This is a genomic window from Shimia sp. W99 (assembly GCF_053851455.3).
This window is the reverse complement of the sequence record NZ_JBSQBU020000001.1, coordinates 2,684,631-2,742,301: the sequence shown is the minus strand read 5'-3', so window position 1 is coordinate 2,742,301 and position 57,671 is coordinate 2,684,631. Positions and strand designations below refer to the sequence as shown.

The following is a 57,671-nucleotide window of genomic DNA, read 5'->3' as shown; positions in this document are numbered from 1 at the left end:
TCGGGGTGAGCGATTACTATCATCTGGACGCGGACCTTCGAGGGCCGCGCAATGATGTGGCGCTGATGCTGCGCGCTCTGCTTGGGCGCGGGATCGCACCGGAGAATATCACCGTTCTGAGCGAGGGCGTTGAGGATGCCCCCGAGGGTGTCATCCAAGACAAGCCTACCCGCGCGGCGATTTTGGCGGCAATGGAGGCTGCCCGAGGTCAAAGCGCTTCGGGCGACACGGTGCTGTTCTATTTCTCGGGCCACGGCTCGCAGATGCCCGACCAGAGCGGCGATGAGCAGGGCGGCTATGACCAGATTTTCCTGCCTGCCGATGCAAAAGGTTGGCAGTCGAGTATCGGCGCCGTGGAAAACGCGCTTGTTGACGATGAACTTCGCGTTTGGGCGGTGTCGGTGCTGGGGCGGGGTGCGCAGCTGGTGGCGATTGTCGATGCCTGTCATTCCGGTACCGGGTTTCGCGCACTGGAAGGCGGGGCGGGGGCAGCACGCTATGTCGATCCCTCCATGCTGGGCGTGCCGGATGCCGCTGAGCCACGCGAAACCCACGACACGGGGGCCGAGTTGAGCGGTGATTTTGTGTTTCTCTACTCCTCGCAATCCGACCAGCGCAGTTTCGAATATCCCTTGGGCGATGGCGCCGATCCGGCCAATTGGTACGGCGACTTCACCCGCAACCTTGTCCAGGTGCTCGAACAGGCCGATGCGCTTAGCTACGGACAGTGGCTGCAAGCCGCGCGCGACGGGATGCGCAAGGCCTCAGCCACCGCTACGCAAACCCCGGATGGCGAAGGTACGCTTCTGGATGCTGCGGTTTTCGGAGAGGGCGGGGCCGCCGGGCAGCGGATGGTGATCAAGGGCGGCAAGCTGCAGCGCGGCGCGCTTTCCGGTGTGGCGCCCGGTGCGGTGCTGGCTGTGTACGGCGCCGCGACGGGAGGTGAAGTTCTGGGGCAGGTCGAAGTGATCGAGGCCATGCCCACGCAAGCCACGCTTCGGGGACGCGACGGTTTTGCCGTGCCCGCCGCGGGCTACGGCGAAGAAGTGGCGCCGGGCCTGCCGCCAAAGCTGGTGATTGCACCGCCCCGCGCCGCGATCGAACATGACGGCTATGAATACCGCCCGCTGACGGAAGCCTTTGATCGTCTCGCGGCGGACGACCTCGTGGATGGGGTCGCCTTTGCGGATCAGGGCTATGACATGGGACTGGTTCTTATGGATGGCACGCTGGCGCTGACCGGGCGGGATGGCATCCTTGACCCGAACGGTCCGGAAACCTCGCCCCGGTTCCGGTATGATCCGACGGGCGATAGTCAGGAACAACTGGCGGGCTGGCTCGAAAGGATCGGGCGCGTGCATCGCCTGACAGCGGCGCTGAACGGGGTCAAGGGTGGCGGATTCTCGATTGGTGGCACGGGTTTGAAAGTGGCGCTTGAGCGGCGCCCGACCCCGGCGCGGGGATCGGGTTGTGCAAAGCCGCGCGGTAAGGAAGAGGTCGGAGACGGTGCGGCGCTACGGCATTGCGATCAGCTCTGGATCAACCTCACCAACCAATCCCGCAAGGCGCAGGATGTCACCGTGCTTTATGTGGACCGTGATTTTCACATCAGCGCGCTTTGGCCCGAACCGTCCCTGTCCAACCGGATCGAACCCAGTGGTCAGAAAAGCATCGGCATGCGCATCGTCAACGAAAGCGCGCCGGATGCGCCCTTTGCCAGCGGACAGGAACAGCTTCTGGTTCTGGCGGTTCCAGTCGATCCGGACGCTCCGCGCGTGGTGCTGACCGCGCTGGCGGACGGGGCGCCCACACGGGCCGGGGATCAGAGCCCGTTGGAAAGTTTCCTGGGCGCGGCGGTTGCTGATGGTGCCACCCGCGCGCTCAGTCTGAGCGGGGCAATGGCGCCGCTCAAGGTCAACAGATTTGGATTCGAGGTTCTGCCTCGGGAAGAGTAAGGGAACAGGAGTAACCTTCATGAATATCAGGAAGATAAGTCAGATTTGCGCTGCCGCGCTGATGGTGGGCGGCATGGCAAACGCGCAGGAATTCGGAGGGGAACAGGCCGACCCGGTCATGGCCTCGCCTTTCTCCTTCGCGGAAAGTCAGAAAAAGGCCGAACGCGCCAAGGAAGTTGCCGCACAGGAAAGCGGGTCCAAGGTGATCGGCGGAAAGGTCGCGGAAGATGGCGCATGGCCCTGGCAGGTGGCGCTGGTGGTGGGCGGCTATCCGCTTCAGCCCGATATCCAGTTCTGCGGTGGGTCGATGGTGCTGGATCGCTGGGTGCTGACTGCGGCGCATTGCATCCACATGGCGGATGACAACGGCAATTATCGCGACATCCCCGCCGAGCGGTTCAATGTTGTGGTGGGCACCAACCATCTTGTTGAGGGCAAGGGGGATGTTGTGCCGGTCGAGGCCGTGTTCCGCCATCCCGGCTATGTCGGCACCGAGTTTGACAACGATATTGCGCTGATCAAGCTGGCCCGCGCCCCGCGCGCGCCCTACCGAACGATCAAGGTGCCGGATGCAGAGTTTGGCGACTATCTCGAACAGCCGGGCGTGACCACGTTTGTCACCGGCTGGGGCCTGATCGAGGGTGCCCAGAACCCCGACCGCCTGCGCGAGGTACAGATCCAGATGATGGAACGGGACATGTGCAATGGCCTGCTGCTTGAGGCGCGCGCCGAAGAGGCGGTCAAGGGGTTCGGCTATGCCGCACAGGTCTTTGGCATGAACCAGGCCACGGCCGAACAGGCCTGGTCCGAGTTTGTCCAGCATGTCCCGGCACCGCTGACGCCGAACATGATCTGTTCGGGCACCTACGAAGGCGGCAAGACCTCGTGTCAGGGGGATAGCGGCGGCCCGCTGGTGGTGCCGCTGAATGACGGGTCGTTCATTCAGGCAGGTGTGGTGAGCTGGGGTCTTTCGGCCAAGGACAGCAAGACCTGTGCCGAAAACGCGATCTTCTCGGCCTATACGCGGACCGCGAACTATGTCGGTTGGTTGAACGACACGATTGCGCGCAACAACTGATCCAACGCGATACTTTCGAAGGAAGGGCGCTGGGTTTTCGGCGCCCTTTGTCGTTTCAGCCGTCAGTCGAACCGCCAGTGCGGTTCATATCCGGCAACGCGTATGGCTCGGCAATTGTGTCGGCCTTGACCTTGGGCTACCGGTGGGGGCAGGCGCTTTCTTGAATGCGAGAGGACGCAATTCCGCCTTGTTTCCAAGGGATTACGGATCACGTGAAAAGAGTATGTGGCCATAGAAAACGCGCGCCGGGAAGGCGCGCGTTTGTTGGCTGCAACGACAGGGATCAGTTGGTCAGAATGTAATAGCTGTTGCGAACGCGGCCCTGGTTCACCACGCCGATCAGGAAGTATCCATCCCAGCGCGGGGTCCACGAACAGTAAAGCTTGTCCGAGTAGCTGACATCGCGGCAGATGACGTTTCCGTTCTCGTCCGTGACCAGCAAATCGAGGTCCGCGTCGCCGTCGCCGATGATGGCGAGTTCGGCAAGACGTCCGCCGTAGAAGGGGACGCGGAAGATGTCGGTGCGTCCGGCGTGCAGGCGCGACAGGGTGCGCGAGGGGCCACCGATGCGGCCACGTGCGCCTTCGGCCTCGACGTCTTCGATCAGCCCGAGGATGGTCTCATCCCCACCGGCCAGTTCGCGCGCCGAAGCAAGCATCATCTCGGCCGAAACCGGTGCGTCGGTACCTTCGCCACCATCAGCCACTTCGCCTGCGCCTTCGGTGGGTTTGTTCTCGACTTCACGATCTACATCGGTGACCTCGATAGACATGGTGATCTGCGCCGCGGTCAGCACAGCCAGAGCGTTTTTCTGTTCCATACCATAGGCATAGAGGTTCTGGGCCATGGCAAGCTGGGCCACCGGACCTTGTACGCCCTCGGCGTTTTCGGCAACGTTTGTGCCGGTCTTGTCCTCGGCAAAAGCAAGGGTCGCGGCGCCGATGGCGATACTGGCCACGGCGGCCTGGATAAAGGATTTGGTCTTCATAGGGGTCAACACTCCTCGAGCAATTCCGGGATGTCCCCGGCTTCGTGAATGGCCTGATATTGGCATCTCGGCCCGCGATCACAAAGCCTTTCTTGATGACAATAACGGTCATGTTCGCGAATGCCCGGAAAACGGTATTTCACGGGGTCGGTTTCACGTCGGTATAACGTCGGTATTGCGTCGGTGCGGAGTTGGAAAGCAGAGATCAGAAGGACAGCTTGCCTTCGGCCCGGTTCAGCATGACCCCCAGAAGCGGTTTCACTTCGCTCAGCATCTGCTCGACTTTGGTCACATCCTCGGCGGTCGACTCGCCGGCACCTGCCACGACAAGCACGCCGTCGACATTGGGCAGGAACGCCAGCACGTCGTCATGTTCCAGTGCCGGGGGCAGATCGAACAGGATCAGGTCAGGAGACAGCAAATCCTGCAACTCGTCCAGCACATCGCTCGTCATCGTATCCTGAAACAGCTCCGCAGCATTGTTGGCGGGTGCGTTGTTCAGACCAAAGGCGAGGTTGGCATGGCTGCGCAACAGGAATTCTTCGGGGGCAAGCGCACCCTGCAGATAGTCGGCCATGGCATGTTCGGCTGGTAGGCCCATCATGCCATGCAACGCGGGCGCGCGCAGGTTGAGATCAAGGACGACGCTGCGCGCCGATTCAAGCCGGGCCACCGAAAAGGCAAGGTTGGTGGTGACAAAGCTGCTGCCGCAACCATGGGTCGGGCCGGTGATGGCGACGCGGGTCCAACCCTGATCGGCCAGCGCCTGCATCAGCCGCGTGCGCAGCATGTCGAACGCTGCATGGGCCGGATGGCTGCGCATGGCGGTGATAATGTGGTTGCGTTCGAGTGTTTCAGTGTTTGGGCGCACTATGGGAAGGCTGTCCCAATAGACAGCGGGGTCGTGCACCGCCGGGAGGCGGGGCGCGGTGTCTGCGACATCAGGATGTGACTCTTCGGACGGATCGTCGATCATTATGATACCCGGGCTGCTCTGCTGCAGAACATAACAGCGCAATGCGGACAAAAGAATGGCGCGAATGGGGTCTTTGCGGTGTCAGAAGCCAAGAAGATCCGCCTCGTCGATTGCCTTTGTGAGGAACGCGTCACGCCGCGCTTCCGGCGCCCAGCCCAGCACCGCCTTGGGGTGGCTGTTGTCAAAGGGCGAGAAATGCGCACGGCTTTTCCAGTCGGCCAGCGACGGGTTGCTGAGCCCTCCGCGCCGCAGCACGTGTTTCTTGAGCACGTACTTGACCGACGCCGAGGCATAGAACGCGGTGAGATTGCCCGGTTTGACCTTGATCCGCGCGCCCAATCGCGCATGGATCGCGTCGAAGTAATCGCAGGCGGACAGCATCGGCTCTCCGACCAGATTGAAGCTTTGCCCAATCGCTGCGTCGTTTTCCGCCATGAGGATCAGCGCCTCGGCCACGTCCTCGTTCAAAACAAACGGCAGCGTATGGTTGCCCCTGCCCCAGATGCGCACCGCGCCGGCCCCGTGCCAGCGGCCAATGCCCCAATGTTGCAGCGGTCCGCCCTTGCCCACGACGATGCCGGGGCGCGCGATGGTCAGCGGCAGGGCATATTTGCGATGCATTTCCAAAAGCCGCGCCTCGCATTCCGCCTTGGAGCGGGCATAGATGTTGCGATCCGTCATGTCGTCGGCAAAGCCGGTCTGTTCGGTGATCGTGACGCCCGGGTCGGACATGTCATAGCTGGCAATCGTACCGGTATAGATAAAGCGCGCGACACCGCTGGCATTGGCAGCGCGGGCAATGGTCTCGGTTACGCCCACATCGTTCTTGAGCGCGGCGTCCCATGTGGCATCCAGCGATTTGCCAAGGTGATAGACAATCTCGATCCCGTCCATGGCGGCGGCCAGTTGATCGGGGTTCGACAGCGATGCCCCAAACAGTTCGACGTGATCGGCGATGTCGTCAAACGGGCCGGATTGCCCGCGTGAAAGAACGCGCACATCGCGTCCCCGCGCCACCCAATCGCGGGTCAGGTCGCGTCCGATAAAGCCGGTGCCGCCGATGATCAGCACGCTGGGCTTGGGTTTTTTGCGGGTGGCAGGCTTGGGTTTCTTCTCGGGTTTCGGCAGGTGTGACAGGGCGGCGTCGATCGCGGTCATGACCGCGACGGCACTGTCGCCGGAAAAGCGCTTGTCGAGCGGGCGGCCCGTGCGGATTGCCGTGTAGAATGCGCCGCTGAGACCTGAAAAGCTTAGCCCGTAAGGGGATTTTCGGTTCAGTGACACCAGTTGCCGCACGCCGTTCACCATGCCTTCTCGCAGGTGCTGTCCGGCCAGCGACATCTGGCGCAGGAACGGGTTGGCGACGATGTCGGCGGCATTCTCGGCGTCGATCACCAGTACATCATTGGCATAGTCCAGCCGCGCCGTCGCCGTCGAGCCGTGCAGCGTGACCGAGCGGTCGTCCATGGTTTCGACCAGCGACAGGTTGATCGTCACGGCGACCCCGCCGGCGGTGGCAAGGATACGCCAGCTTTGCGGGCGGGTGGTGTCGCCGGGGATGGCGATGGGTTTGGACAGGCTGACATGCTCGATATGCAGCGGGCCAAAGAGGTCGACGGCAAAGGCAAAGAGATGCGGGCCCAGTTCCAGCAAGAGGTTCCGGGGTTCTTGCAACAGCCAGAGGCCAAACGGCCCCGAGCGCAGGGGGGCAAGCGGGAAGTGCCAGTTGATCTCGGCGGCTGCAACGCGCCCGACACGGCCCGTCTCGACGGCATCCTTGAGGCGCATGTATCCGGGTGTGCCCATGAAATTATGCCCGGCGGCAAAGATACGGTCATTGGCAAGTGCGGCTTCGTGGATGGCCAGCGTGTCCTCGGCAGAGAGCGCCACGGGTTTTTCCACGAGCACATGTTGCCCGGCATTGAGGCAGGTTTCGGCCAGCGTGCGGTGGGTCTGGGGCGGGGTGACGATATGCACCGCGTCGCAGATGCCCGCATCAAGCATGGTGGCAAGATCGGTATAGGGCGCGATGCCATAGGTCTCGGCCAGCGCAGTGGCGGCGGACTGCGAGGTGTCGCACACGGCCACGAGTTCCACGCCCGGAGTGGCCTGAATCGCGCCGGCGTGCCAGTCGGCGATATAGCCCGCACCCAGAAGGGCGGCGCGCACGGGACGGTCTTTGTTCAGGTCTGCAATCATCTACTTGTACTCGATAATCTTCATGGCGCGCCCCCGAAGGCGGCGCCAGTGAAACAGGAACATGCCGATCACGTTCGGCACCTTTGACAGGGACAGAAGGCGGGCGTGACGGCGGGCCTCCCAATAGGGCAGACCATCGGCAACAAGCCCGCGTTTCGTGCGGATATAGGACATCAGGTAGAGCGCCAGCACCGCGAGGAACAGCCATGCCGACTGGCAGAGGCCGATCAGCGCCAGGACGGGCAGGACAAGGCCATAGACCAGAGCGCGGATCTGTTCTCGCCGGAAATAGGGCGGGTGCATCCAGCCGACCTGCGCAAAGCCATGCCCGGTGCGTACGGCGCGTTGCCACCATTGGCCAAAATGCAGCATCGCGGCGTCGTGGCGGGTCATCTCCAGCGGCAGGCGGCGGAGTTTCCAATTGGCCTTGGCCAGTCGTACGCAGAATTCGTCATCCTCGGCGGCGATCACGTTCGGGTTGAAGCCGCCGGCCTCTTCGAAGGCGGTGCTGCGCACCATCATGTCACCGCCGCAGGCAGTGATGTCGCCCGCCGGGCGGTGCCATTCGAAATCACAAAGCGCGTTATAAACCGATCGTTCGGGATAAAGCTCGGCGCGCCAGCCAGTCACCAGACCAAGGTCGGGGTTTTCGCGCAAGGCCGCTTCTCCGGCGGCGATCCAGCCAGGAACCACCACGCAGTCCCCATCGACGAACTGGATGAATTGCGGCAGGTCGCCGGTGGCCTTGAGGGCATCGAACCCGGCCTGCCGCGCGCGGGCGGCGGTGAAAGGCAGGGTGTGATCCAGTTCGACCACAAGCGCGCCCACGCTACGGGCCTCGGCCACGGAATTGTCCCAGCTGCCGCTGTCCACATAGACGATTTCGACGTCCTGTTCGACCAGCGAAGTCAGGCAGGCAATCAGCCTTTTGCCTTCGTTCCGGCCGATGACGATGGCGGTGGTCATGTCGCCCTCCCGTCCAGCAACGCCTTGAGGCGGACCGCCTCGATACTGACGTCAAAGGCGGTTTCCACGGTGGCGCGGCCCGCGATGCCCATCCCCGTGGCGCGCGACGGGTTGCCGATCACCTTGCCAATCGCCTCGGCCAGCGCGGCGGGGTCGCCGGGCGGCACCAGCAGCCCGGAGGCGCCGTGGGTGACCAGTTCAGGGATGCCCGCGATATGGGTTGTGACCACTGGGCGTGCAGCGGCCATGGCCTCCATCAGAACGACGGGCACACCCTCGGCAAAGCTCGGCAGAACGAAGAGATCCGCCGCAACCAGCGCTTCGGCGACTTCGGATTGCGATTTGTAACCAACGAAATCCACATGTTTGCCCAGCCCTGCACTTTCCGCCTGATGCTCGAGCGCCACGCGGCTTGGGCCGTCGCCGATCACGGTCAGGTGCAGGTCGGGATAGGCCCCGACAAGCGACTCCATCGCGCGCAGCAGGATCGGCAAGCCTTTGACCGGGGCAAGACGCCCGACGAACAGGAGGTTGTGGCCCATGGGCAGTTCGTCATTGGCATAGCGGCGCGGATCGACGCCGCAATGAATGATATGCAGCTTGTGCCAGTGCTTCGGGTCGCTGAACGCCATCGCCTGTGAGCGGCAGAAATGGCTGATACATGCCACGAAAGCGGCGCGCGCGATTTTTTCATCAAGCCGCCAGTGTTCCGGGGCAAAAAAGATGTCGGGGCCATGCAGGGTGAAGCTGTAGGGGATGCCGGAGAGTTCCGACGTGAGCATCGCCACCGAGCAGGAGGATTTGGCGATGTGGTTGTGCAGGTGGCGCACGTTGTTTTTGCGCAGATGTGCGGCCAGCACCCCGGCCTCGGCAAAATAGAATAGCTGATAGAGCATCGCCTTGATGCCGCCGGGGGACGTGCGGATGGCCAGCCAGAGCGCACGTAGATACCGCGCCGGGCTGCGCAGGAATGCGCCCAGATGGCACAGGAGCAGGTGCAGCGGACGGGCCGCGGACAGGATGTAGAAGGTGCGCGCGGCCTCTTTTTTCTGCTCCTCACCGACGAGATGTTCGTCGCCGGTGCGCCGCACCGAGCAGGTTACGACCTCTTGCCCCATGGCACGTAGTTCGGCCACCTCACGCTGAATGAAGGTGTCGGTGGCGCGCGGGTACTCTCCCGTCAGATAGGCGATGGGGCGGTCTGTGGTGTCGCTCACTTTTTTCGGTCCTGCTCGATCCCGATTGATCCGGACATAGCGGTTTCAAAGGGCAGCATTGTGACCGGGTTCAGGCGTTTGTGCATCATCGTGTTGGCATAAGACAGCGGCTTGTGGCGCGCCTCAAGCGTATCGCGCCGCAACAGCCCCGGCATGGAGGCGCCATTGGGCGTGATCCGGGCCAGAAGCCGCGCCATGCCAAGCGGCAAGTGCAGCACCAGTCGGGGCCAGCCGGTTCGTCGGAAGGCGGTGACGAAACGGTCGCGGCTGGGTAGGGCGTCGTCAAAAAGGTTGATCGCTTCGATCCCGTTCGGGGACTGGGCGGCGCGGATCAGGCATTCTGCGGCAAGGTCGACATGGCAGAGCGGCACCTTGCCGCCGCCGTCGATCATCACCAGCGCCGGGCCAATGCCGGGGCCGATATGGGCGTTGAACAGGCGATCCGGCCCGTAGATCGCGCCGGGGCGCAGGATAGACAGGGTGAGACCGTGTTCTTGGGCGGCGGCGCGGAACATGTGTTCCTGTGAAAGCTTGGCGGCGGCATAGGCATCGCGCCCCGTTTCGGCCAGTGGGCAGGCTTCGGTCAGGATGTCATTGTCGCGGAGCGTGGTGACATCATAGACGGACAGGGAGCTGACCAGAACCACATGCGGCACCCCGGCCTCGACAATCGCAGCGATCAGGTTCTCGCTTGCCGCGATCGTGTCGCGCGCGTGATCCCCGGCAAGCGTCGCTGCGGCGTGAATCACGGCGCTGGCTCCCTTTAAATCGCTGGAAATATTGGTGCTTTCTGCCAGATCGGCCTCGCGGATATCGACCCCCGGATCATTGACCCACCCCCTCGGAACGCTGTGTTCCGCACGCACGATTACGCGGAGCGGCAGGTCGATGAGGCGCGCATAGGCAACGGTGTGCTGTCCGACGAATCCGGTTGCCCCGGTGATGGCAATGGGGCCGTTCATGACGCCCACGGCATCGGGGTGAGTGGGTCACAGCGCGTGGTCATGTCCTGCACTCCGGCGCTGTCGCCCGCGTTCTGGATGGCCAATGTCACCTCGTTGAGGTGCAGCGCGAATTCGGCGGAGAGCCGGCAGGCGCGCCCTTCGGTCAAGGCGTTCAGCATTTCCACCGGGCCAAGTGCGAAATTCATCGCCGCCGCGCCCCAGCGATCCACTTTGGGATGGGTGGCACGCCCCAGGCGGATGGACTTGCCAATCGGGTGCTCCATAAGGCGGCGGCGTAGCACGAAACGGCGGTGGAACCGTACCGGCGCGCTGTTGTCCCAGGCCTGTTTGACTTGCAATACGCCCTTGTCCCCGAACACGCGGATGCGGTGATCATGCGGGGCCACGATGGAGCAGGTCAGACGCGCGGTGATGCCGTTTTCAAAGAACAGGGTCGCGGTCGAGAAGTCGGGAGTGCCTGTGGCCGATTTGTCGGGCAGGGTTTCGGCCGAGGCGGCGATCACCCGGCGCACGGAGCCGAACATGCCAATGAGCCAGGTCAGGTAATAACCCGCATGTTCCAGCGTGCAGCCCACCGCGAATTCATCCTCGGCGGGCCACGGCGCGCCGGATGGGCTCATCCAGCCCTTGTAGGGGGCTTGTGGGATGAACCCGTCGTCAAGTTCGGCGTAAATGAGGCGCACGGGGCCGCAGACCTCGTCGCGCACGGCCTTGGCAAGTGTCTGGGCGGTTTCGCCCAGCACCGAACAGGGGGCAGAGGCGAGCAGAAGACCTTTTGAAGCGGCCAGGTCATGCAGCGCGCGTGCGTCGTCCATCGCCATGGCCAGCGGCTTTTCGGAATAGACATGATGTCCGGCCTCAAGGCAGGTACGGGTGATCTCGAAATGCGACCCCGGATTGGTCAGGTTGAGCACCAGTGAGCCAACCGGCAGGTTGCCAAGGAACCGTTCCAACGTATCGGCGGACGTGACTTTCCAATGCGCGCAGAAGGCAGCCAGCCGCGCCGGATCACGATCAAAGGCCTGGGTCACGGCGACATCGGGATGGGCCGCAAGCGAGCGCATGTAAAGATCGGCAACGAAGCCACAACCGATGATGGACACGGCCCGGATGGGTTTGCCGCTCATGTGAAATACCCTTTGCCCGCAAGCGATTGGCGACAGTATAGGGGAAGCGGCGGGCGAGGCCAGCGGCGGGCCGGTTTCTGTGGCGATTTGTGGCGTAGGGGAACCACATATCCGGGATTTGCGGCAAGGTTCTAGCGGTGCGCGGCGCAGGTGCTAGTGTTGAAATTGGACAAACCGAGGGCAACGGGTGGAATTTCGCACGATCGAGGGGCCGGTGACGGTCAACATCGCCACGATGGACGCGTTGGAAGCGTCGGTGCGCGCGCGGTTCCGGGTGCGCGAGGGGTTTGCGCTGGCGACGTTGAACCTTGATCACCTCGTCAAGCTGCGGCAGGACCGCGATTTTGCCAGCGCCTACCAGGCTCAGGATTTTGTGGTCGCGGATGGCAATCCGGTGGTCTGGCTGTCCCGGCTGGCGCGTCGCCCTGTCGGGTTGTTGCCGGGGGCCAACCTCGTGTTGCCGCTTGCTGAATGGGCGGCCGCCGAGGGTGTTACGGTGGCCTTGATTGGCAGTACGGAAGACAGTCTGGCGGCGGCAGGGGACGCGTTGCAGGCGCAGGTGCCGGGTCTGGAGATCGCCGCACGGATCGCGCCGCCAATGGGGTTCGATCCGGACAGCGCGGCGGCGAACACGGTGTTGCGTCAGGCGTCCGATGCCGGGGCGGGCATGGCCTTTCTGGCGCTGGGCGCCCCCAAGCAGGAAGTGCTGGCCGCGCGCGGGCGCGTGGTGGCGCCGGAGATGGGATTTGCCTCGATCGGGGCGGGGCTGGATTTTCTGGCCGGGACACAGAACCGTGCCCCTGCCTGGGTACAGCGGCTTGCGCTGGAATGGCTGTGGCGGATGCTGAGCAATCCTGCGCGGTTGGCGGCACGTTACGCGCGCTGTTTCGGTATTCTTCCCGGACTGACCCGCGATGCGATGAAGCTGCGCAACGGCTGAAGGGGCTCTCAGACGCTGATCCGGCGGGGCTTGCGGCGGCGCAACAGCAGCATGTCCTTGAGTTTGCCTTTCAGCCCGCGCGGCGGCAGGATTTCCCGATCCATTTCGAACACCGTTCCATTCAGCGTACGATCCGACCAAAGGGCCAGCGCCGCCCCCCATTTCGCCGCGACCGCCGGGTCCAGCCCCTCTGGAATGCCCATGTCGGTGTTGAGCATGCCCGGCATCCAGGTGCTGACCACGATCCCCGGCAGGCGGTCCCCCAGATCGGCCACCAACGCGCGCGAAAACACCGTGCAGGCCCCTTTGGATACGCTGTAGGCCGCGCTGCAGGGCGGTGGCGAGAGGTCGGAAAAGCTTGAAACGTTGACGATGCGCCCCTCGCCCGCCGCGCCCATATCGGCAAGCGCTTCGCGGGTGCAGGTCACCATGCCGCCAAGGTTGGTTTGCACCGTCTCCATGAAGCTTTGCGCGGTCTCGTCGAAGATATCGCGATGCGGATAGACTCCGGCGTTGTTGATGAGGATGGTCACGGGGCCAAGCGCACGGGCTTGTGCGAAGGCTGCCTTGACCGAAGCCGGGTCGGACACATCCGCCGGAATTGCCGTGAAGAGATCGCCCGCCAGTGCCGCAGTCTCCTGCAAGGCGTCCGCGCGGCGGCCAAGCCCGGCAACATGTTGTCCACGCGCGCAGAGTTCCACGGCCAAAGCCCGCCCAAGCCCCGAGCCCGCGCCGGTCACGACGGTCATGCCTGTGCTCATGTCGTTGCCTCCTGTTGCAAGGTTTCTGCCAGCCGATCACCGACACGCAGGGCGTTGGCGGCAATGGTCAGGCTTGGGTTCACACCCATCGAGGTCGGCATGAAGCTGGCATCCGCGACCCAGAGATTGTCAAGCTCGTGCGCGCGGCAATCCGCATTGAGCACGCTGGTCGACGGGTCATGCCCGAAACGCAACGTACCGCAGGGATGGCCATAGTTCAGGTCCGGGTCGGAGCCGAGAAACACGACGCGAAGCCGCTTGCGGATCGCCTTGCGGAACGCCTTGCGGCGGGTTCCCAGTTCGGGCGGCATGTCATAGGTGATCGCCAGCTTGCGCGGGGCGTCTGGATCATAAAGAACGCGGTTCTCCGGCATCGGCAGATCTTCGAGGATACCGACAAAGATCTTGGCCTCGCCAAACAGCTTCACGGCCATCGCGGCGGGCAGGCGGGTGAACTGACGCAGGGTTCGCAGACCGCGCAGGCGCGAGCGGTCGAAGGCCATGTTGAGATAATGCACGATCTCGCCATAGCGGGCTTCGATGCCCATGGCCTGTACCATACCGTAGCGTATGCTTTTGTCCCGGTAGAGATCTCGGAAGGCCAGCGCCTTGGTGGGGGCGCTGCCCTTGTGGCCACGTCCGGGCCAAAGGGCAAACATTTCGGACAGGTGAAACATCAGGTTGCGCCCGACCTGACCCGAGCCGTTCGAGAGATCGCCTGACGCCATCAGGAGGCGCGGCGAGGCCAGAGCGCCGCCCGCCAGCACATAGGCGCGGGCCTGTAGCGTGATTTTCTGCCCTTGATGCATGGCCTCAACAGCGCGGATCGCGCCGTTTTCCGAGCGCAGCGCCGAAACCTCGCAGAGGTCGAGAAGCGCGGCGCGCCCCGTCGCCAGCGCCGGTTCCACCCCGGCAGACCGCCCGTCCATCTTGCAGGCGCGCGGACATTTTGAGCCAAGACAGGATTGGCACCCCTCAAGATACCGAAGCGCCATATGCCCCTGATAAGGATGCAGTCCGGCGCGCTGCATCGCTTCGAAAAGCGCCTTGTCCGCGGGCGGCATCTCTGGGCCCGGCGGCAGGTCGGCCGGATCGCCCAGCGGATCGACGCTGCCGCAGACATGAAACATCCGCTCGGCTTCTTCGAAATAGGGGCGCATTTCGGCATAAGACACGGGCCAGCCACCTGTGGGATGGGGTATCTCGGCGCTGTCATCAAGGTCATGCGGTTCCGGGCGCTCGAACGTAGCCGCGTAAAACACCGACGATCCGCCGACGCCTGCGCCCAGCGGCGCGTTGAACACGGTTTCGATCCCATTCACGCGCGCATGCATCGGTTCGGGCCAATAGCCCCGCACCAGCCGGGCCTCTTTGTCCCAGATATCGGCGCTAAGCTCCTGTTCCTCGGCGCGCAATCCGGTGGGGCCGCGTTCGACGAAAAGCACCGACAGCCCCTTTTCCGCCAGTCGCCGTCCAATCGTGCCGCCACCCATACCGGTGCCGATCACGATCACGTCCCACATCTTGTCCTGTGGCCGTGTCACGTGTCGCCCCCGGCAAAGACGGGGGCAAACACGGCGCGGATTTGGCGGGCGGCGGTATTGGTCAGGTGGTTGTTGTCGAAATAGAAACCCCGCCCGTTCTGGATCGCGTCACACAGGAATTGGTCGCACAAGAACGGCCAAGGATCGAGGATCTGCGCGCCGCTTTGGGCAATCGCTGCCTCCGCCGAGGCCGCGCGTTCTTCGGCAGCGTCCATCGTCACCTGCCCCATGCGCTGCGCCTCTTGCCTAGTCACCCGCCCATGCGCCAGCGCGCGGGCCATTTCGGGGGCGGCATAGTGCGGGATTTCCGGCGGCTGGCGTAGCAGGAAGACGGTGCGGTCCTGCAAGGACAGTGTCTGAACCGTGGCCGCGAGGGCTTCGGCCAAAAGCGCATCCTGCGGTTTGCCCGCTCCGTCGCCTTTAAGCGTGATGGTGTTGTGCGCGTCGATTCCGCTCCCGGTGCCGGTTGCGTAATAGGCCCAGCGTCCGATCAAAAGCACGTCGCGCAGATCGGGCATCTCGGCCAGGGCCGCCCTGATCTGGTCATTGCCGCTGCGACAGGCGGCGTTCTGGGTGGCGGTGGCGCTGTTTTCCTGCTTTTCGAGGTCAAAGGCGGGCGGACAGCCAGCGCGCCAGATGACAAGGGCCGCGCGGTTGTTGTCGCGTGCCGCCTGCGCCAGTCCTTCGTAAAGGGCGCGCACGTGGCTGTCGCCCCAGATCAACAAGGTTGGTTTTTGGTTTTTGGGTCCGATGGGGCAGGTTTCGATCCCCTTCAGGGGGCCGTTTTCGGGTGTGGTGCAGCGCGAGAAATCCTGAAGGAAATCGCCGGAGGCTGCGATATGCACCTGTGTTTCCGGGCCGAAGCGCCCCGGCATCCCGTCGGCGCGAAAGATCGCCGCCGAAGCCCCAAGTAGCAGAACCGAGGCCAATGCCGCCCCGCCCAAGAGCGTCTTGCCCGACAGGTTGGAGGCGCGGCGCACGGGTTGTTCTATGAACCGCCACGAGAGCCACGAGAGGATCAGACAGAGCGTGATCCAGCCCGACGTTTCCAGCGGACCGGAATACTCCCCACGCACGTAGGTCGAGAGGGTCAGCACGGGCCAGTGCCAGAGATAGAGCGAATAGGAGATCAGCCCGATCATGGCCGGCGCGCGCATCGACAGAGCCCGGTTCACCGGGTTTGGATCGCGCCCGTTCATCAGGAGGAGGACCGTTCCAGCGGCCGGCACCATGGCCTGCCATCCGGGAAAGCCGGGACCGGGTTGAATCAGGGCAATCCCGGATAGCACGAGGGCAAGCCCGAGCCAGCTTGGCCAAGTCCCAAAGCGCCAGTCGGTGCCGCGCTCTTGCCCCCAGACCGCCAGCAACACCCCGGCTAAAAGCTCCCATGCGCGGAAGGGAAAGAGGTAAAAGACCGCCGTGTGGGCACGGCTGGTGAGGGGAATGGCGCTGAGAAGCGAGGCAAGAAACAGCGCGGCAAAGGCAAGGATCATGCCCCGGCGCGAGCGGCTGAAAAGCAGGAACACCAGCGGTAGGAACAGGTAAAACTGTTCCTCGACTGAAAGCGACCATGTATGCAGGAGCACCTTGTCCTCGGCCACGGTGTCGAAATAGCCCGACTGGCGAAAGAACAGCACGTTCGAGAGATACACCGTGGCGGCAATCACACCCTTGGCGGTTTCGCGGAAATCATACGGCAAAAGCACGAGCCAGCCGACAATCAGAACCGCCGCCGACATCGCGACATAAGCAGGGGCAAGGCGGCGGATGCGGCGCAGGTAGAAGCGCCCAAGCGACAGACGCCCGGTCGCGGTTTTTTCCCGCCACAGGATGCCACCGATCAGAAAACCGGAAATGACAAAGAAGATGTCGACCCCGACGAACCCGCCCGCCAGTCCCGGCAGGCCGAAATGATAGAGCACCACCGCTGATACGGCGATGGCGCGCAGCCCGTCGATCTCGGCCCGGTGGGGCGCTGGTGTGGTCTGGGTCATGCCCGAAAACTGCTCTTGTTGTGGCCCCAGCAAAACATTGTCGCGGGGGTGGGTTCAAGAATAGGCGCAAATGCAGTCCGAAGTTGCGAAACAACAGAGGTTTTGCGACAACGATTCAAGGGCATTTTGATGGCAGGGGACCGCCAGTGAAGATGGATTTCGATGTATCGGCCACCGAGGCTGACTGGTCACGGGAAAACGTGACCCGGTTCTGGGATCCCGGTCCCAAGCTGATCCGCGCCCTGCGCCGCTATCAAAGGGCGCGCGCGCGCGGTGGGCCTCTGGGGACGCTGGCGTCGAAATACTGGGTTCTGGTGCATCGGTTCTGGTCGGTGATCACCCAGTCTGAACTGCACCTGCACATGGAGGTCGGTGGCGGTCTGCGCCTGCCGCATCCTACGGGCATCGTCGTGCATCCCAACGCCGTGATCGGGCCGAATTGTATGCTGATGCATCAGGTCACGTTGTCGGGCGCCGTGCGCATGGGCGGGCACGTGGATGTCGGCGCCGGAGCCAAGCTTCTTGGCGAGATCACCATTGGCGACAATGTCGAGATCGGCGCCAATGCGGTGGTGACGAAGGACGTGCCGGATGGCGCGGTCGTGGCCGGTATTCCGGCGCGGGTCATCCGCATGAAGGACAATACCTGATCCGAGCGATTCCCGTTTTACAGAACAGTGCGCCGTCTTGCCGGTTTCGGCATGGCGCGCAAGCCTTCTTCCACGCCTTCCTTGCGTTGCCGCGCCAACATCTCGGCATGACCCAGCAACATGCCGGAAATGATCCATGTCATCGGGGTCAGCGTGGCATTGGGCAGCAAATCAACGAGGTTCACGCCCAGCAGCAGCGCCAGCGGCCCGACATAGGGCGAAACCGACACCCGGGTTATGTCTGCATGGGCGTGGATGCCGCCCCGGATCGAAAAAGATGTCTCGCGCACGAACCGTGCGCGTGCGTCCGAACGAGCCTGTCCAAGGTACCGCCACAAGAGGAAGAGCGGCAGCGACAGTAGCCCGAACTGCGCCGCGTAGCCGACCGCCCCCCAGACCCCCAGAACAATCACCCAATAACCGTCGGACACCGACGTGATCTGACCTGTGACCGGATCGTGCAGATGGTTGCGCCCCCATATGCCCCACCCGAAAAACGGCCGCTCAAAGGCGCGTGCGGCCAGGATATCTTCGTTTTGAAACCGAAAAGCCAGTGATGCGGCCCGCTCTGGCGACACGGCTTCGGCCTGTGCCAGGATGAGATCGGCGGGCACCAGCCCGGCGGCCTTGAACGCAGGGTAAAGACAGGCGATCAAGGCCAACACTGCGGCGATCCGAAGCTGCGCCCCCGTGGATAACATCATGATCATCAGCCCTGCGACCCCGGCATAAACCAGCGTGGCCAAGGTTTTGCAGAGTACCAGGATCACCGCAAGGTAACAGGCCGCGATCAGGAACTTGATCCGTGATTGGCGTGTGTCGCCCCGCCAAAGCGCCAGTGCCGCGAGCAGGCAGGTGAGCATGAAATAGGCCAGCCAGATGCCATGATAAAGGAACACCATGGGGCGATACCCGCCGCCACGGATGGTCTGAGAAAACAGGTGCTGATAATAGCCATAGACCCAGTTGTTGATCTGTGGGCTGAGCCGGACCTCCATCAGAGTCGGGATCGTATAGACCAGCCCCGCGATCAGCAGAGCCAGCAGCATGTCGCGCTGGTCTTCCCGCGTCTGCAGGAAGTTGCGCGCCATCAGAAAGCCGATCAGCATGATGAACTGGTTGATGGGTTGGGCAATCGCGTCCTGCAGGTGAAGACCGCGGATATAGCGTTCTGTGAAGATCAGCGGGTCGGAGTTGGTGGCCACGGTCAGCACCGGGGACAGGATGAACAACAGCACCAGCCAGCGCGCCGGACGGGACTCGGGCAGGATTTTGGGCTTCAGGGCAAGTGCGAATACCACCGCCAAAACCGCTAGGTGGGGCAGCGATTCCTTGTCGAGCGCGGGCATGAGGGGCAGGTCGAACTTGGCCGGTGGGGGCGGCAAAAGCAGATAGGCCCCAAGCAGGGACCAGACCAGCGCCCGCCCCGGGGGAAGCGCCACGAAAAGCCGCCAGACCACGACCGGCCAGAGCAACAGCATCAGATTGGCGATGACGTTGGGCATGGCGCGCGGGGCCTTTCCTCGAAACAACAGGGCGCGCGCCTAGTATAGCGCGCGCGACAGAGCGTGTCAGTCTTGCAGGGTCAGACGCCGGTGCCGACGGCCACAACAAGTACCGTGCGTGCCACAACGGCCACATCGGTGCCAAAGGACAGGGCGCGGTCATAGTTGGTATCGTGCAGGGCGCGTTCGGCAAAGCTGCATTCGTTGCGTTCAGCGATTTGCCAGAACCCGGTAATGCCCGGACGCATCGCATAATACGCGGTTCCGGGATAGAGTCTTACCTGTTCGGTCATCATCGGACGCGGTCCGACCACCGACATGTCGCCCACCAGCACGTTCCAGAATTGCGGCAGTTCGTCCAGAGAGGTCTTGCGGATCAGGCGGCCGATGGGTGTGATCCGTGGGTCGTTGAGCAGTTTCTGCTTCTCGTCCCATTCCCGGCGTGCCTCGGGATTTTCGCGCAGGTAGACTTCGAGCTTGGCCTCTGCATCAGGGACCATCGAACGCAGCTTGAGCATGCTGAAGCGCTTGCCGTTGAGCCCGACACGTTCCTGACGATAAATCGGAGACGCGCCGTCCCGGGCAATGACAATGGCCAGAACGGCAACGATGAGGCCGACCGGAAGCGCGATGGCCAGCACGAAAAGGATGTCGAAAGTGCGCTTGAAATACCTGCGGTAAAACCCCGTGCGCTCTGGCACAGCCAAATAGGCTTTCTCAAAGTCCTTGCGCGAATAAATCGCCATTTGGCTTCTTCCCCAATAAACCTGGATGTGCAGCTTGGGAAACCGGTCCGTCATTTCAGCAGGCCAAAAGCAACCATCGCGCGCCACAAAGGCGTGCGGTCGTTCAGACCGTGACTGTTCCAGAAATCGCCCCGGCAGCAGGGGCTTGTCCACGCGAGCAGTCGTGACTCAGTTTCTTAAGTGCTCCTATCCAAGAAGCGCCCACCCAAGGACATAGATTAGACACATTCTCTTTTAAATCTACGATATATTTTTCGAATATTCCCCTAAGTAACTGAAAAATAACAGATTGAATTGCGGCAATTTGTGGGCACGACCAAATTGCCGGAAAAACTGCCTCAAAAGCACGCGCTAATATTCATGTTTTAGAAATAGTCCGCGCTTCGTTGGTGAGATTGTTTCCTGCAGCTGGCGGGGTTGGGTCTCCCGCTGGCCGGTACTCGTGCAGTGATTCGGGGAGTTGATGTATCGGCGGGTCAAATTGCGGCGGAATTGTGGCGCCTTAGCGTCCAAATTTGAGGATGATCCCGGCAAGGGCGGCGACCATGGTTGCGAACGCAGTGAGGGTCAATCCCGCTTTGACAAAGCGCTTGCGGCGCTCTGGTTTGCTTTCGATTACGGGGATCGCCACGACCGCGCGCATGCCCAACTGGCGTTCAAGCTGCGAGCGCGTCCAGATTTTCGGGCTGCGCAGCTCGGCAAGGAAAACGAGAACCAACGCAACCACGCCGCTCAGCAGTCCGCCCATGGCCAGGATTTTCTTGCGTGACGGCGCAATCGGCCAATCCGGCGGCAACGCCTTTTCCAGAACCGCAAAGCTGTTGGACTGGCTGTTGGCTTCAAGCATCTGGTTCATCTCCGCCTCGGACTTGCCAACTGTGATCGCGGCGAACTGGTCTTCGAGCGTGCGCAGCTGGCGTTGCAGCTTGGACAATTGCTGCTCCATGCCGGGAAGGGCGCGGATCTGGGCGACGATGCGGTCGATCTCGTCCTGGTAGACGTCACGCTCTTCTTCCAGCCGACGCACGCGCTGGGCCCGCACCGAGTTTTCCGACCCGGTGCCGATTTCTGTCAAGGCAACGATCTGGCGCGAGACCTCAAGCTGCAATTGTTGAAGGTTGGACAGGCGGGTTTGCAGAGCCTCGAGGCCGCCGGGCAACAGCACGTCGTTGCGGCGTTTGAACTCTGCGATCTGTTCTTCCAGAACCGAGATGGCTGCGCCGATCCGGCGCTCTTCGCCGTCGAAGAACGCCAGCGTTTCGCGCACGCGGGCGGTACGGCGTGCCTCTTCCTCGGCCAGCACGTTGTTGACCAACTCGTTGGCGACGTTGGCGGCCAGAACGGGATCGTTCATGCGCACGGTCACCAACAGGGCCGAGGGGCTGATATCCTGACGCCAGCGGAAATCCGGGTTGGTGATGTGATGCACACGCGCCGAACGCCGCACAAGTTCGACCTTCTGCGCGTTGGCCAGCCCCGGATAAAGGCCGTATTTGTTGATGATGGTCAGAAGGTTGTCCCGCGCCATCACGCGCTGTTCGACGATCTGCAGTTTCTGCAGCATCGACGCATTGATCGACCCCGACGAGCTTTCGCCGGTCTGGATCGAGGGCTGTTCGATCTGGATCGTGGCAGAGGTTTCGTATTCGCGTGGCAGGCTCAGCGCATAGGTCAGAGAGACAAGGACGCCGAGGGCAATGACCGACGCCCACAGGAAAAATCTCCTGCGGAGCATGCTCAGCACTTCGCCAAGTGTCTGGATCTTATCCATGCCCGGTCCTCAATAGTCGGTGGCGCGACTCGTTATTTACGCTCTGTTCACGTTAATGTGGCGCGGGAATGTGGTTATCCAATGGCCGAAACGGGGAAATCCGCGTTTTGTGAACCGCTTTGCGCCCCCAGCGACACCATGGCCAGCACATGCCCGCCGGCGCTTCCGACCCTGCCTGACAGGCGGCTGCCTGCCCGGATGGGACCGACGGTGCGCAGGAATACGGCGGTAAAGGTGTCCTGTCCGGGATCCAGAAACACCTGCACGGCATCGAACCCGAAAAGCAGGCGGGTCAACGGGAACTGGGCCTTGTAGAGGGCCTCCTTGGCGCAGAAAATCTTGCGCGCAAGCATGTAACGCGACATTGCGGGCTGTGTCTCAAGCCATGCGCGTTCCCCTGAAACACAGATTTGCGGCACGAGATCTTCGGGCAGGGGGGCATCCGGCTCGACGTCCACGCCAAGCGCTCGAAACCTGTCTGTCCGGGAGACCAGGGCGATACAGCTCGTGGCGTCATGGCTGATGGATCCGGTCAGCCCGGCGGGCCATTGCGGCGCACGGTTCTGACCGCCGGGCAACGCGCGGGGCGTGACCCCGATCATTCCCATGGCGCGCCGCGCGGCATGGCGCCCGGCCGCGAACTCGCGCCGCCGGGCCGGAACAGCGCGGGCAATCGCCGGGGCCTCTTCGGGCCAGACCGGGTAGGCGGGCAGGGTCGGATCGGCAACCGCGATCCCAACACCCTCCGGCGCCCATGAAGTGCCGCGTTCGATCAGTTGGTTCAGGTGGTTGTTGTTCAGGATCATTTCGCACCTGCCCGGCGCCGTGCCCGCATGGCGCGCCGTTTCGACATGGCCTCGGCACGATCGGTGGCGCGTTCCGCCACTTCCTCGGCCGGAGCAGTTTCAGGGGTTCCGGTCGGGCGGGCACCGCCGGTCAGCTCTTCGAGACGTCCGACAAGCGCACCCAGAACCGGGAAGCGGAAGATGTCGGTGATGGTCAGCCTGTCAACGCCGACTTGCGCCTTGATCTCGCGATGTGCCTGCACCGCCAACAGCGAATGCCCGCCGAGATCAAAGAAATTGTCGGTTGCCGAAACCTGTCCCACACCCAGCACATGCGCCCAGACATCCGCCACCACCTGTGCGAGATCGCTGTTGGTGTCGGTGGCGACGACAACCGGGGCTGCCTTGGGTTCAGGCACCGACAGCTTGCGCGTTGCCTCGGGCGCGGGCAGCGCCTTGCGATCCACCTTCTTATTGGGCGTCAACGGGAAGCTTTCAAGCGTGACATAGTGCTGAGGCCGCATGAACTCGGGCAGGGTTGTGCGCAGCGTGGCACGGATATCCGCGTCAGCCGGCACGGACGACCCGCGCAGATAGGCCACAAGCCGCACGTCGCCCGGCGTGTCCTCGCGAGCGATCACCACCGCCTGTTCGATGCCGGTCATCTCTTCCAGCCGGGTTTCGATCTCGCCCAGCTCGATCCGATAACCGCGCAGCTTGACCTGATGGTCGGCGCGCCCAAGGAAGTCGAGCTTGCCATCCGCGCGCCAGCGCACGAGATCCCCGGTCCGGTAAAGCCGCCCTTCACCGAACGGGTTGGCGACGAACCTGTCGGCGGTCATTTCTTCGCGCTGCCAATAGCCGCGCGTGACGCCCGCCCCCCCGATATAGAGTTCGCCCGGAACCCCGATCGGAACGGGGCGTCCGGACTCGTCCAGAACATACGCTTGCGTATTGGAGATGGGTGTGCCGATATTGGCGACCCCCTCGGACGCATCGGTCAAAGCCGAGGTGGACCAGATCGTCGTTTCGGTCGGCCCGTACATGTTCTGCACCTCGGCCCGCGTGGCGGCGCTCAGGTCGGAGACCAGCGCGCCCGAAAGCGCCTCGCCCCCGATCATCAGGTGTTTCACGCCGCCAAGGGCAAAACGGGCTTCGTCGTTCATGGCGATCATGCGCGCCATGGACGGGGTGCATTGCATGTGGCTGACCGCGTGTCGCAGCATCTGCGCCGCGATCGAGGTGTCGGAGGGGTCCAGCTCGCCGCCCTCGTTGGCGCGTTTGAGCACCTCGGCCAGCGGGCGCAGCCCCTGCAACACATCTGCCGGTGCAATGCCATAGTCGATCAGGCAGGCAATCTCGGTCACACCGATGCGCTTGACCTGCTCCACCCGGTCGAGCGCGTCCTCGACCGTGCCAAAAAGACCGCTGTCTTCGAAATAGCGCAGGAAGGCAAAGTCGAGAATTTCCTCGAGTTCCTCTGGAGACAGGATGCCAAGGTCGAGCTCAAAAGCGTTGTCCACGCCCTTGGGCCGTTTGAAAGCCGGGAAGGCCCAGGCGTAGGACTTGATGAGCCCGGCAGCACTGCGCAGGTAATCCTTCATCGGCTCGCGGGCAATCTCGCGCGCGGTGTCGCGATCCTCGGCCAAAAAGCTGTGCAGCATCAGCGTGACGGTGAAGTCATCCGGGTTGTGCCCGACCTCGCGCAGCGCGTCGTGATACAGCGCGATCTTGGCGCCCACTTCCTCAACGCTCTGGCCCAACAGGTGGGTGAGCACATTGCAGCCGCGCCGCCCGGCGTCTTTCCACGTTTCCGGGTTGCCCGCGGTTGTCACCCAGACAGGCAGTTCCTTGGAAACGGGGCGCGGTTGGGTCAGCACGGAATGAAGGCTGCCATCCTTGCGGGCAAATTCCACCTCTTCCCCGCGCCAGAGTTTGCGCAGGTCTTCCAGTTGTTCGAACATCACGTCGCGGTTGCGGGGCGGTGTGTTTTCCGGGCGCAGCACGAAATCGTCCGGCTGCCAGCCTGCGGCAATCGCCAGCCCCGCGCGCCCGTCGGTCAGGTTGTCGATCACGGCCCATTCCTCGGCCACGCGCGCGGTATGGTGCAGCGGCGTCACGCAAGACCCGGCGCGCACGCCGATCTGTTTGGTGACGGCGGCCACGGCGGCACCGGTCACGGCTGGGTTGGGGTAGGGGCCACCAAAGGCGTGGAAATGGCGTTCGGGCGTCCAGACGGCACAGAACCCGTGCGCGTCGGCAAATTTTGCGCCTTCCAGCAGGGTTTCGTATTTTTTCGAACCCACGCCGTCGTCATTGCCCCAGTAGTAGATCGAAAACTCCATTCCCCCTGCGGCGGCGGGCAGGCGACCATTGGAAATCTGCGTCGATGTCTCATCGCCGGACAACACCAGCTTGAATCCCCGCGCCAGCGTCCAGAACAGTTCGAGCACCGAGATGTCAAAGCTGAGCGAGGTGACGGCCAGCCACGTATCGCCCTGACCGTGAGGGATACGTGCATCCATCCCGGCAAAGAAATTGGCCACGTTGCCATGTTCGACCATCACGCCCTTCGGGGTGCCGGTCGAGCCAGATGTGTAAATCAGATAGGCCAGATCACTGCCTGCGCTCACCAAATCGGGATTTGCATCCGGCGCCGTGTTCAGGCGCATATCCGTATCAAGTTCCAGCAACTGTGCCTGATGCGGTGGCAGATCTGCGGCCCGCGCCGCTTGCGTTACGATCACACCACAGCCCGAGTCGGCAATGTAATGCGCCAGCCGGTCCTGCGGATAGGCCGGGTCCAGCGGCACATAGGCCCCACCCGCCTTGAGGATTGCCAGCGCGCCGACCACGAGGTCGGGCGACCGCCGCGCGCAAAGCCCCACGAGCGAGCCGCGCGTCACGCCCATGTCGCGCAGAACATGCGCGGCACGGTTGGCGCGCGCGTTCAGGTCGGCGTAGCTCAGGATGTCATGCTCGAACACCAGCGCCGGGGCGTCGGGCGTCTTGGCCACCTGCGCCTCGAACTGGGCCTGCATGGTGAAGTCGGGATCAATGTCGGTCTGGGTCGCGTTCCAGCTTTCCAGAACCTCGGCGCGTTCGGCGTCGGGCAGGATTGGCAGGTCTTTGCCCGCAACATCGTCAGCCATCGCGCCCGCCAGCAGTTCCAGCCGCGCGACGAGCCGCGCGGCATGTTCGCAAGGCACGCGCGCTGCATCATAGTGCAGGGTTGCCGACTCGTCCGCCAGAACAAAGGACAGGGCCGCACCTTCAAGCGGACCATGCCCGGTGTCAAAACAGATCGCCAGATCGGGCATCGCGGGCGCGTCCAGCTTCGGATCGCGTGCGATCAGGTCACGGGCAAAGCTGCCATTCCTGTCGCAGATTTCGGCTTCGGTACGGATCGCGGCACGGGCCGCATCCACCTCATCGAGCAACAGCCCAGCGTCCATGCGCAGCGGCCCCCAGTCGTTCAGGTACCCGGCGGAATGGGGCGCGTCGGCGCCGCGATAGGCGATATCACAGGTTTCAGGCGCGCCGGAGCGCAGCGCCCATAGCACCAGCGCGGCCAAACCATCCGCGCCCTTGAGATCGACCGGCAAACGGCGAATGTCGGGCAAATCGCCCGCCGCACCAATCAGCGGCAGCGTCGCGGGCACGAAGCCTTCGAGCCGCTTGCGCCAGAAGGGTTCGGATTTCGCCGCCTGTCCCATGGTCTGCGCCAGCGCTTCGGCGGCGGCGCGATCTGCCATCGGCAGGCGTTCACCCATGCGCAGGATATGGGCGGGTTGCACCGCCGTGCCATTCTGATCGCTCAACCCCGACAGCACGACAGCGCTCCGGCCACAGGCCACGGTTACATTGTCGTCGGACACGGCCAGCACTGCGCCCGGCTCCCCGCGCCCGGCGCTTTCGGCCAGCTCGGCCGCGCGGACCAACAATACCCGCCCCCCGGCGACAACCTTGGGGGCGGTGATCGGGTTGAAATAGTCGCCGTGATCCAGCGCCCGCACCAGTGCGACCAGTTCCTGCGCATCGCGACGGAAATCAAGCCGCCCGGCGCAATCCGGCATATGCGCGCGTCCGAAATAGCTGCGCTGGCTCATGTCTTGCGCGCGCCGCGCCGGCAGCCCGTCGGCCAGCGCCTGCACCACCTCGGGAAAGCTGTCGATGGCGGCGGCATAGCATTTCGTGTTCAGTGCGAGGGCCGTGTCGGTCTGGCTGATGTCGAACATGCGCTGCACGAGAATGTCGCCCGTGTCGGCGCCGGGTTCGATCATGTGCCAGGTGATGCCGTGGCGCGGTTCCTGCGCGATGCGCGCCCAGACCGGCGCATTCAGCCCCGCATAGCGCGGCAACGGCCCGTCGTGAAAGTTCACCGCACCCCGCGCAGGCAGGCGCAATACCGCCTCGGGCAGCATGTCGAGATTGGCCACCGACAACAGCCAGTCGAACCGCAGCCCCCCAAGTTCCGCAACGAGGTCGGCATCCGACGAGATCACAGGCAATCCGGCATCCTGGGCCCAGTCCGCGATCTCGGGAGAACGGGTCACGATGGCGGCAATCCCGCCGCCGGTATCCCGCCAGAGGGTCGCGCATTGAATCAGAAGGCTTTCGTTGCCGATGAAAACGGCAGACATCGGGGCATTTGCGGAAATCGTATCAAGGCTCATGGCATCTCTCCCCCGCGTGCGGGATCAGGTAAAAGGGCAAAAGTGGGTATTTGGTTACGTTCGCGCGGTAGGTGTTTGAGAGAGAACTTGCAGTAGTGCACGATCAGGTCCCACAGGAACCTGTCGGGATCACGATGGGGTTTCCCGCCGATCAGGCGGCGCAGCCGCCAGATGAGGCCGCCGGCAACATGGGCCAGCGTTGCGGCCCCGGCATAGAGCCCGCCATGGTTGCGCCGGAAATAGTAGAGGCGGCTGTCGAACCAGTAGCGGGGCATCCGGGTCCATGTTTTCATGCCCGTCGAAACCGACCCGATATGTGTCACCTCGCTGGCGCGCACATAATCGGTGCACCACCCGGCACGCGCAGCGCGCAGGCAAAGGTCGGTTTCTTCGAAATAGAGGAAAAATGTTTCGTCAAAGGCGCCCACCTGCTCGAGCACCTTGCTCCGGATCATCATCGACGCACCTGCCAGCCAGTCGACCCGCGTCGTGACAGACGGGATCGGCAGGGGAACGATATGCTTTTCCAACATCTTGCTCACCGCGCCCACACGCGCCGCGCCTTCAAGCTCGCCCCAGATCGACGGAAAACGAAAGGCGGTCAGATGCGGATCACCGTCGGGGCCATGGATATAGCTCCCGGCGAGCCCGGTTTCCGGGGTGTGGCACATGTGATCCAGAAGGGTTCGAATGCTGCCCGAGTCGGGAAAGGCGTCCGAGTTGAGGATATAGACGAAGTCGAAAATACGCGTGGCGAACCCGTGCCGTATGCCAAAATTGTTGCCCGCGCCAAAGCCGCCGTTATGCCCGGACCGGATCACCTCGATCCGCTCGGTCGGCCATCCGCGCCGGATGATTTCGGCCCGGATGGTTTCGAAAGACCCATCGCCGCTATCGTTGTCGACAACCACGATCTGCCCGTCGATCCCGTCCATTTCGCGCAAGGCAGCCTCGGCCGATTGAAGCGTCATCTCTGGCGTCTTGTAGTTCAGGATGATGGTCAGCAGCGACGGGTTCCTCATTCGGCGGCCTCCCGTCTCGTGTCCGATGGTATGCTCGTGTCCGATGGCATGGCTTTTTCGGCCTCGGCGATCACCTTTTTCATGCGTGCCGCGAGCAGGCGCACATTGGGTTCGAGAACCATGCTGTCATGGTCGCCCGGCACCTCGAACACGCGCACGTCCGGCACGTATTGGCCCCAGTCATTGTCATGGAACACATAGGCGCGGTCCTGATCGACAAGGCGGCCATTGCCCATGTCCCACTTGCCGGACAGCGGCGGGCGGAACAGCACGAGATTGCCGCCCCAACCATGCATTTGATAACGCGCAACGGCCTGCAGGAAGGCGGACTCGATCTCGGCATCATGGAATTGCTGCCCCGTCGCCTCTGCGTCGGTTTCCTGTGGCGCGCGGCGTTTCCCGATCTCCCAGGCGATCCGGTTCCTTGCCCAGATCAGCGGATAGGCGGCGCCCTTGGCCCGGAGTTCCTGCATCTGGATCTTCATCCGGTCTGCGCGGGACAACGGGCGGCGCACCGGCAACGGTGTGTCGAGCATGGCCACCAGCGAAACGGTTTCGCCATCCGCCTCGAGCTGGCGCGCGATTTCATAGGCGGTGATGCCGCCGCCCGAGAAGCCACCCAGAAGATAGGGGCCGTGTGGCTGCACCTGCCGCATCTCGGCAATGTAGTCTGTTGCCGCCTGCACAAGGGTTTCATGCGGGGCCTCGTCACCGAACAGCCCGCGCGCCTGAAGCCCATAGAACGGACGGTCGGTGCCGATCAGATGGGCGAGGTGACGCAGGTTCAGAACGTTCCCGAACATACCCGCCACAAGGAAGAACGGCGTTTTCGGACCGCCTTCGCCCTGATGCATCGGGACGAGATGGGTAAACCGGCGGGCAGGCGCCGCCTCGGGCGCGGGCGCGCCGTCGTCGGCGCCTTGAGCGTCTGGCCCAAGCCGTTCTGCGATCATCGCGGCGCATTTTTCCACCGTGGGGGCTTCGAACAGGATCGAGATCGGGAATTCGATCCGATAGGCTTTCTTGACCATGGCAAACAGGCGTACCGCGATCAGAGAGTGCCCGCCAAGGTCGAAGAAACTGTCACGGATGCCCACCTTGTCGACGCCAAGGAGATCCTGCCAGAACCCGGCCAGCGTGCGTTCGATGTCATTTGTTGGTTCGACGTAATCCGTGTCCAGCTCGGGCCGCTCAAATGCCTGCCCGTCGCCGCCTTCTTCGCGCATGCCCGCCGCAGCCTGTGCGATCAACGCGGGCAGGTCGAGGGACGAGATCACGACCTGCGCCATCGGCGCTGCGAGCGCGGCTTCGAACATCTCGGCTCCCTGTTCGGGCGGAATGCCCTGCGTCAGGTTATAGGCCAGCCGCTCCTCTGCCGGAGACAGCGGCGCCAGGGCCGTGTCTGCGGCGTCAAACGCGACCTCTCCCTTGCGCAGGGGCTGTGCACGGGCAAATCCGGCAGCGGTTTCCACCCGGCGAATGGACAGACCTCTGACTTCGCAGCATACGGTTCCGTCTGGTTCTGCAAGGGTGACGTCAAAACTCGCCATGCCCGTGTCACCATCGCCCGAGGACAGGCGCACATGGCTGACGATTTCGGACGGCAACGGGGCCAACAGGCGCAGCGCACCATAGCCGATCGGCACCCACAAATGACTTGGCGTGTATCCGGGAATGAGCGCCATCGCCCAGCCAGTCGCGATGTCCAGAAGGCTGGGATGCACCTGGCACCCATCCCCGGCAAAGGCCGGATCAAGCGACAGGCTCGCAAACCCTTCGCCCGCGCCAAGCGCCATATCGCGCAGGACTTTCCAGCGCGGGCCGAAGTCGAGATGCGCCTCTTGTGGTGTGCTCAGCGCCAGGCCCGCACCCGATTGCCGTTCTGGGCAGCGGTCAAGGATCACGTCCGTGTCCAGCTTGCCTGGCTTGGCGTTCCGCACCGGAACAAGCCGCGCTTCGGCATGGGTCCGCCACCCCTTGCGCCCCTCGAACAGACAGGCAGTCTGGACCTCGAACCGGTAGCCCTCGTCGCTGCGCAACAGCCGCACCCGCAGCTCGGATTCGCCGTTGTCTGAAACCTGCAATGGACGCAGGAACAGAAGGTCGCGAATTTCGAAGGGATCGTTTTCCCCCTGCGCGGTCAGCGCCTCGAAGGCCAGTTCGATATACCCCGTGCCGGGCATGACGGCCTGCCCGTCCTTGGTGCGATGCTCATCCAGCACCCAGCGGGTCGTGTCATAGCGCGCGGTGAAGATTCGCGCGCCGGTCTTGTCAAACCCGGCGGCATCGAGCAACGGCGCGTGGATCGGTTGGACCGGCATGTCCGGCACCTCTCCGCTGCGCGCGGCGACCGCTTCGGCGGCCATGCCGACCTCGGCCCAGAGGCCCCAGTTGACCGCGCGCACGCGGGTCTTGTCGCCCACACGGGACTGCGCATAGGCGTTCAGATAGGCGTTGGCCGCGACATAGTCGATCTGTCCGGCGGGGGCAGTCGCGGTGGACGAAGAGGCGAACAGCGCCAGCCAGTCCAGCGCGCCGTCCGGGAACAGGGTTTCCAGCACCTGAACCCCGTGCAGCTTCGGCGCCAGCACGTCGTCGATCCCGGCAGAGGTCTTGGCCAGAAGCGGGCCATCGTCGATCACCCCGGCGGCATGGATCACGCCGGTAATCTCTCCGAACGCGGCCTTGGCTGCGCTCACCGCCTCGTTCATCTCGTCGATATTGCAGACATCCGCTGCGAGGCACAGCACCTTGCCACCAAGGGATTCAAGCCGCTCCACGGCGCGGATGCGCCGCGCGGTACGATCCATCGGCCCGTGGCCGTCCAGATAGCGTTCCCAGTCGTCGCGCTCGGGCAACCCTTCACGCGACAGCAGCACGATATTGGCCCCCGCCGCGCGAATGGCGCGCTCGGCCAGTGTCAGGCCGATGCCGCCAAACCCACCGGTAATCAGATAAGTGCCACCCGGCAACCATACGGGGGCATCCGAGCCTTCCAGCGCCACCTTGCGATAGCTGCGCTCGAACCGTTTCTCGCCGCGCAGTGCGCCGATCAGGTCGCGCGGCGGCGCCATCAGGTCTTCCAACAGCCGCAGGGCCAGCGCATCGCGCCCCTTGCGGTCGGGTGGAGTGACGTCCAGCAGGGCGCAGGTCACGCCCGGCAATTCGCGCGGGATCACCTGCACGGCCCCCAGCACGGTTGACTTCTCCGGGTAGGGCAGCGCCTCACCACGCACCTGCACGGCACCGGAACAGATGGTGGTGACATGCAAGGGGCGGGGCAGGTTTTCGTCGCTGATGGCCTGCGCCAGGAAGAACAGGCTCATCAGGCCCTGTTCCTGGTTGCGGTGGAAAAAGCTTGATCCGGGGCGGTGGGTCTCGGTCTCGGTGAGCAGCCACATATGCACGACCCGATCCGGCACACGGCCCCGGCCCATCAGGTCCTGCACAAGCGCGTCATATCCATCACGACCGCGCTCGGGGGCCAGAACATAGCTGTCCGGGCCGGTCTGGGCAAAGGCATCCCCGGCGGTGACGGTGACGACATCGTGTCCGGCGCCCTGCAGCCGCGCGGCCAGCGCCGCTCCGGTCCCGCCTTGATCGGCAAAGATCAGCCACGCGTGTTTCGGCGCGCTGCCAAGCTCGGTCTCGACGTCGATTTCGCATTCCGCCAACGCCGGTTTCCAGGCGGGGGCATAGGTCCAGTCCGCGCGGTCCTCGAGCCGCATCAGGATGTCATCCGGCGCGTCGATCTGTGCCTTGCCCGGTTCGATGAAATAGCGCGACCGCTGGAACGCATAAGACGGCAGAACCACCTTCTGCCGTGGGACACCGCCCCAGTATTGTTCAAAATCCACCGTGACGCCGCAGGCCCAGAGCTGACCCAGAACGGTCAGGAAATAGGCGTCGTCGGCGATCTCGTCCTCGGGGTGGCGCAACGACGACAGCACCTTGTCCGGCTTGACGCTCCCGTGCATTTTTACCAGCGAAGACAGGGCTTTGCCCGGACCGACTTCAAGATACACCCGCGCGCTATTCTGCGCCAGCGTGGTGATGTCGTCGGCAAATAGCACCGTGTTGCGCAGGTGCTGTACCCAGTAGTCCGGGTCCGTCGCCTCGCTTTCGAGCAAGGCCGCGCCGGTGCGGTTCGAGATGATCGGCAGGCGCGGCGCATGAAGCGGGATCGACCGCAGGTAGGCCCCAAAGCGCTCAAGGATCGGGTCCAGCATCCGCGAATGGGCGGCGATGTTGATCGGCACCCGCTGGGTTTCGACCTCTTCGGCGGCCAGCCGCTCGGCCAGCGCGGCAAGCGCTGCATCGGGGCCGGAGATGACCGTCAGGGTAGGGGCATTCACCGACGCGATGTCACAATCTTCGCTAAGATGGGGCTGGACCTCGGCCAATGGCAGCGGCACCGAAAGCATGCCGCCCGGCGGCACCGTGTCAAAAAGCTGCCCGCGTAGCTGAACCAGCCCAAGACAGTCTTCGAAGGACATGACCCCGGCGACACAGGCGGCGGTGTTCTCGCCCATGGAATGCCCGACCAGCGCGCCGGGTTTCACACCCCAGCCGATCCACAGCTGCGCCAGCGCATATTCCACCATCATGATCAGAGGCAGTTGCAAGGACGGGCGCCGGAGCCGCTCCTCAGCCTTGTGCGAGGCTTCCTCGCCCTCGGCCAGCCACAGAGCGCGGAGGTCTTCGCCCCCCTTGCCCGCCAGCACGTCGAACCCGCGATCCATCCATTCCTGGAACACCGGCTCGGTTTCGTAAAGGTCGCGCCCCATGCCGACATATTGCGCCCCGCCGCCGGGGAACATGAACACCATTTCAGGCGAGTCTATATCGGCGGCATGGGTGAACACGCGGCGCGGATTGCCGCTTTCCAACAGGTTGGCGGCCTCTTCGTGGCTCTCGGCCACCACCACCCGGCGTTTCTCGAACGCGCGCCGACCATTCAGGAGCGTATGGGCGACGTCCTCCAACGGCTGTTCGGGATGGGCACGCAGATGTTGGGCAAGGCGCGATGCATTTGCATCCAGCGCCTTGTTGGACCGGCCCGAGACCACGAGCAGTTGGAATGGCCAGTCTGATTGTTCTGATGCAGGGCGAGCAGGGGCCTCTTCGACCACCACATGTGCATTGGTGCCACCTACCCCCAACGAGTTCACCCCGGCGCGCCGCGGTCCCTTTGTCGGGGTCCAGTCGGTCAGGGTGTCATTCACCCGGAAGGGACTGTTTTCAAAATCAATCGCCGGGTTGGGCGCCTCGTAGCCCAGCGACGGGGGCATCTGCTTGTGATGCAGCGCCAGCGATGTCTTGATCAGGCTCGCCGCCCCGGCAGCCGTATCGAGATGCCCGATATTGGTCTTCACCGATCCGATCCGGCAGAAACCGGTGTCTTTGGTGGTTTCGCGGAACGCCTCGGTCAGCGCGGCGACCTCGATCGGGTCGCCTAGATAGGTGCCGGTGCCGTGGCATTCCACGTAATCCACCGTGTCCGCCGGCACATCGGCAATCGCCAGCGCATCGGCCACCGCCGCTGCCTGTCCGTCCACCGATGGCGCGAGATACCCGGCCTTGGCCGAGCCGTCATTGTTGACCGCCGATCCCTTGATCACCGCCCAGATGTGATCGCCATCAGCGATGGCGTCTTTCAAACGCCGCAACACCACGACGCCAGCCCCCGAGCCAAAAACCGTGCCTTGGGCGCGGTGGTCAAAAGCGTGGCAATGGCCGTCCGGCGACAGGATCTCGCCGTCTTCGAACACGTAACCGCGCCCATGCGGCAACTCGATCGTCACGCCCCCGGCAAGCGCCATGTCGCATTCTCCGTTCAGGATCGCTTGGGTGGCGTAATGCACTGCGACCAGCGAGGTGGAACAGGCGGTTTGCAGGCCGAGCGAAGGCCCCTTGAGATCAAGGATATGGCTCAACCGCGTGGACAGGAAATCCTTGTCGTTCCCGGTGTGGCGCAACAGGAACATACCGGTCGAGTCGACCAGATCGCGGTTCGAACAGATGTTGAAATAGAAATAGCTGCCCATGCCGCAGCCCGCGAAAACCCCAATCGGCCCGTCGAAATGTTCCGGCATATGCCCGGCGTTTTCCAGCGCCTCCCAGCTCACCTCGAGAAACTGGCGGTGCTGCGGGTCCATGATCGCAGCTTCCTTTGGTGACAGGCCAAAAAAATCGGCATCGAATTCGGCAAACCCGTCCAGCATCGCGGCGGCGGGCACGTAGTTGCGGTGCTTCATGCGGGCCGGGCTTTCGCCATTCGCTTCAAGCTCGGCTTCGCTCAGCCGTGTGATCGACTCGATTCCGTCGCGTAGGTTTTGCCAATAAGTCTCGATCCCCGGCGCACCGGGAAGGTGGGCCGCCATGCCCACAATGGCAATATCCGTCTCGTTTATGTCACCGACCACGTCACTCAACGCTCACAACCTGTTGTCAAAACTGCGCCACAATTGCTCCGGCGTGCCGCACCGGGAAATATTCTTGATCTCGAAGATACGCCCCGAAACGCCCGTTACAAAGGTCAAATCAGGGCAAATTGAGGGCGGTTAGCCCCTGAATTGCGCTGAAGTTGAGCCAAAGCGACAGGGCTGCAATCCCGACCCCCAAGGCCCAGAAAAGCGCGTCGTGGCGCGAATCCCACGCCCCGTGGCGCCGCGCCAGCCAGACAACCACGGGATAGGCGAGCACCATCGCGGCCCCCTGTCCCAGCAGCGCGCCGGTTAGGCCCCACTGGCTTGCTCCGAACAGCAACCCGGCCATCATCAGCCCGGCGCGGGTTGCAGCCAACACGAAGAACCCGCGTGAGTCCCCGGCTGCAAGGGCCGCATTGTCATAGGTCAGCGCGATCAGTTGCGGGATCTGCATCAGCGCCAAAAGCACAACGACGCCCCCGGCCAGTTCATAGCGCGGATCATAAAGCACCAGCACCAGCCACACCCCCAGCATGGCAAACCCGAACAAGAGCGCAAACAATCCGCCCGAAAGCATCATCCGCATCCGGTGCAGGTTGGCGACATTGGCCGCGCTCTCGGACGGGGGTTTTTCACGATAGATCGGGATCATGATCCGACGCACCACCATGCCGCCCAGCAAGAGCGGGAATGAGGCGAGGAAATAGCCGATATTATAGACCCCCAACGCCCCGAGGCTGAGGAATTTCCCAAGCACGATCTTGTCCCCTTGGCTCAGCAGGAACCCGGCGGCGGTCGACAGGAAAATCCATTTGCCGAAATGGATCAACTCATGTGCCGCCTTCGGTTCCCAACGGGGTTTGTTCAGCGCTCCCGGAAGGAAAATGCTGTAGAAAATCAACTGCATGAGGTTGGTGACAACCGCGCTTGCGACAAGCGCCCACACCGACCCGGTGCTCCAGGCGACAAGCACGCCAGCCCCAAGCCCGATGGTTTGCGCGACAAGGTCGATGGCCGTCAGCCGCCCCAGTACCAGCCTGCGATTGGCGCTGTCGCGCTTGGTCGGGAACAGGCCCATGATGAACAGCGTGAGCCCCACCACCGGAAGCAGTTCACGCAGCTCGGGCGCGTCATAGAAGGCCGCCACCGGTGCAGCAAGCGCCCATGTCGCCGCCCAGAGGATCAGCCCGCGCAACACCTGCACTGTCCATGCGGTATCAAGGAAATCCTTCTCCTCGCCGCGCTTGGATTGCAGGATGGATTGCGCCACCCCCATGTCCGAGAAATTCGACAGACCTTGCAGGAAGACCCAGACAAGGCTCATCAGGCCAAAGGCTTCGGGAAACAGCAGCCGGGTCAGGATCAGGTTCGACGCCAGCCGCAATGCCTGTGAGCCGCCATAGCCCAGCACGGTCAGCGCCGAGGACCGCATCGCGCGGGCGGCGAGGCTCTCGCCACGGGTCAGGGTACGCAACCGGCTCATCTGCCCCGCTCCCAACCGGCACCCTTGCCCGGTGTCAGTTTCACGATCAAAGCCACCCCGGCATAGACGGCAAAGCCGAACGGATCGGTAAGCGCCAGCCCGAGAAGGCCGCGCAGCCCAAGCGAAGGCTTGTCGTCGTTTTTCAGCAGGGCGGGATGGTCGCTTTCGATTTCCGCAACCCCGGCATTCTGCCGCCGCCGCACGCGCACGAGGTTGCCAAACCCCTCGACCAGCGGCCAGTCATAGCCCGCTGCCACGCCGATGCGTTCGCCCGGCGCAAAGCTCAGCCGCACGAAGGTATCGTCGGAAATGATGGCCGGAAAGTTGTCCCAGCGCCTGCGCCCCGCCGCGTTCACCGCGAACAGCCCCGCACCGGGAACGCCATGGGTCACGAACGGCACCCGCGTATAGATGCGCGCATAGGCGCGGGTTGCCCATGTGCGCGCCTTGGCCAGCCGCAGCCGCCCGCTGGCATAGCGCGGCGCGTCGGTATCAAGCGCCCTGGCGATCTGTCCAAACAGCGCCTGGTCCACCAGAACGTCCGCATCCAGATAGGCCCGCATCCCGTATGCCGCCGCGGCGTCACCTGCGTTCAGCGCGCCCATTTTGCCCATCGCGGGCAGGTCCAGCACCTCAAGCTGCCACCCCCGCGCGTCCGCCGCGTCCAAAAACGCCTGCGCCATGGTCACGGTTTCGTCGTTGCAGCCATTGGCGACAACGATCACCTGAGCACGCGCGGGACCGTCCGACGCGAACACCGCCTCAAGACACGCGCCAATATGCGCGCCTTCGTTGTTGGCTGGTATGATGATGCTGATCACGGCTGCTCTGCCCTGCTTGTTTTATGTGCAAAACCTAGCATTGGCAGGAGTCCGTCGTCATGGGAAAACTGCGCCAGCGCGTGTCCCTGTGTCACAAAAGCCCTTCAAGAGGCAGCGCCACATCCGGTTCCGCGTCGAAAACCACGGTCTCGATTTCGGTCAAAAGGTATTCGCCCGTGATCCCCAGCGCCCGGATGCGCCCCAGAAACCGGTCAAACGCATAATCCAGCCGCTCACCCGGTAGGATCACGGTGTCTTCGCCTGCGCCGCCATGCAAAAGGTCTCCCGGCCCCTGCGCCACAAGCGTGTCGTTGCCCGCTCCGGCGATCAGAACGTCCCGTTTCCGGGTTCCGGCAAGGCGGTCGTCGCCATCCGTCCCGGTGAACACGCCGCCATGCAGAAACACACCTTTGGCGCGGTCCGCGCCCCAATGCTGGCCACGCTGATTATAGGCCATCAACGCGTCATGGCGCGGGGTCTTGTCCCAGAGGTGGCGCAGATGCCCCCAACTGCCCCACTTGCTGGGCTGTCCCACGTCGGTAAAAGCATTGAACGCCTGACCGCCCAGCCCGGCCCAGGCCGGAAGCAACTCGCGGTAAATCGCGCCCAATTCCTCGCTGGTGCTGAAGGCAATGAAATAGTCGGTCAAGGCGCGGTTATTGGCCCACTCCAGTACGCCGGACACGTGGCTGCCGCCCTCGTACATCACCAGCGCCAGCCGGTTTTCGCGGGCCACCCGCGCCTGATAGGGCAGGGCCTTGGTCAGGATATGGTTGAAGCTGCCTTTGCGCAGTGCTGCCGCTGTCTTGGCGTGAACGCCGTCGTAACGGTGTTCATCGACATAGGCGTCCAGCGCAGTCCGTTTCAGCCCGCGGGCCTCCCCACCTGCGCGCGCCTTGGCCTCGGCCTCTTCCAGCCAGCCGATCACCTTGGGCGCCCCTTCGTCCATGCCCAGTTCAACCCCGAAATACCCCGTGACGGCATAGGCATCAAAAAACGTCACCGGTGCCGGATTGCCTTCTTCCTGCCAAAGCGGGGCCTGCAACAGCCCCTTCTCCAACCCCGGCCAATCCGTATGTGTTGCTGCAACGCGCACCAGCCGTGCGTCGGTTTCGGCGCCGAACACTTCGCCCCAGATGTGCCCCATCTCACCCGCTTTCATACCGGCAAACTGCATCCACGCATCGTCGGCGGCATTCGCGCCCCAGCGCGCCTCGGCCCGTGCGAGCGCCCATTGCGCCTGTCGAAAACCCCAGTTCCACAATTCATTTGAGTATTCGACATACGCCTTGAGCCCCGGATCGAGGTTGTCGCGCACATAGGCGGCAAAGCGTTTGTTGTAATCTTCATCCGCCAGATGCGGCATGCAGAACCACGGATCGGCACCGATCTCGTTGGCCAGCCGCACCATGATCTCGATCGGCACCCCGCGCCAGCCCCATGTGAAATCGCTCATCAGGGGGCGGTCGGCCCATGTTTCCACGGTCGAGCCGTTGGTCTTCATCCAGTTCATGAAGCGCACCAACCGCAGGTTGTCGACCACGGCCAGCCAGTCGGGGTTGAACACCGCCCCGGCCTCGTAAAGCGGGATGTGATCCTCGGCCACGACCACGATGTCATGGATATAGTCACCGACCCGCTCCGGGTCTGTCATCTCGATGCGCAGGCCCACGGGCCCGTCGCCGGGCGTGTAGTCGAACCAGATTTCGCCGGGCTGTTGCCGCACCACCCGGGCGCGTCCGGTGACACGCAGCTCTCCTGCGCCCTGCCACGTCACGCGATACATCCCCGCCAGCCCGGTCGCGGCTTCGGGCTGATCCGTCAGGATCAGCGCCTCGATCGTTTCAATATCCTCGGGAATGCCCCAGACCCAGCCCTCTTCGTCCATCAAGCCGCGATCCAGCAGGTCGTCGGTCGACACACCTCCCCATTGCCCCGGCAAATGCCCAACCCAGGGCCGCGCCGTCTTGAAACGGTCGATGAACGGATGCTGCGTGGACCAGTCGGAAATGCCGCTCAACCCCATCGCTAGCGCAGGATCGTCAAGGCCAAGACCGGACTCGCTGCGCTGGTCCGGGCGCAGGGCCGGGGTCGGGAAGGCCGTACCCGGCTCGGAGGCCGCAGCGGTGACCGCAGGCGGCACCACCACCTTGCGCCCGCTGGCCTCGGAGCGGTTCAGGACAAGTCGGTGTATCTCGTCACGCAGCGCGCCGTATTTACCCCGCACCGTTGCGTCGATCGTCTCGGGCAGGTTCAGCGCTTGCGGCAATGGTGCGTCATACAAACCGACATAGGTGATCGCCCCGGCGAGGAAATAAAGCGTTGCCGTGCCATGCGGCGCGTCATCGGAATAGAGCGCCTCGGCCGGAATGCCATCAAGCACACCACCATTCAGCAACGCAGCTAGCGTGCTTGCCACCGGGATCAGGTCAATCTGTACGCCCGGACGCTCGGCCCGCATCATCGACAGGAAGTCTCCATACCAATCGTGATACTCCCCCGCATTATAGCGATAATACTTGCGCAATTGCCGATTGGAGGGCGGAAAGGACCGCCCATATCCCCCCATGTCAGCCCAGCCCTCATAGATCACGAACCGATCCGGTGCGGCCTCGGCCCTGGCCCGGTCGATCACCGTCAACATGGCCGACAGCGGCGAAGACCCGTCGTCATTCTTGCCGTCATAGGGTTTGTCCGGTGCCTGGTACTGGATGAAGTTCGCCGAGTTGATCATGATCACGTCCCAGCCGACATCCCCGAAATTCCGGTACTGGCGCGTCCACGCGCGTGGCACTTCCTTGAACCGCCAATTGGCCTTGGCACGCTCCGACCCGGCAAAATCGCGCAGGAACCCCCATTGTCCATCCAGCGCAAAATCGTTGCCCGCCGCCGCCGCGATCCTGGCGATCCAATGTGGCGCCGTGGTTTCGTCACTATCGGTCAGGTGGTGGATCAGGCTGTTGCCGTAGACATAGACCTTGAGCGTCTCGGCCCGTGCCGCCCCACTCAAGGCAAGGCACATCGCCAGAATGCCGCCAATCAATCGCATGTTCTCTCCCCGCTGCAGGCTTGTCCAACTATGTGGCGATTCCGCCGGGTGTTCCAAGGGTTGCGTTGAAATCACAGCACTTCCTGGCCCAAGCGGGTGACAATCTGTCGGATTTCGCCGCCCGTGCCAAAAAACTACGTATTCTTACCGCCTTGTTCGAGGGCCTTCCCAGCGGGCAGTCTGAGGGCCGGAGGACAAGCGCGCTAACGGGAGAGGGCACGATGATCGGTACGGCAGATTCTGCAACCAAGGGCTTTGACACAGAGCGGCTAGAGCGTATCCGCGTCTGGATGGATGCGTTGGTCGCGGATCGCAAATATGCGGGCAATTCGCTGTTGATTGCGCGCGATGGAGATGTGGTGTTCGACTATGCAACCGGACTGCGCGATCTCGACACCGGTCTGCCGTTCGAACGCGATACCGCGGCGCGGATCTACTCCATGACCAAGCCGATCACCACCGTCGCGCTGATGATGCTGGCCGAACGCGGCTTGTTCCACCTTGACGCGCCGGTATCCGATTTCATCCCTGCCTTTGCCGACTGTCAGGCCCTGATCCCCGGCGCTACCACGATGGATCAGACCGAACCCTGCGCCACCCCGACCCTGCACCATCTGGCCACCCATACCAGCGGGCTGAGCTATCCGTTCAACCCGGGTCTCCTGTCACAAGCGATGGATGCCGAAGACATGCTGTTCAAACCCGATCAGGGGTCGCTTGCGGCGATGGTGGACAAGGTGGCGGCATTGCCGCTGGCCTTTCATCCGGGCACGCGCTGGGAATATTCGGTGGGCATCGACATTCTGGGCCGCGTGATCGAAGTGGTGTCGGGCAAGTCGCTGGATGCTTTCTTCCGCGAAGAAATCCTTGATCCGCTTGGCATGTCCGAGACTGGCTTTTCCGTCATGCCGGGCACCCAAGACCGTTTTGCCGCGCTTTACACTCCGTTGGCCGGGGACGCGTTCGATCTCAACTCCGCTGAAACCGGCGGCGACACGTTGCGCCTGACCGATGCGCCCGGCAATTCGCCTTTCCTGCATGCCGATATGTACTCCGGCGGCGGCGGGTTGGTCGGCACCATCGACGACTATTTGCGCTTTACCGAGATGCTGCGCCGGGGCGGTGCCTTGGGTGATGTACGCCTCTTAGGGCCGCGCACCGTAGGTTTCATGACCCGCAATCACCTTCCGGGCGACATCGCGTCAATGGGGCCGGAGAGCTTTGCCGAACAGCCTATGGAGGGCATGGGCTTTGGCCTTGGCGGCTCGGTTGTGCTGGACCCAGGTCGCGCGCGCTGTCCAGGCTCCGTTGGGGATTTCAGCTGGGGCGGCATGGCCTCGACCTTCTTCTGGTTTGACCCGGTCGAAGCGCTCTCGGTCGTGTTCTTCACCCAGCTTTCGCCCTCAAGCTCTTATCCCACGCGCCCGCAGCTCAAGGCGCTGGTGCATGCCGCCTTGGCAGGATGATTTCGTGATCCGCTGATTCTGCCCTAGGCTGCCTCTTGCGCAACAGGAGGCCCACCATGGCATTGAAGGATCACTACGAGAATCCCGTCACCACCACATCCACCGCGGCCCGCGATGCCTATGATCGCGGCGTGCGCCTGTTCCTGAGCGGGCAATATGGCCCCATCGCCGAGTTTGACGCCTGCGTCGCCGCCGATCCGGGCTTTGCCCTTGGTCATGCCGGATTGGCCCGCGCGCGGATGATGGGCGGGGACATGGCCGGGGCCAAGGCCAGCATCGCCACGGCCGAAGCGCTCGGCACGTCCGCTCGCCGCGAAGCCCAGCATATAGCGGCCATGGCGGCGCTTCTGGCAGGCAAGGCCGTTGAAGCCCGCCACCTTGTGCGCGCCCATGTGCAGGAATTCCCCCGCGACGCGCTGCTGGCGCAGCTTTGCACCAACATCTTCGGGCTGATCGGCTTTTCGGGAAAGGTCGGGCGCGAGGCGGACCTCTTTGCCTACACCAGCACCCTGTTCCCGCATTACGGCGAGGATTGGTGGATGATGTCCATGCATGCTCTGTCGCTCTGTGAAGTGGGCGAGGCCGACGAGTCGCTGGCGCTGATGGAACGGGCGCTGGCGATCAATCCCGACAACGCGCATGGCGTGCATTTCAAGGCCCACGCCCAGTACGAGATCGGAGAGACAGCCGCCGGGCGCGCCTATCTCGATACATGGCTGGCCGATTATGACACGCGCGGCCTGCTGCATTGCCACCTCAGCTGGCATTCTGCGCTTTGGGCGCTGCATGAGGGCGAGGCACAAACCATGTGGCGCGCAGTGGACAGTGGCGTTGCGCCGGGATCGGCCCACGGCCTGCCGCTCAATGTCGTGACCGATGCCGCCGCAATCTATCACCGCGCCGAACTGGCTGGAATCGGGGTGGACCCGGCGCGCTGGAAAACGCTCAGTGACTATGCCGCGTCCTTCTTTCCCAATCCGGGACAAAGCTTTGCCGACATGCATGTGGCCCTCGCGCATGCCATGGCCGGCGAAGGCGAACGGCTTGCCGTGCTGGCAGACACCGATCAGGGCTTTGCCGGCGACCTCATCGCCCCGGTGGCGCGTACATGGCGGGCGGTGGCGCGGGGCGATTGGGCCGGGGCCTTGGCGGAACTCACGCCCGTGCTGGCGACCGCGCAAAGGATCGGTGGCAGCCGCGCGCAGCGCGATCTCCTGGAGCTGACCTATGCCAATATCCTTCTGAAGCTCGGCCGTGCCGATGAGGCCCGGCGCAGCCTTGCGACCCGGCGCCCCATATTGGCCGATGCCCCACCCGTTGCGGGGTTAACGTAACCTTGCGCACGGCGACTTAAAGCGGCTGCTTTCGTGGAGACATGCAATCCGTACCGACGTAATACCGACGTTATACCGACGTGAAACCGAACCGTGTTTTGCCGCTAAATCAGCGTGTTAACCCGATTCTGGCCCATAAATTGCTGAATGCGAAAATAATCGCCGCCACACATACGATCGACGGACCCGCCGGGGTGTCATAGTGATAGGATGCCCACAGTCCGCCCATGGCCGAGGCCGCACCAATACCCGCCGCCCCAAACGCCATGCTTTCAGGCGAGCGCGCCAAGGCCCGCGCGCTTGCCGCCGGGATGATCAGCAGGGCCACGATCAGCAATGCCCCGACCACCTTGATCGCCACTGCAACCACCAGCGCCAGCCCCAGCGTCAGAACCATCTGTTCGCGCTTGGGATCAATGCCGCTGGCATAGGCGAGGTCGGGGTTCAATGTTGCCGTCAGCAATCCCTGCCAGCGCCATGCCATCAACCCGATTACCAAGGCCACTCCTGACCAGATCACAGCCAGATCGCCTTTGCCCACGGCAAGAATATCGCCAAACAGGTAAGACATCAGGTCGAGCCGCACGCCCTGCAGAAAGCTCACCGCGACAAGTCCAAAGGCCAGCGCGGAATGCGCCAGAACACCGAGCAACGTATCCATTGCATAGCCGCGCCCCGAGAGGGTTGAAACGGTAAGCGCCATGACCAGCGCGACCGCCAAAGCCCCAACAAAGACAGAGGTTCCAAAGGCCAGCGACAACGCCACACCCAGGATCGCGGCATGCGCGGTGGCGTCTCCGAAATAGGCCATCCGGCGCCAGACCACGAAACACCCCAAAGGCGCGGCAGCCAGCGCCACGCCGATCCCGGCCAACAGCGCACGCACGAGGAAATCGTCAAGCATGGGTATGTGCCTCGTGGTCGTGCGTGTGATCATGATCGCAGTTTTCGTGATCGTGGTGGTGGTCGTGTTCATGGCGATAAAGCGCCAGTGCCCCATGTGTCCCGGTGCCAAACAGCGCCCGGTATTCCGGCGCCGAGGCGACGATCTCGGGCGTGCCATGACAACACACATGCCCGTTCAGACAGATCACCCGGTCGCTCGCACTCATGACCACGTGCAACTCGTGGCTCACCATCAGGATGGCGGCCCCGGTTTCGCGGCGCACCTGTTCGATCTGGGCATAAAGGTCGGCCGATCCCGGTTGATCCAGCCCGGTTGTTGGCTCGTCCAGGATCAGAAGGTCCGGCTTTTCAAGTAACGCGCGAGCCAGCAGGACCCTTTGGAATTGTCCGCCCGAAAGTCCGGTCATTTGCCTGTCAGCCAACCCTGCGGCCCCGGCCTGTACCAGTGCGGCCGCAATGTCGCCAGGCGCGCGGCGGCAGGGCAGGGACAGGAAACGTTCCACTCTAAGCGGCAGGGTCTGGTCAATGCTCAGGCTTTGAGGGACATAGCCGATGCGCAGGCCCGCCGCGCGCTTCACCTCGCCCGCGTTGGGGCGTAACGCCCCGATAATACAGCGTAAAAGCGTGGTTTTGCCCGACCCGTTCGGTCCGACAATGGTGACGATCTCGCCCTTGTCGATGTTCAGGTCCACATTCGAAAGGGCTTGGTGATCACCATGCGAAATGCTGAGCCCGGATACCGTGATAAGGCTCATGCGGCGCTCTTTTCACGACAGGCGGGGCACAGCCCCTCGGCCTCGATGACCGTGGTTTCAATGGCAAATCCGACCCGTTCAGCAGCTGCCCCAAGGCTGGTTCTAAGCGACATGCCGGTTTCGGCCACAACACCACAGTCGCGGCAGATCAGGAACACCGGCGCGTGATCGTCGCCCGGATGTGAGCAGGCAATATAGGCGTTCAGCCGCTCGATCTTGTGCGCGAACCCGTTGCCAACGAGAAAGTCGAGAGCGCGATAGACCACGGGCGGCTGTGCGCCGTAGCCTTCATCGGCCATTAACCCCAAAATGTCATAAGCGCCCATGGCCCGGTGTTCCTGCAACAGGATCTCCAGAACGCGCCGCCTCCCTTTGGTAAGGCGCAACCCGCGCGCTTCGCAGGCGCTTTCCGCCGCGTCCAGCGCACCGGCCATGCATGCCGTGTGATCATGTTTCTCAAATCCGATTTCGCTCATCGGAGTCCTTTCTTAGAAATGGCACTTGATATAGTATAACATTTCTTTTAGAGCCAGAATCTCTTTTATCCGAAGGTCCACCCATATGTCCAGATTTGCCCGCTTCTTCCCTGCCCTGCTTGCGTGGCCTGTTTTTGCGCAGGCCGAAGTGCCCAAGGTCGTGACCGATATCGCCCCGGTTCAGTCCCTCGTGGCTGGCGTCATGCACGGTGTCGGCACCCCCAAGCTTTTGATCCGCCCTGGTACATCGCCGCATGACTATGCCATGCGCCCGTCCGAAGCCCGCGCGCTTCAGGAGGCTAATCTCGTTATCTGGATCGGGCCGGAGCTTACACCGTCACTTGAAGAGACCATTGGAACGCTCGCCGGGTCGGCAGTGCAGATTACACTTCTGGACGTGAACGATACCCGCCGTCTGTCCTTTCGTGACGGGGTAATCTTTGATCATGACAGTGAGGAAGAGCATTCAGAGCACGGCGACGACGAACACGAAGCGCATGATGATCACGATGCGCATGGCTCGGAAGACGCGCATGATCACGATCATGACGGGCTTGACCCGCATGCCTGGCTCGACCCGGTCAATGCACAGGTCTGGGTTCATGCGATTGCCGCTCAGCTTTCCGAGATGGATCCCGGCAACGCCGCCATCTATGACGGCAACGCCGCGACTTTGTCGGCCGATCTTGTGGCGCTGACAGAGGAAATCCGTGCGCGTCTTGAACCGGTGGGCGACCGTCGGTTTGTCGTATTCCACGATGCCTACCAGTATTTCGAAACCCGCTTTGGACTGCACCTGACAGGGGCGCTTTTGCACAGCGACGGCGCCCCCCCGAGCGCGGGGCGTCTGCGCGCGCTGCATGAGGAGCTGGAGCACGAACAGGTGCACTGCATCTTCACCGAACCGCAGTTCGACCCCAAGATCGTCGCGGCGATTTCGGAAAACGGAGAGATTCCGGTGGCCGAGCTGGATCCGATTGGTGTGGGGCTGGACGAGGGAAGCGGTCTCTATCAGCGCCTTATCATCCGCATGGGCGAACAGTTTGCAACCTGCCTTGAGCCAAAGGGCTAGATGCTGAGAAAGACCATGTTGGCCATGCCCCAGAGCACCAGTTGAAAATGGGTGTTCTGGGCGCCTTCATGGGCAAACCAATAGCTGAAATGGTTGCCGACGATGGTGAACATGGCCCAGATCGCGGTGAACAACAGCGCGCCGGTCAGGGCGACATCGCGTGCCAGTGATGGCAGCGCTACACCCGAAGCGGCCAGCCCCAAGAGAACGACGCCAGCCCACATGATCAGCGCGGTGACGAGTTCCGACGCGACAATCAGGCGAAAAAGCCCCTTCTGAACCCCGCGATTCTTGATGGCCCGGTGTTCGACGCGGGCATATTCCTGTGGCCAGTCATTGCGCATACGCTCCATAGTCAGAACCTGTGCCGTGAAGACCTCGTTCACTGGAGGGTGCAGGATATTGTCGCGGACCCCGGTTGTCAGCCACGCTGCCGGAAGTGCCAGCGATACGGTTTGCGCGAAAAGCGTCATGTCCATGGGGATGTCCTCTCATGAAAACGGGCCACCCGAAGGCGGCCCGCATGTTGCTTCAGGTCGGGATCAGGTCCAGGCGAGGTCTGCCGGACGGATCTCGAACGAAATGTGGTGTGCCGCACCGGCCAGACCCTCGCGGGCGTGGTTGTAGAGCGACCGCCAGTAAGGCTGGATCGTGACAGCGTCCTCTTGCAGGATCGCTTCGCCCTTGGCCATCAGCGCGCGACGCTTTTCAACGTCAGCCGTGGCCAGTGCTTCCTCCAGAATGGCGTCGAAATCGGGGTTGGAATAGCCGAACTCGTTCCACGCTTCACCCGACTTGTAGGCCAGCGCCCAGATCTGAACGCCGAGCGGGCGATGGTTCCAGTTGGTCGACGAGAACGGATACTTGGTCCAGTCGTTCCAGAAGGTCGAACCTGGCAGGATGGTGCGCTTGACGTTGAAGCCTGCGTCGCGCAACTGCGCGGCGACAGCGTCGGTGGTGTTCTTGCGCCATGCATCATCAATCGAATGGATTTCCATCTCGAAATCGCCCATGCCCGCTTCGTCCAGAAGCGCCTTGGCCGCCGCCGGATCATGCTTGGGCATGCCGATGTCGGCATATTCCGGATGGGCCGGGCCAACATGGTGGTTGGCCGCGACAACACCGCGCCCGTCATAGCCAAGTTCCAGCAAAACGTTGTTGTCCACGGCCATGGCGATGGCCTGGCGCACGCGCTTGTCGGCGTATGGCTTCATGCCGTCCACTTCGGCAAGCTGGTTCGGGCGGATAACGATGGTGGCCATGGTGACAACCTCGTTCTCGATCCAGCCGTCCAGAGACGAGATGATGTCGATGAATTCGCCGTCAACCGAGTAGAGCATGTCGACTTCTTCGGCCTCTGCGGCAGCCATCCACGCAGCCGGGTCGGTGCCGTAGTCGATATATTCGATGCGATCCATGAACGCACCGTTACCTTCGTTCCACCAGGTATGGCTTTCGTTGCGCACGAGCACACCCTTGACGCCCACTTCGAGGCTTTCCGGCAGGTAGGGGCCGGTGCCGACCGGATTGCCAAGCATGTTGTCGGCATTGTGTGAACTGTGCACGATCGCAGCCGGGTAGTCGGCCATGCCCGGAACAAGTGAGATGTCCGGCTTGGGCAGGTTCAGGCGCACCGTATGGCTGTCGACAACCTCGACCGCACCGTCGATGGCCTTGTTGGTGTTCGCATCGATCAGCGTGGCAAAGCGGCCTGCCATCGAGTTGCCCTCAACGTCCTTGTCGCACCATGCGATGATGTTGCGTGCAACATCTTCCGCAGTGAAATCGTCGCCATTGTTCCACTTCACGCCTTTGCGGACATTCAGCGTATAGGTCTTGGCGTCGTCCGAGATGTCCCAGCTTTCCAGAAGCTGCGGCTGGAACGTACCGTCGTTTTCGTAAGTGATCAGATATTCCAGCCACCCGCGCGAGAAGTTGGCGATCTGCGACCAGTCATAGGTGCGCGGATCCTTGAGCGCGCGCACTTCCATCTGGATGCGCACCGTGCCGCCCATCTTGGCGTGGCTGCCCGCCTGCGCCGGAGCGGCCATGCCGATCATCGAATAGGCGGTTGCCGCAGTTGCCCCGAAGGCGCTGGCCAGCGCCAGGAATTCGCGGCGGTTGACCGGGTCAGTGCCGACCTTGGACGCCTGGTCCGCGATCACGTCAGGCAGCGGCTGTCCGTTACGTTTGTAAAAAGTCATGATGTTCCTCTCTGTTGGTCATTCCGGGGTGCCCCGGTGTGCAGTGTGCCTGCATTATTGCAGCGGCCCAGTTGGCCGCCTCTTTGGTGTTTCGGGTATGATCCCCCCTCGGGACAGTCCCAAGAATCGGGCTTTGCATGGCAATTCAATGCCTTCCGCACTGCGCTCTGATCATATCCAGCCATATGATAGGTCCGGTATGCAACAGATTTCCGATCTTTTTTTCGTGAGGTGCTCTGAGCGACGGACCGAGACGTGCCACAGTCGGTAACTGTGGAGGAGGGGGCCGGAACCGGCAGGAGTGGGCTGTCGGAATGCCAGAGCATACGTGATTGTAGCGTTTGCATGCGCTGATTCCTCTGGTCCGATAACGACCCCACGAGTGCAATATTCGACATCATGGGTCGCTTTCCGGCCATTCCACTGTGCCTTTGGGCGAAAGCCATCCGCAAATGGGCCATTGGTTGCCCTTCATCCGGGGATCATGGCCTCGATTTCTTCAGGCGTCTTATGCTTCACGTTTTCCCATTCGCGCGACTTTCCCGAGTTCAGCAACCCCTTCGGGTCCATCCGTTTTTTCCATGCTAGGTGGCGGTAGTCGGCATTCTTGAGCCCGCCCCCTTCGACCATGCACACATGCGCGTCGTAGACCGGAAAGCCGTTCGCCTCGTAGGTGGCCTCGATCTCGTGAAGGCGGTCTTCTGTGGAATACCAGACGATCGGCAGATCAAACGAGACGATCTGTCCATCCAGAAGCGCGAATTCGTGGTGCTGCCACACATCGTTTCCAAGCTTGGGGCCAAGGTCGGCAATCGCTGCGGGATCGGGTGGTGTCGGACAACCCACTTGTAGATAGGTCGCGCTGCGGTCCGCCTTCAGGACTTGGAGTGTGGTATGGTTATAGGCAAATTCGAACACATGGGGCAGTTTGACCGCCTTGAGCTCGGTCTCGGACATCGCAAGGTCCACGGTGCCACCTTGCTCGGCGATCAGGGCACGGTAGGCGTCCATGTCCTCGACCGGAACCAATGAGGTCATCAGGTGCTTTCCGGGGCGCAGGTGATCCGCAAGGCGCGGGAAATATGCACATATCCGTGCATCCACGGTGGACACCAGCTTGCGATGGATATCGGGCGCGCAAGCCAGTGCATGCCCGGCACCGTAGGCTTCAGGGTAAGTGTCAAACGTCGCCATGCATCCGATCCAGTTTCGGTGCGGTACGGTTCGAAGGGTCACTTCGGTAATCACGCCATTCAGCCCCCAGGCGTGGTGAATCTGGTTGACGTCCTGGCCTTCAAACAGGCGCAACTTTGGAGTGTCCTCGACGCTCATTGCCTTGAGTGAAATGATGTTTCCGGGATCGCGCAGCATGCCCTGGGCAACCGATCCGATGCCCGACGAACCGCCTGCGATGAAACCGCCGATGGTGGCGATGTCCTGTGTCGACGGAAAGATGGCCAGTTCCCAGCCTTTCGCGTGTAGGGCGGCGTTGATCTCTTCGATATTGGCTCCGGCTTCGGCAGTGACATAGCCATCACCGATGTCCAGAATGCGGTTCATCGCTGTGGTCTCTATGATCAGCCCGCCATCCAGCGGTACGGCCTGCCCGTAATTGCCAGTCCCGCCCCCGCGAAGCACAACCGGCGCGTCATGCGCGAAGGCCACACTCAGGCAATGGGCCATTTCTTCGGGTGTCTTTGGCAGCGCTACGAGGTCGCCGAAGCTGCGGCGTAGCTGGCTGTTCAGGATAGGCGAGTACCAGAAGAAATCGCGCGATCGTTTCTTGACGAGAACCGGCTCGGAGATGGTTGCTACAGGGGCGAGTTCGCGGGCAAAGCTGGTCCAGTCGAGTGTGGATTTCCCGGATATGCTGTCGGTCATTGAAGATGCTCCTTCAGAAGGTCAGTTGCGGGCCTGTGCGCTGCGCCGCTGATCAAGTGCGAAAGATCGCTCGCATCTGCGATCCGCAGGTCATTGAGATGAGCACCGTCGCTTGGCATGGGGTTCATGCCAAGCGCGGTGCGCGCATCGGTGGTGATGCTTCGCAACCAGCGCCCGAGCGGCGGGTCGAGATGTCCGGCCAGTATCGCCAGTTCAAGCGCATAAAGTGGGTCGTGCCGCCCCACGGGGCAAAAGGCATCACGTACATTGTCGCTACCCAACAGGATCGGGACACCTGCCGCGGCCAGTGCGCCAAGCGGGGTCAGGCCGCGCAGTCCGGGTGTATGCGGTTCGCGCCCCTGAAGATAAAGGTTGGTCGTGGGCAGGGCGACAATGGTGATCCGCGCACGCGCCAGCTTGTCCGCGATCCGCCTGAAGTCATCAGGTGTGCGGGTGGCAAGGCTGACTGCGTGCCCGCAGAGGATAGGCCCGTCGAAACGGGTTTCCAGGGCCATATCGGCAATGGCTTCCAAGCCGTTCATTGCCGGGTCGAGAGTTTCGTCGACGTGAAAGTCAAGCGGCAGACCGTGATCGGCTGCCAGTGCGAAGGTGTTTTTGAGTCCCGTCGAGATTTGACTGTGGCCAAGAACAAAAGCGCCAAGGGCATGGCCGTCCGGAACAACCCGCGCCACGGTCGCCGCAAAAGTCGGGTCCGCCATCTGGTCAATGCCGGCAAGCGGCGAGAGTTGCAGGGTCAAAGCGCTTTCTTGCGCCAACTCCAAAAGCACATGCCACGCGGTTGGAGGTGTGGCCTCGTGCCCCCAGTCCACGTGGCTGCGCAGCGTGTGGCATCCCGCCGAAATGGCCTCGTCAAGTCCCCGTTGAGCGCGGGTGCGGATGTCGGTTTCGCTCCAATATGCCTTGTCCCTCATCTGGGCTTCGATGGCCGCGAGAAGATCGCCACCGGAGTGGGGCATTCGGGATATCGTGTGACACTTGTCGAGGTGGCAATGCGGCTCGGTCAATGCCGGGAACAGCAGGCGTGGGGCAGTTTGCGTAGCCGCTGACGGGCGCATCCCGACGACGCGGCCGCGGCTCAGGATCAAGTCGCCGTGCACGCAATCATTGACGGAGGTGCCGTGAAATTGTTCCCGTCGATGGATCAGGTCCAATGGGATTGAAATGTCGGGCAGGATGGCGATGGCTTGGGTCTCCACGGATTACGCCCCCGGGTCGAAATGTGCGAAGTCGCGCAAGAAAGTGGCAAAGTTGCGAGCGGCGCTGTTCAACATCGCCTCGCCTTTCTCGACCGTCGCCGCAGAAGCATCGCCGCAGGCCCCCGAGGCCTGCAGATCGTCGATGATCCAACCGGGGCGCATTGCCTGACCATTGAGGCCGATCCATCTCTGCTCTGCCTGCCATTTCCGGCTTTTTGAGCGAAAATCCCTGGTGGCCTGCATGTCCACAAGATCGGCGCGCGCGGCAAGCATCGGACTGGTTTCGCTGTCACCGCCGTGCTGGTCATGTCCAAGGTCGTCCGGCGCCATCACTCCGTCCCAGTCCGCAAAGCCGAACCAGGTGCCATGCGCCGTGATCATGCCGTGTTTCACGCGCATCTCGCGGCTGGCGATTTCAAGCACGGCGGTGTTGCCGCCATGCCCGTTCAGCATGGCAAGACGTGTGATCCCGGCCCTCGCAACGCTGTCGCCGATGTCTTCAAGCATCGCCAGAAGCGTGGTGGCTGAGAGCGCCAGGGTGCCGGGATGGCTAGAGTGTTCGTTACTCTTGGTGATGCGCAGTGTGGGCAGGATCAGCGCGTTGGTGCCTATGTCCCAAAGGGGAAGGCTGCGCGAGAGCACGGCGTCAACAAGGTCGCTGTCCACGGACAATGGCAGGTGGGGCCCGTGTTGCTCTGTCGCACCAAGCGGGAGGACCGCGATTGTATCTGCGGGCAGATCGCGAAATTGAGGGGCCTTGAGATCGGACCAGTATCCCTGCATATGCCAGCCTTTCCAAAAGTCGGGAAACGCAACGCCGAGGCAGAAATGCAAAAGCCACGCGCCGCCCCGAGTGGGTGGTGAACGTGGCCCTATGTCTGTGCCAGAGATGTCGGAAATTTACAAAGCGTGGAGGAAAATGCAAGTCTTTGCCGGGTCAGGATCAGGAGATTTCCATGCGCCCGCTCAACCCAGACGCAATCGCACCGCCCTTCGCCCGCTATTCACATGGGGTGGAAATCCCGGCTGGGCATCGGATTGTCCGGACTTCGGGCCAGCTGGGCTTGGCGCAGGATGGCACAGTGCCCCACGGCGCGCGGGCGCAGGCTGACATCTGTTTCGAAAACATCCGCCATATACTCGCCGAGGCCGGCATGATGCCCGAAGACGTGGTGCATGTGTCCGCCTTCGTGACGGATCGTGACCACATGGACGGTTACATGGCGGCGCGCGACGCCTTCCTTGCAAAGGCCGAGAGATTGCCAAGCTCGACCCTTCTGATCGTGTCCGGATTTACACGTCCTGAATTCGTGGTCGAAATCGAGGTCTTGGCCGCTGCGCCTTGACCAAGCACTGTAACCCGCAGGACTCAGGTTGACCGGCGCGCGTTTCCTTTGGATGTGCCTGCGCCGTGCGTCGTGCTAGCAAGAGCACAGGGGTAGGAAAGAAGAGGCATTCGTGCGCGTTCTCAGTGTGACATCGGTTCGAAACGAAGGGCCTTATCTGCTGGAGTGGATTGCCCACCACCGGGCCGCGGGCGTGACGGATTTTCTCATCTTTTCAAATAATTGCGACGATGGCACGCACGAAATGCTCGAGGCGTTGCAAGTCGCCGGGATCATTTGCCATGTGCCGCATGAACCCAAGCCGGGAAAGAGCATTCAATGGCAGGCTTTGCGACAGGCGTGGCGCCATCCGTTGCGCAAGAAGGCGGATTGGATATTGGTATCGGACGTGGATGAATTTCTTAACATCCATGTCGAAGGTAACAGTCTTCCGGCACTTGTGGACAGGGTGCCGGAAGACACCGATGCGATCGCGCTGCCGTGGCGGCTTTTTGGGCACAACGACGTGGTCGGGATCGAAGACGTCCCCGTGACCGAGCAATTCACCAGCGCGGCCCCTGCGGATTTGCAGTTCCCGATCTCGGCAAGCCTGTTCAAGACCCTGTTCCGGGCCAAGGGGCCGTTCAATCAACTGGGCGTGCACCGCCCCAAGCAGAAAGACCCAGAAAAAGCGGGTTTGCCTGTTTTCGTCGATGGATCGGGGCAGCCGGTGCACCCGTTTCTTGCCCGTTTTCCGCAACGTCTTTCGCTGTTTGACCTTGGGGTGGGGCGTGATCTGGTGGAGTTGAACCACTATGCCGTGCGGTCGGCCGCGGCCTTCATCATCAAATGCGATCGCGGCTTGCCGAACCGCGCACACAAGCCCGTCGATCTTTCATATTGGATCGAACGGAACTTCAATTCTGTGCCTGACTCTTCCGTGTCGCGAATGCGTCCTGCCACGGAAGAGGCCGAGAAGGAGTTGCGCGCGGTGCCGGGTGTCGTAGAGCTTCACGAGCAGTCCGTGGCATGGCATCGGGCGCGGTTTAACGAACTGGTGAGCCGACCGGCGTATCAAGCGTTGATGACCGAGATTCTGGTGGCCGGGAGCAGCGCGGTGTTGTCACAGCGTTTGCAGCGGCAACTGGTTCGGTGGTATCAGGAAGCCAACAAAACAACCGGCTGAACAGGGTCGGGGACATGAGTAGAGTACGAGCGGGCACATGGGGCAGGTGAGGTTTCAAAGCGGTTCTTTCCAACATCTCGACGTTGATGGCGTGCGGGTTCTTGCCACAATCGAAGTCGGTAAGGGCAGCGCAATGGCCTATTTCACGACCGGTACCGCCGCGGACCAGATTGCGATGGGGGAAAACACCGAGCTTCTCAATCTGCGTAGCGTCGGCAATGGGTTGATTGCCGATCTGCAGTATAACGGTGCAAGACCAGAGCTTGTCTTGAACGGCCACGCGACGAAGCTTCTGCCGATTAAACAGGAGCAGACGCTGTTTGAAGGTCTGAACGTCGCATTTGCCATCCGAAACGCGGAAACGCTGGCCGTGACCATCGACTGGCTGCGCTATCATGTTGAGCATCACGGGATGCAGGCCGCGTTGATCCTTGATCGGGCAGAGCCCGGGCAGGCAACAGGCTTCGCTGGGGGGCTTGAGCGCGCGGTGAGGGGGATCAAGGGGCTAAAACAGGTGGTCGTGGTGCATGCGGACATGCCGCTGGGCCAGCATGATCTGCCACCTGAAGCCCATCCTTTCAATGCGCCGGATGCGCCGGGCAAGGATCGGATGGATGTGCCGCCGCCTTCGCCATGGGACGCGCCATTGGGAGAGCTTCAAATATTTGAACTAATGCGGCGGTGGTTCCTCGATCGCGCCCGCGCGGTGGCGCTGCTGGATATCTCGGACCTGCTCACCAAACGCACCGGGAATAGCGTCGCGGGGCGCAACGTGTTTGACGCTGCGGTGCAATCGTCGTCCGGCGCGGTCACGCTGGTTGGGCAGCATTGCTACCCGTGGCGTGTGCGCAACAATGACGACGCCGGTTTTGGCGACCATATCTGCGTACAGTTCGATGCCAGCAAGATGCGTCGCAGATGGTGTGTGGCGCCGGGCCGGGCCGGACCCGGGGCTGTCTGGCGGCTGGTGCGAATTGTGGGGACATCACCGGGCCCAGAGGAGTGGGTCTACTTCTATCGCTGCATGGGGTTGCGCCATCCCACAGATACGGTGTCCAAGATCGTGCCCAAGACGGCGCTGATCGAAGAACCGGCGCTTCTGGATCTTGCGGAAAACGTGTTCGAGCACAAACCGGTTCGCATGCCCGAGATCGCAAAACCAAAGATTGACCCCGACAGCAACGATGTCACGATCATCACCTGCATGAAAAACGAGGGCCCCTTCATCCTTGAATGGCTGGCCTATCACCGGGCTATCGGTGTCAAGGACGTGTTGGTCTACACTAACGACTGCAACGACGGCACCGACTCGTTCCTGCAGCTTTTGCAGGACAAGGGCTATGTCCAGCATCGCACAAACCCGTTCAAGGGTACCGGGCTGAAACCCCAGCATGCGGCATTGCAGGCAGGGGAAAGCGAAGATGTGATCAGGAGCGCCGATTGGGTGATCTCGATGGACGTGGATGAGTTCATCAATGTCAAAACCGGCGACGGCACGCTCAAGGCGCTGTTCGAAGCGGTGGGCGGTGCGAACTTGATTTCCTGTACCTGGCGTTTGTTCGGAAACTCGGACGTGCATGAATACGCGGATGAACCGTTGATGGCACTGTTCACCCGATGTGCCTATGAAATGACCCGCAAGCCGCACCAGGCGTGGGGGTTCAAGACGCTTTACCGCAATATCGGCCTGTTCAAGAAGCTCGGGGTGCACCGGCCCAAGGGACTGAACCCGCAGTTGTGGAATGAAATCAATTGGGTGAACGGGTCCGGCAAGCCTTTGCCCAAGGATATGTACCGAAACGCGTGGCGTTCAACGACGGAAACGGTTGGCTACGATCTCGTGCAGCTCAACCACTATGCGGTCCGGTCCGCCGAGAGTTTCCTCGTCAAGCGTGACAGGGGGCGTGTGAACCACGTGGATCGGGATCAGGGGTTGGCCTATTGGTTCAGGATGAACAACAACGTGGACGAAGATCGCTCGATCCAGCGCATGATCCCGTTGATGCAGGCTGAGATGGATCGCCTTTTGTCGGATCCCGAGATTGCCGAGGCCCATGCCTTTTGCGTGGACCGCCACCGGGCAAAGATCGACGCGCTGAAAGCCACAGAGAACTATGCGAAATTCTACGAAGAGCTGACAAGCGCGCGCATGGAAAAGCTGGCTCGGTTGCATCCGCATTTTGGAGCCAACGTGTTCCTTGCCGGGCCGCAGGTGATCCCCGATTGGGTTGTTGAAAAGGACTTGGCAGAAGACTTTTTCTTTACCGTTGATAAACAGGAAACCGCACATTGATCAGGTCTGGGGATGTCTTTGATTTTAGCTTGAAAGTCGGAGACAAAACCCGGTGGACCGGGTAAACTGTTCGCAAATCAAGAACAAAGGGCAGGCAACATGGCCAAACTTCCCGAGATTGCATCCTTGTGGATTGGTGGGCAGCTCAGCTGGCTGGAGCAGCTTTGCCTGAAAAGCTTTGCCGATGCCGGGCACCACACCACGCTTTACAGCTACGAGGAAATTACGAATGTGCCCGAAGGAGTCCATACGGCGGACGCGAACGAGATCTTTTCGGGCGAACCGATGTATCGCCACGTGCGCACTGGAAGCCCTGCGATACACGCCGATCTGTGGCGTCTTAACCTTCTGAAAAAGACCGACAAGATATGGGTGGACGCGGATATCTATTGCTACCGCCCGTTCAATTTCACGCGGAAAACCGTGTTCGGATGGGAAAAGGATGATCTTGTCTGCAACGCCGTGTTGGGCTTGCCAAAAACCTCCAAGGCATTGAATGCGATGCTCGAATTTTTCGAGGATGAATACGCCATCGGCCCCTGGCTGAGGCCATGGCAACAAAAGGAATTGCAGGCGGAGAAAGACGCCGGAAATCCGGTTCATATGACGGCGCAGAACTGGGGATTCACGGGGCCTGCGGCGGTGACGTATTTCCTCAAGCAATCTGGCGAAATCAAATATGCCGAACCTGTCGCCGCTTTCTACCCGGTGAGTTTCAAGGACCGGAACAAGATGTTCCAAAGCAGGTTCGACATGGATGACTGGTTCACGGATGACACCAAGGGGGTGCACTTCTGGGCCCGCCGGATGAAGCCGCGGCTTCAGGAAAAGGAAAACAACCGACCGCGGCGTGGATCTTTCATGCACGAGGTCATGGTCAAACACGGGATCGACCCCGACGCTGCCCCGATTCCGGCGCGTGTGGTCAAGAACAAGGCGCCCGTGGACGACCCCGAGTTCCAGGCCAAGATCGCCATTGAATCGCTCAAGGGAGAGGCGTCGATCACCAAGATTTCGCGCGATTATCTGGTCGAAAAGAGCTTTATCAAGGATTGCCGGGACAAGCTGGTCGCGGCGGCCCCCGGTGTTTTTCGCGAGGGTTGAAATGGACTATCGCCCGCGTATCCTCGACAATTACCAACACCGGCGGCATTTCCTGCAATTGGTGAATATCCCCGTGTTTGGCACACCGTTCCTCTACATGAAGAACCACAAGGCGGCCTGCACAACGGTGCTTGCGACCTTGATGGCCAATCTCCTGCAGAAAAAAGGTGAGGGTACCGAGAGCATCGACATGGGATCGGTGCATACACCGCCCAATACCCTGCTTCTGACCGGTCCGCGCGGACTTTCGATGCCCCGGGTGATGGAGGCGCTGGCGGACAAGCAGGTCTATCGCTTTACTATCGTGCGGGAACCCGTGGCACGCACCGTGTCCTCCTTTGCCGACAAGATTGTGAAGGGGGAAAAGCAGAAGACCAAGCTGATGCGCTATCTCAAGAAGCCGGCAGACAGCGACATGAGTTTGTCCCAGTTTCTCGATGTCATGGCCCATGACGAGGGCGCGCGCGACGTGGACCGCCATTGGCGCAGTCAGCGGCTTGAAGTGTCCTATGATTTCATCAACTATGACTTCGTAGGGGACATGGCGGATTTGAACGGCGCCATGAAAAGGATTGTGCGCCGCTTATTCGATGTCGAACATCCGGAAGTTCAGGACACTCGAACCTCGCTTGGTCACCAGTCCATGAGTGCCGAATTGATCGCAGCCATGACGGCGACCGACCGAAAGAACATCGAAACCGCTTTTGGACCCGACTTCGAAATGTATGAAGACGTTCGCCGGACGCTGGCAAGGGCGGCATGACATGAAGGATCAGCCCGAACAGACGCAGACCGAATGGCAGGCG

41 protein-coding genes (2 of these 41 cut by a window edge) are annotated in these 57,671 nt (G+C 62.4%); 13 read left to right on the top strand and 28 right to left on the bottom strand.

Translation table 11 applies throughout. The features are described from left to right. Positions 1 to 1,955: the 3' portion of a caspase family protein gene (locus ACS3QZ_RS13395; RefSeq protein WP_456038286.1), read on the top strand. Its footprint begins 85 nt before the window's first position; the window shows 1,955 of its 2,040 coding nt (coding positions 86-2,040); its start codon lies off the left edge, out of view; it ends in the stop codon at positions 1,953 to 1,955. 19 nt (positions 1,956 to 1,974) lie between these two features. Beyond that, entirely contained in the window at positions 1,975 to 3,033 is a 1,059-nt protein-coding gene (locus ACS3QZ_RS13390) for a serine protease (RefSeq protein WP_456038285.1), read from the top strand. A gap of 283 nt (positions 3,034 to 3,316) precedes the next feature. Here the strand turns inward: ACS3QZ_RS13390 and ACS3QZ_RS13385 are convergent, their stop codons facing one another. The 7 genes from ACS3QZ_RS13385 to ACS3QZ_RS13355 form a co-directional block, all read right to left on the bottom strand. Further along, the gene (locus ACS3QZ_RS13385) at positions 3,317 to 4,021 is read right to left on the bottom strand and encodes a hypothetical protein (protein ID WP_456038284.1); all 705 of its coding nucleotides are present in this window, start codon (positions 4,019 to 4,021) and stop codon (positions 3,317 to 3,319) included. Between the two features lie 205 nt (positions 4,022 to 4,226). Next, complete coding sequence (locus ACS3QZ_RS13380; RefSeq protein WP_456038283.1) at positions 4,227 to 4,997, bottom strand: CpsD/CapB family tyrosine-protein kinase; 771 nt, start codon at positions 4,995 to 4,997, stop codon at positions 4,227 to 4,229. Positions 4,998 to 5,078: 81 nt separating this feature from the next. Beyond that, complete coding sequence (locus tag ACS3QZ_RS13375) at positions 5,079 to 7,196, bottom strand: NAD-dependent epimerase/dehydratase family protein (protein ID WP_456038282.1); 2,118 nt, start codon at positions 7,194 to 7,196, stop codon at positions 5,079 to 5,081. Then, complete coding sequence (locus ACS3QZ_RS13370; protein WP_456038281.1) at positions 7,197 to 8,162, bottom strand: glycosyltransferase family 2 protein; 966 nt, start codon at positions 8,160 to 8,162, stop codon at positions 7,197 to 7,199. Continuing rightward, the gene (locus ACS3QZ_RS13365) at positions 8,159 to 9,379 is read right to left on the bottom strand and encodes a glycosyltransferase (RefSeq protein WP_456038280.1); all 1,221 of its coding nucleotides are present in this window, start codon (positions 9,377 to 9,379) and stop codon (positions 8,159 to 8,161) included. The genes ACS3QZ_RS13370 and ACS3QZ_RS13365 overlap by 4 nt, the downstream gene beginning before the upstream one ends. Beyond that, positions 9,376 to 10,341, bottom strand: a complete 966-nt coding sequence (locus ACS3QZ_RS13360) for an NAD-dependent epimerase/dehydratase family protein (protein WP_456038279.1) — start codon at positions 10,339 to 10,341, stop codon at positions 9,376 to 9,378. The genes ACS3QZ_RS13365 and ACS3QZ_RS13360 overlap by 4 nt, the downstream gene beginning before the upstream one ends. Next, the gene (locus ACS3QZ_RS13355) at positions 10,338 to 11,471 is read right to left on the bottom strand and encodes a Gfo/Idh/MocA family protein (protein WP_456038278.1); all 1,134 of its coding nucleotides are present in this window, start codon (positions 11,469 to 11,471) and stop codon (positions 10,338 to 10,340) included. Before ACS3QZ_RS13355 ends, ACS3QZ_RS13360 begins: the two co-directional genes overlap by 4 nt. 187 nt (positions 11,472 to 11,658) lie before the next feature. On the opposite strand from ACS3QZ_RS13355, the gene ACS3QZ_RS13350 reads away from it, so the two are divergent. Further along, complete coding sequence (locus tag ACS3QZ_RS13350) at positions 11,659 to 12,411, top strand: WecB/TagA/CpsF family glycosyltransferase (RefSeq protein WP_456038277.1); 753 nt, start codon at positions 11,659 to 11,661, stop codon at positions 12,409 to 12,411. Between the two features lie 8 nt (positions 12,412 to 12,419). Here ACS3QZ_RS13350 and ACS3QZ_RS13345 read toward each other — a convergent pair whose 3' ends face one another. From ACS3QZ_RS13345 to ACS3QZ_RS13335, 3 genes are read right to left on the bottom strand one after another with little or no spacing between them, the layout of a single operon-like run. Then, positions 12,420 to 13,172 (bottom strand): SDR family oxidoreductase, encoded by a 753-nt coding sequence (locus tag ACS3QZ_RS13345; protein ID WP_456038276.1) that lies wholly within the window; start codon positions 13,170 to 13,172, stop codon positions 12,420 to 12,422. Next, positions 13,169 to 14,716, bottom strand: a complete 1,548-nt coding sequence (locus ACS3QZ_RS13340) for a GMC oxidoreductase (protein WP_456038275.1) — start codon at positions 14,714 to 14,716, stop codon at positions 13,169 to 13,171. The genes ACS3QZ_RS13345 and ACS3QZ_RS13340 overlap by 4 nt, the downstream gene beginning before the upstream one ends. Continuing rightward, entirely contained in the window at positions 14,713 to 16,710 is a 1,998-nt protein-coding gene (locus ACS3QZ_RS13335) for an acyltransferase family protein (RefSeq protein WP_456038274.1), read from the bottom strand. The genes ACS3QZ_RS13340 and ACS3QZ_RS13335 overlap by 4 nt, the downstream gene beginning before the upstream one ends. Before the next feature lie 152 nt (positions 16,711 to 16,862). Here ACS3QZ_RS13335 and ACS3QZ_RS13330 point away from each other — a divergent pair, with 152 nt between their 5' ends. After that, positions 16,863 to 17,360 (top strand): serine O-acetyltransferase, encoded by a 498-nt coding sequence (locus ACS3QZ_RS13330; protein WP_456039342.1) that lies wholly within the window; start codon positions 16,863 to 16,865, stop codon positions 17,358 to 17,360. Between the two features lie 17 nt (positions 17,361 to 17,377). Here the strand turns inward: ACS3QZ_RS13330 and ACS3QZ_RS13325 are convergent, their stop codons facing one another. The 10 genes from ACS3QZ_RS13325 to ACS3QZ_RS13280 all read right to left on the bottom strand — a co-directional run bounded on the left by ACS3QZ_RS13325 (position 17,378) and on the right by ACS3QZ_RS13280 (position 39,646). Further along, complete coding sequence (locus tag ACS3QZ_RS13325; protein WP_456038273.1) at positions 17,378 to 18,865, bottom strand: hypothetical protein; 1,488 nt, start codon at positions 18,863 to 18,865, stop codon at positions 17,378 to 17,380. A gap of 80 nt (positions 18,866 to 18,945) precedes the next feature. Continuing rightward, positions 18,946 to 19,611, bottom strand: coding sequence for a sugar transferase (locus tag ACS3QZ_RS13320; RefSeq protein WP_456038272.1), 666 nt, complete (start codon positions 19,609 to 19,611; stop codon positions 18,946 to 18,948). A gap of 502 nt (positions 19,612 to 20,113) precedes the next feature. Continuing rightward, on the bottom strand, positions 20,114 to 21,382 hold the full coding sequence (locus ACS3QZ_RS13315) for a GumC family protein (RefSeq protein ID WP_456038271.1): 1,269 nt from the start codon (positions 21,380 to 21,382) through the stop codon (positions 20,114 to 20,116). A 74-nt stretch (positions 21,383 to 21,456) separates the two neighbouring features. Then, positions 21,457 to 22,188 (bottom strand): 4'-phosphopantetheinyl transferase family protein, encoded by a 732-nt coding sequence (locus tag ACS3QZ_RS13310; RefSeq protein ID WP_456038270.1) that lies wholly within the window; start codon positions 22,186 to 22,188, stop codon positions 21,457 to 21,459. Continuing rightward, on the bottom strand, positions 22,185 to 26,843 hold the full coding sequence (locus ACS3QZ_RS13305; protein ID WP_456038269.1) for a MupA/Atu3671 family FMN-dependent luciferase-like monooxygenase: 4,659 nt from the start codon (positions 26,841 to 26,843) through the stop codon (positions 22,185 to 22,187). Before ACS3QZ_RS13305 ends, ACS3QZ_RS13310 begins: the two co-directional genes overlap by 4 nt. Beyond that, entirely contained in the window at positions 26,840 to 27,865 is a 1,026-nt protein-coding gene (locus ACS3QZ_RS13300; protein WP_456038268.1) for a glycosyltransferase family 2 protein, read from the bottom strand. The genes ACS3QZ_RS13305 and ACS3QZ_RS13300 overlap by 4 nt, the downstream gene beginning before the upstream one ends. Then, on the bottom strand, positions 27,862 to 34,290 hold the full coding sequence (locus tag ACS3QZ_RS13295) for a type I polyketide synthase (RefSeq protein ID WP_456039341.1): 6,429 nt from the start codon (positions 34,288 to 34,290) through the stop codon (positions 27,862 to 27,864). The genes ACS3QZ_RS13300 and ACS3QZ_RS13295 overlap by 4 nt, the downstream gene beginning before the upstream one ends. 118 nt (positions 34,291 to 34,408) lie before the next feature. Then, the gene (locus tag ACS3QZ_RS13290; protein WP_456038267.1) at positions 34,409 to 35,776 is read right to left on the bottom strand and encodes an oligosaccharide flippase family protein; all 1,368 of its coding nucleotides are present in this window, start codon (positions 35,774 to 35,776) and stop codon (positions 34,409 to 34,411) included. Next, positions 35,773 to 36,597: a glycosyltransferase family 2 protein gene (locus ACS3QZ_RS13285; RefSeq protein WP_456038266.1), complete on the bottom strand. Its 825-nt coding sequence runs from the start codon at positions 36,595 to 36,597 to the stop codon at positions 35,773 to 35,775. Before ACS3QZ_RS13285 ends, ACS3QZ_RS13290 begins: the two co-directional genes overlap by 4 nt. A 91-nt stretch (positions 36,598 to 36,688) precedes the next feature. Next, the gene (locus tag ACS3QZ_RS13280; RefSeq protein ID WP_456038265.1) at positions 36,689 to 39,646 is read right to left on the bottom strand and encodes a calcium-binding protein; all 2,958 of its coding nucleotides are present in this window, start codon (positions 39,644 to 39,646) and stop codon (positions 36,689 to 36,691) included. A 221-nt stretch (positions 39,647 to 39,867) separates the two neighbouring features. Between ACS3QZ_RS13280 and ACS3QZ_RS13275 the strand changes: the two genes are divergently transcribed. Continuing rightward, positions 39,868 to 41,112 carry a serine hydrolase domain-containing protein gene (locus ACS3QZ_RS13275; RefSeq protein WP_456038264.1) on the top strand — a complete coding sequence of 415 codons (1,245 nt, stop codon included), beginning with the start codon at positions 39,868 to 39,870 and terminating at the stop codon, positions 41,110 to 41,112. Positions 41,113 to 41,168: 56 nt separating this feature from the next. Next, positions 41,169 to 42,446, top strand: coding sequence for a tetratricopeptide repeat protein (locus ACS3QZ_RS13270; RefSeq protein WP_456038263.1), 1,278 nt, complete (start codon positions 41,169 to 41,171; stop codon positions 42,444 to 42,446). Positions 42,447 to 42,555: 109 nt separating this feature from the next. On the opposite strand, the gene ACS3QZ_RS13265 is transcribed toward ACS3QZ_RS13270, so the two are convergent. Genes ACS3QZ_RS13265 through ACS3QZ_RS13255 form a run of 3 tightly spaced genes read right to left on the bottom strand, consistent with a single transcriptional unit; the run spans position 42,556 to position 44,583 of the window. Beyond that, complete coding sequence (locus ACS3QZ_RS13265) at positions 42,556 to 43,350, bottom strand: metal ABC transporter permease (RefSeq protein WP_093091860.1); 795 nt, start codon at positions 43,348 to 43,350, stop codon at positions 42,556 to 42,558. After that, positions 43,343 to 44,107: a metal ABC transporter ATP-binding protein gene (locus ACS3QZ_RS13260; protein ID WP_456038262.1), complete on the bottom strand. Its 765-nt coding sequence runs from the start codon at positions 44,105 to 44,107 to the stop codon at positions 43,343 to 43,345. Before ACS3QZ_RS13260 ends, ACS3QZ_RS13265 begins: the two co-directional genes overlap by 8 nt. Next, a complete protein-coding gene (locus ACS3QZ_RS13255) occupies positions 44,104 to 44,583 on the bottom strand; it encodes a transcriptional repressor (protein ID WP_456038261.1) in 480 nt (159 codons plus the stop codon). Before ACS3QZ_RS13255 ends, ACS3QZ_RS13260 begins: the two co-directional genes overlap by 4 nt. An 85-nt stretch (positions 44,584 to 44,668) precedes the next feature. Between ACS3QZ_RS13255 and ACS3QZ_RS13250 the strand changes: the two genes are divergently transcribed. After that, positions 44,669 to 45,655 (top strand): zinc ABC transporter substrate-binding protein, encoded by a 987-nt coding sequence (locus ACS3QZ_RS13250; RefSeq protein WP_456038260.1) that lies wholly within the window; start codon positions 44,669 to 44,671, stop codon positions 45,653 to 45,655. On the opposite strand, the gene ACS3QZ_RS13245 is transcribed toward ACS3QZ_RS13250, so the two are convergent. The 5 genes from ACS3QZ_RS13245 to ACS3QZ_RS13225 form a co-directional block, all read right to left on the bottom strand. Further along, complete coding sequence (locus tag ACS3QZ_RS13245; RefSeq protein WP_456038259.1) at positions 45,652 to 46,134, bottom strand: DUF2165 family protein; 483 nt, start codon at positions 46,132 to 46,134, stop codon at positions 45,652 to 45,654. The two genes, ACS3QZ_RS13250 and ACS3QZ_RS13245, sit on opposite strands and share 4 nt — an antisense overlap. Before the next feature lie 63 nt (positions 46,135 to 46,197). Continuing rightward, entirely contained in the window at positions 46,198 to 47,859 is a 1,662-nt protein-coding gene (locus ACS3QZ_RS13240) for an ABC transporter substrate-binding protein (RefSeq protein WP_456038258.1), read from the bottom strand. Between the two features lie 471 nt (positions 47,860 to 48,330). Further along, positions 48,331 to 49,740: an FAD-binding oxidoreductase gene (locus ACS3QZ_RS13235; protein ID WP_456038257.1), complete on the bottom strand. Its 1,410-nt coding sequence runs from the start codon at positions 49,738 to 49,740 to the stop codon at positions 48,331 to 48,333. After that, positions 49,737 to 50,957, bottom strand: coding sequence for an amidohydrolase family protein (locus tag ACS3QZ_RS13230; protein WP_456038256.1), 1,221 nt, complete (start codon positions 50,955 to 50,957; stop codon positions 49,737 to 49,739). The genes ACS3QZ_RS13235 and ACS3QZ_RS13230 overlap by 4 nt, the downstream gene beginning before the upstream one ends. Before the next feature lie 3 nt (positions 50,958 to 50,960). Then, positions 50,961 to 51,740 (bottom strand): creatininase family protein, encoded by a 780-nt coding sequence (locus ACS3QZ_RS13225; RefSeq protein WP_456038255.1) that lies wholly within the window; start codon positions 51,738 to 51,740, stop codon positions 50,961 to 50,963. A 173-nt stretch (positions 51,741 to 51,913) separates the two neighbouring features. Between ACS3QZ_RS13225 and ACS3QZ_RS13220 the strand changes: the two genes are divergently transcribed. From ACS3QZ_RS13220 to ACS3QZ_RS13195, 6 genes are all read left to right on the top strand, one after another. Beyond that, positions 51,914 to 52,303, top strand: coding sequence for a RidA family protein (locus tag ACS3QZ_RS13220; RefSeq protein ID WP_456038254.1), 390 nt, complete (start codon positions 51,914 to 51,916; stop codon positions 52,301 to 52,303). Positions 52,304 to 52,415: 112 nt separating this feature from the next. Continuing rightward, on the top strand, positions 52,416 to 53,468 hold the full coding sequence (locus tag ACS3QZ_RS13215; protein WP_456038253.1) for a glycosyltransferase family 2 protein: 1,053 nt from the start codon (positions 52,416 to 52,418) through the stop codon (positions 53,466 to 53,468). 37 nt (positions 53,469 to 53,505) lie between these two features. Beyond that, positions 53,506 to 55,761, top strand: coding sequence for a glycosyltransferase family 2 protein (locus tag ACS3QZ_RS13210; protein ID WP_456038252.1), 2,256 nt, complete (start codon positions 53,506 to 53,508; stop codon positions 55,759 to 55,761). Positions 55,762 to 55,860: 99 nt separating this feature from the next. Further along, positions 55,861 to 56,865 carry a hypothetical protein gene (locus tag ACS3QZ_RS13205; RefSeq protein WP_456038251.1) on the top strand — a complete coding sequence of 335 codons (1,005 nt, stop codon included), beginning with the start codon at positions 55,861 to 55,863 and terminating at the stop codon, positions 56,863 to 56,865. Between the two features lies 1 nt (position 56,866). Beyond that, entirely contained in the window at positions 56,867 to 57,628 is a 762-nt protein-coding gene (locus tag ACS3QZ_RS13200) for a sulfotransferase family 2 domain-containing protein (protein ID WP_456038250.1), read from the top strand. Position 57,629: 1 nt separating this feature from the next. Then, positions 57,630 to 57,671, top strand: the beginning of a protein-coding gene (locus ACS3QZ_RS13195; RefSeq protein WP_456038249.1) for an alpha/beta hydrolase. 879 nt of this gene lie beyond the right edge of the window; only the first 42 of its 921 coding nucleotides appear in the window; the start codon lies at positions 57,630 to 57,632; its stop codon lies beyond the right edge, outside the window.

What these genes read in the sequence shown, in the direction of transcription:
- ACS3QZ_RS13370 (WP_456038281.1), bottom strand. Translation starts at nt 8,162, where the DNA reads ATGACCACCGCCATCGTCATCGGCCGGAACGAAGGCAAAAGGCTGATT.
- ACS3QZ_RS13240 (WP_456038258.1), bottom strand. Translation starts at nt 47,859, where the DNA reads ATGACTTTTTACAAACGTAACGGACAGCCGCTGCCTGACGTGATCGCG.
- ACS3QZ_RS13235 (WP_456038257.1), bottom strand. Translation starts at nt 49,740, where the DNA reads ATGACCGACAGCATATCCGGGAAATCCACACTCGACTGGACCAGCTTT.
- ACS3QZ_RS13320 (WP_456038272.1), bottom strand. Translation starts at nt 19,611, where the DNA reads ATGGCGATTTATTCGCGCAAGGACTTTGAGAAAGCCTATTTGGCTGTG.
- ACS3QZ_RS13385 (WP_456038284.1), bottom strand. Translation starts at nt 4,021, where the DNA reads ATGAAGACCAAATCCTTTATCCAGGCCGCCGTGGCCAGTATCGCCATC.
- ACS3QZ_RS13210 (WP_456038252.1), top strand. Translation starts at nt 53,506, where the DNA reads ATGGGGCAGGTGAGGTTTCAAAGCGGTTCTTTCCAACATCTCGACGTT.
- ACS3QZ_RS13205 (WP_456038251.1), top strand. Translation starts at nt 55,861, where the DNA reads ATGGCCAAACTTCCCGAGATTGCATCCTTGTGGATTGGTGGGCAGCTC.
- ACS3QZ_RS13325 (WP_456038273.1), bottom strand. Translation starts at nt 18,865, where the DNA reads ATGCCCAACGTCATCGCCAATCTGATGCTGTTGCTCTGGCCGGTCGTG.
- ACS3QZ_RS13300 (WP_456038268.1), bottom strand. Translation starts at nt 27,865, where the DNA reads ATGAGGAACCCGTCGCTGCTGACCATCATCCTGAACTACAAGACGCCA.
- ACS3QZ_RS13380 (WP_456038283.1), bottom strand. Translation starts at nt 4,997, where the DNA reads ATGATCGACGATCCGTCCGAAGAGTCACATCCTGATGTCGCAGACACC.
- ACS3QZ_RS13335 (WP_456038274.1), bottom strand. Translation starts at nt 16,710, where the DNA reads ATGACCCAGACCACACCAGCGCCCCACCGGGCCGAGATCGACGGGCTG.
- ACS3QZ_RS13270 (WP_456038263.1), top strand. Translation starts at nt 41,169, where the DNA reads ATGGCATTGAAGGATCACTACGAGAATCCCGTCACCACCACATCCACC.
- ACS3QZ_RS13265 (WP_093091860.1), bottom strand. Translation starts at nt 43,350, where the DNA reads ATGCTTGACGATTTCCTCGTGCGTGCGCTGTTGGCCGGGATCGGCGTG.
- ACS3QZ_RS13390 (WP_456038285.1), top strand. Translation starts at nt 1,975, where the DNA reads ATGAATATCAGGAAGATAAGTCAGATTTGCGCTGCCGCGCTGATGGTG.
- ACS3QZ_RS13315 (WP_456038271.1), bottom strand. Translation starts at nt 21,382, where the DNA reads ATGGATAAGATCCAGACACTTGGCGAAGTGCTGAGCATGCTCCGCAGG.
- ACS3QZ_RS13345 (WP_456038276.1), bottom strand. Translation starts at nt 13,172, where the DNA reads ATGAGCACAGGCATGACCGTCGTGACCGGCGCGGGCTCGGGGCTTGGG.
- ACS3QZ_RS13275 (WP_456038264.1), top strand. Translation starts at nt 39,868, where the DNA reads ATGATCGGTACGGCAGATTCTGCAACCAAGGGCTTTGACACAGAGCGG.
- ACS3QZ_RS13355 (WP_456038278.1), bottom strand. Translation starts at nt 11,471, where the DNA reads ATGAGCGGCAAACCCATCCGGGCCGTGTCCATCATCGGTTGTGGCTTC.
- ACS3QZ_RS13310 (WP_456038270.1), bottom strand. Translation starts at nt 22,188, where the DNA reads ATGATCCTGAACAACAACCACCTGAACCAACTGATCGAACGCGGCACT.
- ACS3QZ_RS13255 (WP_456038261.1), bottom strand. Translation starts at nt 44,583, where the DNA reads ATGAGCGAAATCGGATTTGAGAAACATGATCACACGGCATGCATGGCC.
- ACS3QZ_RS13220 (WP_456038254.1), top strand. Translation starts at nt 51,914, where the DNA reads ATGCGCCCGCTCAACCCAGACGCAATCGCACCGCCCTTCGCCCGCTAT.
- ACS3QZ_RS13375 (WP_456038282.1), bottom strand. Translation starts at nt 7,196, where the DNA reads ATGATTGCAGACCTGAACAAAGACCGTCCCGTGCGCGCCGCCCTTCTG.
- ACS3QZ_RS13305 (WP_456038269.1), bottom strand. Translation starts at nt 26,843, where the DNA reads ATGAGCCTTGATACGATTTCCGCAAATGCCCCGATGTCTGCCGTTTTC.
- ACS3QZ_RS13250 (WP_456038260.1), top strand. Translation starts at nt 44,669, where the DNA reads ATGTCCAGATTTGCCCGCTTCTTCCCTGCCCTGCTTGCGTGGCCTGTT.
- ACS3QZ_RS13290 (WP_456038267.1), bottom strand. Translation starts at nt 35,776, where the DNA reads ATGAGCCGGTTGCGTACCCTGACCCGTGGCGAGAGCCTCGCCGCCCGC.
- ACS3QZ_RS13330 (WP_456039342.1), top strand. Translation starts at nt 16,863, where the DNA reads ATGGATTTCGATGTATCGGCCACCGAGGCTGACTGGTCACGGGAAAAC.
- ACS3QZ_RS13360 (WP_456038279.1), bottom strand. Translation starts at nt 10,341, where the DNA reads ATGAACGGCCCCATTGCCATCACCGGGGCAACCGGATTCGTCGGACAG.
- ACS3QZ_RS13280 (WP_456038265.1), bottom strand. Translation starts at nt 39,646, where the DNA reads ATGCGATTGATTGGCGGCATTCTGGCGATGTGCCTTGCCTTGAGTGGG.
- ACS3QZ_RS13245 (WP_456038259.1), bottom strand. Translation starts at nt 46,134, where the DNA reads ATGGACATGACGCTTTTCGCGCAAACCGTATCGCTGGCACTTCCGGCA.
- ACS3QZ_RS13200 (WP_456038250.1), top strand. Translation starts at nt 56,867, where the DNA reads ATGGACTATCGCCCGCGTATCCTCGACAATTACCAACACCGGCGGCAT.
- ACS3QZ_RS13225 (WP_456038255.1), bottom strand. Translation starts at nt 51,740, where the DNA reads ATGCAGGGATACTGGTCCGATCTCAAGGCCCCTCAATTTCGCGATCTG.
- ACS3QZ_RS13260 (WP_456038262.1), bottom strand. Translation starts at nt 44,107, where the DNA reads ATGAGCCTTATCACGGTATCCGGGCTCAGCATTTCGCATGGTGATCAC.